The sequence below is a fragment of the Streptomyces sp. NPDC088706 genome (assembly GCF_044752765.1).
Classification (GTDB): domain Bacteria; phylum Actinomycetota; class Actinomycetes; order Streptomycetales; family Streptomycetaceae; genus Streptomyces.
Genome location: NZ_JBIVLW010000012.1, coordinates 111,948 through 169,258, shown reverse-complemented (window position 1 = coordinate 169,258; position 57,311 = coordinate 111,948). Strand labels below are relative to the sequence as shown.

General features: G+C 72.2%; 47 protein-coding genes and 3 pseudogenes (2 of these 50 cut by a window edge). 34 read left to right on the top strand and 16 right to left on the bottom strand.

What is annotated here, in order from left to right; genetic code table 11:
- Together ACIQAK_RS24525 and mqnP are read left to right on the top strand one after the other, a co-directional pair.
- Nucleotides 1-1,331: the 3' portion of a menaquinone biosynthesis decarboxylase gene (locus tag ACIQAK_RS24525; RefSeq protein WP_366391259.1), read on the top strand. Its footprint begins 127 nt before the window's first position; the window shows 1,331 of its 1,458 coding nt (coding positions 128-1,458); its start codon lies off the left edge, out of view; the stop codon is at nt 1,329-1,331.
- The gene (gene mqnP / locus ACIQAK_RS24520; protein ID WP_366391258.1) at nt 1,328-2,248 is read left to right on the top strand and encodes a menaquinone biosynthesis prenyltransferase MqnP; all 921 of its coding nucleotides are present in this window, start codon (nt 1,328-1,330) and stop codon (nt 2,246-2,248) included. The genes ACIQAK_RS24525 and mqnP overlap by 4 nt, the downstream gene beginning before the upstream one ends.
- A 21-nt stretch (nt 2,249-2,269) precedes the next feature.
- Here the strand turns inward: mqnP and ACIQAK_RS24515 are convergent, their stop codons facing one another.
- On the bottom strand, nt 2,270-2,902 hold the full coding sequence (locus tag ACIQAK_RS24515; protein WP_366391285.1) for a rhomboid family intramembrane serine protease: 633 nt from the start codon (nt 2,900-2,902) through the stop codon (nt 2,270-2,272).
- 120 nt (nt 2,903-3,022) lie between these two features.
- On the opposite strand from ACIQAK_RS24515, the gene ACIQAK_RS24510 reads away from it, so the two are divergent.
- A complete protein-coding gene (locus ACIQAK_RS24510; protein WP_366391284.1) occupies nt 3,023-3,706 on the top strand; it encodes a UbiX family flavin prenyltransferase in 684 nt (227 codons plus the stop codon).
- 10 nt (nt 3,707-3,716) lie between these two features.
- Here ACIQAK_RS24510 and ACIQAK_RS24505 read toward each other — a convergent pair whose 3' ends face one another.
- A complete protein-coding gene (locus ACIQAK_RS24505; RefSeq protein WP_366391287.1) occupies nt 3,717-3,863 on the bottom strand; it encodes a hypothetical protein in 147 nt (48 codons plus the stop codon).
- A gap of 121 nt (nt 3,864-3,984) precedes the next feature.
- Between ACIQAK_RS24505 and ACIQAK_RS24500 the strand changes: the two genes are divergently transcribed.
- From ACIQAK_RS24500 to ACIQAK_RS24475, 6 genes are all read left to right on the top strand, one after another.
- The gene (locus ACIQAK_RS24500; protein ID WP_010063935.1) at nt 3,985-4,440 is read left to right on the top strand and encodes an Lrp/AsnC family transcriptional regulator; all 456 of its coding nucleotides are present in this window, start codon (nt 3,985-3,987) and stop codon (nt 4,438-4,440) included.
- Between the two features lie 48 nt (nt 4,441-4,488).
- Nucleotides 4,489-5,652, top strand: coding sequence for an aminofutalosine synthase MqnE (mqnE, locus tag ACIQAK_RS24495; protein ID WP_366391283.1), 1,164 nt, complete (start codon nt 4,489-4,491; stop codon nt 5,650-5,652).
- A gap of 114 nt (nt 5,653-5,766) precedes the next feature.
- On the top strand, nt 5,767-6,315 hold the full coding sequence (locus ACIQAK_RS24490) for a GNAT family N-acetyltransferase (RefSeq protein WP_366391257.1): 549 nt from the start codon (nt 5,767-5,769) through the stop codon (nt 6,313-6,315).
- Between the two features lie 103 nt (nt 6,316-6,418).
- Nucleotides 6,419-6,712 (top strand): DUF4229 domain-containing protein, encoded by a 294-nt coding sequence (locus tag ACIQAK_RS24485; protein WP_366391256.1) that lies wholly within the window; start codon nt 6,419-6,421, stop codon nt 6,710-6,712.
- Between the two features lie 447 nt (nt 6,713-7,159).
- Nucleotides 7,160-8,551 (top strand): dicarboxylate/amino acid:cation symporter, encoded by a 1,392-nt coding sequence (locus tag ACIQAK_RS24480; protein ID WP_366391255.1) that lies wholly within the window; start codon nt 7,160-7,162, stop codon nt 8,549-8,551.
- Between the two features lie 175 nt (nt 8,552-8,726).
- Nucleotides 8,727-9,377, top strand: coding sequence for a TetR/AcrR family transcriptional regulator (locus ACIQAK_RS24475; RefSeq protein WP_366391254.1), 651 nt, complete (start codon nt 8,727-8,729; stop codon nt 9,375-9,377).
- Between the two features lie 126 nt (nt 9,378-9,503).
- Here the strand turns inward: ACIQAK_RS24475 and ACIQAK_RS24470 are convergent, their stop codons facing one another.
- A complete protein-coding gene (locus ACIQAK_RS24470; RefSeq protein ID WP_366391253.1) occupies nt 9,504-10,340 on the bottom strand; it encodes a MaoC/PaaZ C-terminal domain-containing protein in 837 nt (278 codons plus the stop codon).
- Nucleotides 10,341-10,346: 6 nt separating this feature from the next.
- A complete protein-coding gene (locus ACIQAK_RS24465; RefSeq protein WP_366391252.1) occupies nt 10,347-11,666 on the bottom strand; it encodes a 3-oxoacyl-ACP reductase in 1,320 nt (439 codons plus the stop codon).
- A gap of 109 nt (nt 11,667-11,775) precedes the next feature.
- Here ACIQAK_RS24465 and ACIQAK_RS24460 point away from each other — a divergent pair, with 109 nt between their 5' ends.
- From ACIQAK_RS24460 to ACIQAK_RS24435, 6 genes are all read left to right on the top strand, one after another.
- The gene (locus ACIQAK_RS24460) at nt 11,776-13,068 is read left to right on the top strand and encodes an acetyl-CoA C-acetyltransferase (protein ID WP_366391251.1); all 1,293 of its coding nucleotides are present in this window, start codon (nt 11,776-11,778) and stop codon (nt 13,066-13,068) included.
- Nucleotides 13,069-13,152: 84 nt separating this feature from the next.
- On the top strand, nt 13,153-15,066 hold the full coding sequence (locus ACIQAK_RS24455; protein ID WP_366391250.1) for an AMP-dependent synthetase/ligase: 1,914 nt from the start codon (nt 13,153-13,155) through the stop codon (nt 15,064-15,066).
- Nucleotides 15,067-15,207: 141 nt separating this feature from the next.
- Complete coding sequence (locus tag ACIQAK_RS24450) at nt 15,208-15,891, top strand: hypothetical protein (protein ID WP_366391249.1); 684 nt, start codon at nt 15,208-15,210, stop codon at nt 15,889-15,891.
- A gap of 13 nt (nt 15,892-15,904) precedes the next feature.
- Nucleotides 15,905-16,357, top strand: a complete 453-nt coding sequence (locus tag ACIQAK_RS24445) for a phage holin family protein (protein WP_366391248.1) — start codon at nt 15,905-15,907, stop codon at nt 16,355-16,357.
- Nucleotides 16,333-16,986: a DUF3618 domain-containing protein gene (locus ACIQAK_RS24440; protein ID WP_366391247.1), complete on the top strand. Its 654-nt coding sequence runs from the start codon at nt 16,333-16,335 to the stop codon at nt 16,984-16,986. The genes ACIQAK_RS24445 and ACIQAK_RS24440 overlap by 25 nt, the downstream gene beginning before the upstream one ends.
- Nucleotides 16,987-17,203: 217 nt before the next feature.
- Nucleotides 17,204-17,833, top strand: coding sequence for a TOPRIM nucleotidyl transferase/hydrolase domain-containing protein (locus tag ACIQAK_RS24435; RefSeq protein WP_366391246.1), 630 nt, complete (start codon nt 17,204-17,206; stop codon nt 17,831-17,833).
- A gap of 153 nt (nt 17,834-17,986) precedes the next feature.
- Here ACIQAK_RS24435 and ACIQAK_RS24430 read toward each other — a convergent pair whose 3' ends face one another.
- The 4 genes from ACIQAK_RS24430 to ACIQAK_RS24415 all read right to left on the bottom strand — a co-directional run bounded on the left by ACIQAK_RS24430 (nt 17,987) and on the right by ACIQAK_RS24415 (nt 21,965).
- The gene (locus tag ACIQAK_RS24430; protein WP_366391245.1) at nt 17,987-18,865 is read right to left on the bottom strand and encodes an alpha/beta hydrolase; all 879 of its coding nucleotides are present in this window, start codon (nt 18,863-18,865) and stop codon (nt 17,987-17,989) included.
- Between the two features lie 279 nt (nt 18,866-19,144).
- Complete coding sequence (locus tag ACIQAK_RS24425; protein WP_366391244.1) at nt 19,145-19,342, bottom strand: hypothetical protein; 198 nt, start codon at nt 19,340-19,342, stop codon at nt 19,145-19,147.
- An 86-nt stretch (nt 19,343-19,428) separates the two neighbouring features.
- Nucleotides 19,429-20,478 carry an aldo/keto reductase gene (locus tag ACIQAK_RS24420; RefSeq protein ID WP_366391243.1) on the bottom strand — a complete coding sequence of 350 codons (1,050 nt, stop codon included), beginning with the start codon at nt 20,476-20,478 and terminating at the stop codon, nt 19,429-19,431.
- 215 nt (nt 20,479-20,693) lie between these two features.
- Nucleotides 20,694-21,965, bottom strand: a complete 1,272-nt coding sequence (locus tag ACIQAK_RS24415; RefSeq protein WP_366391242.1) for an LPXTG cell wall anchor domain-containing protein — start codon at nt 21,963-21,965, stop codon at nt 20,694-20,696.
- A 416-nt stretch (nt 21,966-22,381) separates the two neighbouring features.
- Between ACIQAK_RS24415 and ACIQAK_RS24410 the strand changes: the two are divergent.
- The 4 genes and pseudogenes from ACIQAK_RS24410 to ACIQAK_RS24395 all read left to right on the top strand — a co-directional run bounded on the left by ACIQAK_RS24410 (nt 22,382) and on the right by ACIQAK_RS24395 (nt 26,350).
- Nucleotides 22,382-23,282: pseudogene (locus ACIQAK_RS24410) on the top strand (TIGR03619 family F420-dependent LLM class oxidoreductase).
- A 12-nt stretch (nt 23,283-23,294) separates the two neighbouring features.
- Nucleotides 23,295-24,080 (top strand): glucose 1-dehydrogenase, encoded by a 786-nt coding sequence (locus ACIQAK_RS24405; protein ID WP_366391241.1) that lies wholly within the window; start codon nt 23,295-23,297, stop codon nt 24,078-24,080.
- A gap of 110 nt (nt 24,081-24,190) precedes the next feature.
- Nucleotides 24,191-24,550 (top strand): annotated as a pseudogene (locus ACIQAK_RS24400) (aldehyde dehydrogenase family protein); the annotation flags it as partial.
- 228 nt (nt 24,551-24,778) lie between these two features.
- Nucleotides 24,779-26,350, top strand: coding sequence for an APC family permease (locus ACIQAK_RS24395; protein ID WP_366391240.1), 1,572 nt, complete (start codon nt 24,779-24,781; stop codon nt 26,348-26,350).
- A gap of 30 nt (nt 26,351-26,380) precedes the next feature.
- On the opposite strand, the gene ACIQAK_RS24390 is transcribed toward ACIQAK_RS24395, so the two are convergent.
- Nucleotides 26,381-27,109 (bottom strand): siderophore-interacting protein, encoded by a 729-nt coding sequence (locus tag ACIQAK_RS24390; RefSeq protein ID WP_366391239.1) that lies wholly within the window; start codon nt 27,107-27,109, stop codon nt 26,381-26,383.
- Nucleotides 27,110-27,235: 126 nt separating this feature from the next.
- Between ACIQAK_RS24390 and ACIQAK_RS24385 the strand changes: the two genes are divergently transcribed.
- From ACIQAK_RS24385 to ACIQAK_RS24375, 3 genes are all read left to right on the top strand, one after another.
- Nucleotides 27,236-30,175 (top strand): GNAT family N-acetyltransferase, encoded by a 2,940-nt coding sequence (locus ACIQAK_RS24385; RefSeq protein WP_366391238.1) that lies wholly within the window; start codon nt 27,236-27,238, stop codon nt 30,173-30,175.
- A 197-nt stretch (nt 30,176-30,372) separates the two neighbouring features.
- Nucleotides 30,373-31,218: an LLM class F420-dependent oxidoreductase gene (locus ACIQAK_RS24380; protein ID WP_366391237.1), complete on the top strand. Its 846-nt coding sequence runs from the start codon at nt 30,373-30,375 to the stop codon at nt 31,216-31,218.
- Nucleotides 31,219-31,350: 132 nt separating this feature from the next.
- Nucleotides 31,351-32,835 carry a penicillin-binding protein 2 gene (locus ACIQAK_RS24375; RefSeq protein ID WP_366391236.1) on the top strand — a complete coding sequence of 495 codons (1,485 nt, stop codon included), beginning with the start codon at nt 31,351-31,353 and terminating at the stop codon, nt 32,833-32,835.
- A gap of 71 nt (nt 32,836-32,906) precedes the next feature.
- Here the strand turns inward: ACIQAK_RS24375 and ACIQAK_RS24370 are convergent, their stop codons facing one another.
- Entirely contained in the window at nt 32,907-33,596 is a 690-nt protein-coding gene (locus tag ACIQAK_RS24370; RefSeq protein ID WP_366391282.1) for an HAD family hydrolase, read from the bottom strand.
- Nucleotides 33,597-33,765: 169 nt separating this feature from the next.
- Between ACIQAK_RS24370 and ACIQAK_RS24365 the strand changes: the two genes are divergently transcribed.
- From ACIQAK_RS24365 to ACIQAK_RS24340, 6 genes are all read left to right on the top strand, one after another.
- Entirely contained in the window at nt 33,766-36,354 is a 2,589-nt protein-coding gene (locus tag ACIQAK_RS24365) for a bifunctional FO biosynthesis protein CofGH (RefSeq protein ID WP_366391235.1), read from the top strand.
- 205 nt (nt 36,355-36,559) lie between these two features.
- Nucleotides 36,560-37,444, top strand: coding sequence for an NPP1 family protein (locus ACIQAK_RS24360; RefSeq protein ID WP_366391234.1), 885 nt, complete (start codon nt 36,560-36,562; stop codon nt 37,442-37,444).
- Nucleotides 37,445-37,467: 23 nt separating this feature from the next.
- Nucleotides 37,468-37,743, top strand: coding sequence for a DUF2975 domain-containing protein (locus tag ACIQAK_RS24355; protein WP_366391233.1), 276 nt, complete (start codon nt 37,468-37,470; stop codon nt 37,741-37,743).
- Nucleotides 37,743-37,952: a helix-turn-helix transcriptional regulator gene (locus ACIQAK_RS24350; RefSeq protein WP_366391232.1), complete on the top strand. Its 210-nt coding sequence runs from the start codon at nt 37,743-37,745 to the stop codon at nt 37,950-37,952. The genes ACIQAK_RS24355 and ACIQAK_RS24350 overlap by 1 nt, the downstream gene beginning before the upstream one ends.
- A 222-nt stretch (nt 37,953-38,174) precedes the next feature.
- The gene (locus tag ACIQAK_RS24345) at nt 38,175-40,556 is read left to right on the top strand and encodes a tetratricopeptide repeat protein (protein ID WP_366391231.1); all 2,382 of its coding nucleotides are present in this window, start codon (nt 38,175-38,177) and stop codon (nt 40,554-40,556) included.
- Nucleotides 40,557-40,723: 167 nt separating this feature from the next.
- On the top strand, nt 40,724-41,839 hold the full coding sequence (locus ACIQAK_RS24340) for an ADP-ribosylglycohydrolase family protein (protein WP_366391230.1): 1,116 nt from the start codon (nt 40,724-40,726) through the stop codon (nt 41,837-41,839).
- A gap of 63 nt (nt 41,840-41,902) precedes the next feature.
- On the opposite strand, the gene ACIQAK_RS24335 is transcribed toward ACIQAK_RS24340, so the two are convergent.
- Nucleotides 41,903-42,685 carry an SDR family oxidoreductase gene (locus ACIQAK_RS24335; RefSeq protein ID WP_366391229.1) on the bottom strand — a complete coding sequence of 261 codons (783 nt, stop codon included), beginning with the start codon at nt 42,683-42,685 and terminating at the stop codon, nt 41,903-41,905.
- A gap of 219 nt (nt 42,686-42,904) precedes the next feature.
- Here ACIQAK_RS24335 and ACIQAK_RS24330 point away from each other — a divergent pair, with 219 nt between their 5' ends.
- Nucleotides 42,905-43,750: a hypothetical protein gene (locus ACIQAK_RS24330; protein WP_366391228.1), complete on the top strand. Its 846-nt coding sequence runs from the start codon at nt 42,905-42,907 to the stop codon at nt 43,748-43,750.
- 224 nt (nt 43,751-43,974) lie between these two features.
- Here ACIQAK_RS24330 and ACIQAK_RS24325 read toward each other — a convergent pair whose 3' ends face one another.
- The 3 genes from ACIQAK_RS24325 to ACIQAK_RS24315 form a co-directional block, all read right to left on the bottom strand.
- Complete coding sequence (locus ACIQAK_RS24325; RefSeq protein WP_366391227.1) at nt 43,975-44,181, bottom strand: DUF397 domain-containing protein; 207 nt, start codon at nt 44,179-44,181, stop codon at nt 43,975-43,977.
- Nucleotides 44,182-44,425: 244 nt separating this feature from the next.
- A complete protein-coding gene (locus ACIQAK_RS24320) occupies nt 44,426-45,283 on the bottom strand; it encodes a helix-turn-helix transcriptional regulator (RefSeq protein ID WP_026242169.1) in 858 nt (285 codons plus the stop codon).
- Nucleotides 45,284-45,612: 329 nt separating this feature from the next.
- Nucleotides 45,613-46,332 (bottom strand): GPP34 family phosphoprotein, encoded by a 720-nt coding sequence (locus tag ACIQAK_RS24315; protein WP_366391226.1) that lies wholly within the window; start codon nt 46,330-46,332, stop codon nt 45,613-45,615.
- A 194-nt stretch (nt 46,333-46,526) separates the two neighbouring features.
- Between ACIQAK_RS24315 and ACIQAK_RS24310 the strand changes: the two genes are divergently transcribed.
- From ACIQAK_RS24310 to ACIQAK_RS24300, 3 genes are all read left to right on the top strand, one after another.
- Nucleotides 46,527-48,959 carry a serine hydrolase gene (locus ACIQAK_RS24310; RefSeq protein WP_366391225.1) on the top strand — a complete coding sequence of 811 codons (2,433 nt, stop codon included), beginning with the start codon at nt 46,527-46,529 and terminating at the stop codon, nt 48,957-48,959.
- A 172-nt stretch (nt 48,960-49,131) separates the two neighbouring features.
- Complete coding sequence (locus ACIQAK_RS24305; protein ID WP_366391224.1) at nt 49,132-51,075, top strand: MFS transporter; 1,944 nt, start codon at nt 49,132-49,134, stop codon at nt 51,073-51,075.
- 170 nt (nt 51,076-51,245) lie between these two features.
- Nucleotides 51,246-52,151, top strand: coding sequence for an adhesin (locus ACIQAK_RS24300; RefSeq protein ID WP_366391223.1), 906 nt, complete (start codon nt 51,246-51,248; stop codon nt 52,149-52,151).
- A 41-nt stretch (nt 52,152-52,192) separates the two neighbouring features.
- Here ACIQAK_RS24300 and ACIQAK_RS24295 read toward each other — a convergent pair whose 3' ends face one another.
- Nucleotides 52,193-52,831 carry a hypothetical protein gene (locus ACIQAK_RS24295; protein ID WP_366391222.1) on the bottom strand — a complete coding sequence of 213 codons (639 nt, stop codon included), beginning with the start codon at nt 52,829-52,831 and terminating at the stop codon, nt 52,193-52,195.
- Nucleotides 52,832-52,988: 157 nt separating this feature from the next.
- Between ACIQAK_RS24295 and ACIQAK_RS24290 the strand changes: the two genes are divergently transcribed.
- Together ACIQAK_RS24290 and ACIQAK_RS24285 are read left to right on the top strand one after the other, a co-directional pair.
- A complete protein-coding gene (locus ACIQAK_RS24290) occupies nt 52,989-53,951 on the top strand; it encodes an aminoglycoside phosphotransferase family protein (protein WP_366391221.1) in 963 nt (320 codons plus the stop codon).
- Nucleotides 53,952-54,075: 124 nt separating this feature from the next.
- Nucleotides 54,076-55,686 (top strand): alpha/beta hydrolase, encoded by a 1,611-nt coding sequence (locus tag ACIQAK_RS24285; protein ID WP_366391220.1) that lies wholly within the window; start codon nt 54,076-54,078, stop codon nt 55,684-55,686.
- On the opposite strand, the pseudogene ACIQAK_RS24280 reads toward ACIQAK_RS24285, so the two are convergent.
- Nucleotides 55,683-57,311 (bottom strand): annotated as a pseudogene (locus tag ACIQAK_RS24280) (restriction endonuclease) (it continues 471 nt past the right edge of the window). The gene ACIQAK_RS24285 and the pseudogene ACIQAK_RS24280 overlap by 4 nt on opposite strands.

Genomic DNA, 57,311 nt, shown 5'->3' with positions numbered 1-57,311 from the left:
GCGGGCCGGCCCTGCTGTTCGAGAACGTCAAGGGGTCCTCGATGCCCCTGGCCATGAACGTCTTCGGCACCGACCGGCGCCTGCTCAAGGCGCTCGGGCTGACGTCGTACAGCGACATCAGCGACAAGATCGGCGGGCTGCTCAAGCCGGAACTGCCGCAGGGCTTCGTCGGCGTACGGGAGGCCTTCGGCAAGCTCGGCTCGATGATCCACGTACCGCCGAAGAAGGTGAAGTCCGACGACGCGCCGGTCCAGGAAGTGGTGCTCCAGGGCGACCAGGTCGACCTGGAGAAGCTGCCCGCGCTCTTCACCTGGCCCGGTGACGGCGGCTCCTTCTTCAACCTGGGCCTCACCCACACCAAGCACCCCGAGACCGGCGTACGGAACCTGGGGCTCTACCGGCTCCAGCGCCACGACAAGCGCACGATCGGGATGCACTGGCAGATCCACAAGGACTCCGCCAACCACTACCAGGTCGCCGCCCGGCGCGGTGAGCGGCTGCCCGTCGCCATCGCCTTCGGCGCGCCGCCCGCCGTGACGTACGCCTCCACCGCGCCGCTGCCCGGGGACATCGACGAGTACCTCTTCGCCGGCTTCGTCCAGGGCAAGCGGATCGAGATGGTCGACTGCAAGACCGTGCCGCTCCAGGTCCCCGCCCAGGCCGAGGTCGTCATCGAGGGGTGGCTGGAGCCGGGCGAGATGCTGCCGGAGGGCCCGTTCGGGGACCACACCGGGTTCTACACCCCGCAGGAACCGTTCCCCGCACTGACCATCGACTGCGTCACCATGCGCAGGCGCCCGCTGCTCCAGTCCATCGTGGTGGGCCGGCCGCCGACCGAGGACGGGCCGCTGGGCCGGGCCACGGAGCGGTTCTTCCTGCCGCTGCTGAAGATCATCGTGCCGGACATCGTGGACTACCACCTTCCCGAGGCGGGCGGTTTCCACAACTGCGCGATCGTCTCGATCGACAAGAAGTACCCCAAGCACGCGCAGAAGGTGATGAGCGCGATCTGGGGCGCGCACATGATGTCGCTGACCAAGCTGATCGTGGTCGTCGACTCCGACTGCGACGTCCACGATCTGCACGAGGTCGCCTGGCGGGCGCTCGGCAACACCGACTACGCCCGGGACCTGACCGTCACCGAGGGCCCGGTCGACCACCTGGACCACGCCTCGTACCAGCAGTTCTGGGGTGGCAAGGCGGGCATCGACGCCACCCGGAAGCTGCCCACGGAGGGCTACACCCGGGACGGGGGCTGGCCGGAGATGGTCGTCTCCGACCCGGAGACGGCGGCGAAGGTCGACCGCCGCTGGAAGGAGTACGGACTGTGAGCAGCGCGGCGGAGGCGGCGTCGGTCCACGGGCCCGCGCCGTCGGGCAGCAGGGTGAGGTCCTTCCTGCGGCTGGTGATGATCGAGCACTCGGTCTTCGCGCTGCCGTTCGCGTACATCGCCGCGCTGACCGCGATGTTCCAGCTGGATGGCACGATCCACTGGGGCGTCCTGCTGCTCGTCACGCTGGCGATGGTGGGGCTGCGGACGTTCGCGATGGCCGCCAACCGGATCATCGACCGGGAGATCGACGCCCGTAACCCGCGCACCGCGGGCCGCGAGCTGGTCACCGGCGCGGTGTCGGTGAAGTCGGCGTGGACGGGGGCGCTCGTCGCGCTCGCCGTCTTCCTGGGCGCCGCCGCGCTGCTCAACCCGCTCTGCCTGATGCTCGCGCCGCTCGCGGTCGTGCCGATGGTGGTCTATCCGTACGGCAAGCGGTTCACGAACTTCCCGCACGCCATCCTGGGGCTCGCGCAGGCCATCGGGCCGATCGGCGCCTGGCTCGCGGTGACGGGCTGCTGGTCGTGGGACGCGGTGATCCTGGGGCTGGCCGTCGGCATCTGGATCGGTGGCTTCGACCTGATCTTCGCCTGCCAGGATGTCCAGGCCGACCGGGCCCACGGGGTGCTCTCCTTCCCGGCCCGCTTCGGCATCCCGGCGGCGCTGTGGGGCGCGCGGGTCTGCCATGCGGTCACGACCGGGCTGCTGGTCTGGTTCGGCCTGGCGACGGACGCGGAGATCTTCTACTGGATCGGCATGGCGATCGTCGCGGTGGCGTTCGTCTACGAGCACCGGGTGGTGCGGCCGCACGATCTGTCCCGGCTGAACCGCGCCTTCTTCTCCGTCAACGGCTTCATCGGTATGGCGCTGTTCGCCTGCGCGCTGCTCGACCTGCTGGTGCGCGGCCTGACCCCGTAGGACCGCTCCCCGGCGCGTGGTTCAGACCGTGACCAGGTTGTCGGGGCCGCGGCGCGCGGGCGGGCGGCGGAAGAAGAAGGCCGCCGCCACGCCGCCTATGAGGCCGAAGAGGTGGCCCTGCCAGCTGACGCCCGAGTCGGTGGGCAGGACGCCCCAGAGCAGCGAGCCGTAGACCACGGCGACCCCGATGCCTGTCAGGACGTCCCAGGGGCGGCGGTCCACGAAGCCGCGCACCAGCAGATAGCCCAGCAGCCCGAAGACCACGCCGGAGGCGCCGAGCGTCACCGTGAAGGCGGGCGCGGTCAGCCACACGCCGACCCCGCTGACCAGGACGATCGTCACGACGACGGCGGCGAACCGGCGCAGCCCGCCGAGGGCGGCGATGAAGCCGAGGACCAGCAGCGGCACGCTGTTGGAGGCGACGTGCTCCCAGCCGCTGTGCAGGAACGCGGCGGGTATGACGTCACGCAGCTCGGCCGTCTCGCGCGGGCTGATGCCATAGGTGTCCAGGGCGTGTCCGGTCGCCACGTCGACCCCTTCGAGGATCCACAGCAGCGCGACCCAGCCCGCCATCAGGAGGCCCGCCGTGAGCGCCCGGGCGCCGCCGGTCCTGGTGGAGCCGGTGTCGCGGTCGGTTGTCCAGTAGTCGCCCATGGTCTGCCCCTGCCCCCGGGTTGCGGTCATCCGGTGAACGTCCCGGCCCGCCGCCCGGTTCCGGGTGCGGGGCGCCGGGGCGTGCCGGATAGGCTCGCAGGTGTGGAATCCGGGACTTCAGTGACTCATCAGCGGCGGCGGCCTTGGATTGTCGGGGTGTCCGGTGCTTCGGGGACTCCGTTCGCCGCCGCCGTCCTGCGCGGGCTGCTGGCGGGCGGCGAGAGCGTGGATCTGGTGGTGAGCCGGGCATCGCGGCTCACCCTGCTGGACGAGACCGGTATCGCCTTCCGGGACGGGCACTGGCGCGAGGACCTGCGCTGTTGGCTGGATCGTGGCGCCGACGGGAAGCCGGACGCCTTCGCGGTGGACGACGCGGAGCTGGAGCGCGTACGCCACTGGCCGGCCGGTGATCTGGCCGCCGGGCCGTCCTCCGGGTCGTACCCGGCGAAGGGGATGCTCATCGTGCCGGCCTCGACGGCCTGTGTGGCCGGAGTGGCGCTCGGTCTGTCGAAGGACCTGCTCCAGCGGGCCGCGAGCGTGACGCTCAAGGAGCGCCGGCCGCTCGTCGTCGCGGTGCGCGAGACCCCGCTGAGCGGCCAGACGCTGAAGCAGATGGTGGCCCTGGACGAGGCGGGCGCGGTCGTGCTGCCCGCCTCTCCGGCGTTCTACGCGGGCGCGACGCACATCCAGGACCTGGTGGACTTCGTCGCGGGGCGGGTGCTGGACGCGGCCGGGGTGGAACACCGGCTGTACCGCCGCTGGGAGGGAGAGCTCGGTGGCGGCTCCCGCAGCCCGGGTGAGTGAGCGGCGCGGGTCAGCGCTTCTTGGCGGTGCGCGGGGCGCGGGGCTGGTCGACGCGGTGGGCGGCGGCGGGCTGGTGGGCACGCGAGCGGTTGGCCAGGTCCTGCAGCTCGCGCATCCGGGCGTAGGCCATCTCGATCGTGTACACGGTGAAGTTCACTCCTGAAGATTCGAAAGCTTTTCTTGGATGTTCTAGAAGATTTGCAGGGTCTGAGCCCTGCATGCCTTAGATTCTACACGTAAACTCGCGGTACTGCTGAACAATGGAAGGTTTCAGTCATATGGACGCGGTGGACAGGCAGCTCATCCAGGCCCTCAGGGAGAACGGCAGGGCCTCGTACGCCGAGCTGGGACGGCTCGTGGGGCTCTCCGGGCCCAGCGTCACCGACCGCATCAACCGGCTGGAAACCGCCGGTGTCATCACCGGCTACCGCGCCACCGTCGACTCGGCCTCGCTCGGCCTCGGCGTCACCGCGCTGATCGGGATCTCCCTCTCGGACGCCGCCGACCACGAGGACGTGGCGCGCCGGCTCAAGGACCTCGCGGAGATCGAGGACTGCTGGTTCATCGCGGGCGACGACTCGTACATGCTCAAGGTCCGGGTCGGTGACGTGGACGGCCTGGAGAAGACGATCCGCCGTCTGAGCGGCACGAAGGGCGTCTCGCGGACCCGTACCACGATCGTGCTCTCCACCAAGTGGGAGAACCGGGTCGGGGAACTTCCCGAGGAGTCGTAGGCGTACGGTTGGTGCGGTCTGTTGTACGGAGGAATGGGAGGCGGCCAGGTGGACGCGGGACTCAAGCGCGAGCTGGAGCAGAAGGTCCGGGCCGGCGAGCGGCTGACCCGCGAGGACGGGATCGCGCTCTACGCGTCCGACGACCTGGCGTGGCTCGGCGGGCTGGCGCACGAGGTGCGCACCCGTAAGAACGGCGACGTGGTGCACTTCAACGTCAACCGCCACCTCAACATGACCAACGTGTGCACCGCCTCGTGCGCGTACTGCTCCTTCCAGCGCAAGCCGGGCGAGAAGGACGCGTACACGATGCGGATCGAGGAGGCCGTCAGCCTGGCCAAGGCGATGGAGGACGAGAATCTCACCGAGCTGCACATCGTCAACGGGCTGCACCCCAACCTCCCGTGGCGCTACTACCCGCGCTCGCTCAGCGCGCTGAAGGAAGCCCTGCCGGACGTGGCGCTGAAGGCGTTCACGGCGACGGAGATCCACCACTTCGAGACCATCTCCGGCCTGAGCGCCTCCGAGATCCTCGACGAGCTGATCGAGGCCGGTCTGGAGTCGCTGACCGGTGGCGGCGCGGAGATCTTCGACTGGGAGGTCCGCCAGCACATCGTCGACCACCGCACCCACTGGGAGGACTGGTCGCGCATCCACCGCCTCGCGCACGAGAAGGGGCTCAAGACCCCCGCGACGATGCTGTACGGGCACATCGAGGAGCCCCGGCACCGCGTCGACCACGTGCTGCGGCTGCGCGAGATGCAGGACGAGACCGGCGGCTTCCAGGTCTTCATCCCGCTGCGCTACCAGCACGACTTCGTCGACATGAAGGACGGCAAGGTCCGCAACAAGCTCCAGGCGCGCACGACGATGGCGACCGGCGCCGAGGCGCTGAAGACCTTCGCCGTCTCCCGGCTGCTGTTCGACAACGTGCCGCACGTCAAGGTCTTCTGGGTGATGCACGGCGTGCAGACCGCCCAGCTCGCGCTCCAGCACGGCGCGGACGACATGGACGGTTCGGTCGTCGAGTACAAGATCACGCACGACGCCGACGACTTCGGTACGCCGAACAAGCTCGGCCGTGAGGACCTGCTGGACCTGATCCGCGAGGCGGGCTTCCGGCCGGTGGAGCGGAACACCCGGTACGAGATCCTGCGCGAGTACCCGGGCCCGGATGCGGACCGGCGCGAGTCGCCGCAGCCGATGCGGGTCTGAGACGCGCCCCCTCCACCGGTTCGTACGAGAGCCCCGGCCACCGTCCCCGGCCGGGGCTTTCTCGCGTTCCGGACCGGGTTGAGCGGGCGTACCGGTAATGGTTACTCTCGCTCCATGCCTCTTACCTTTGAGCTGGATCCCGCGTTCTCGCCGGCCCTGCGCGACGGCATCACCGCCTTGTGGGCGGACGTCAGCAACGCGGGCGGCGCCGTGGGCTTCGTCCCGCCCGTCACGGCCGAGGAGATCCGGCCCGATCTGCTCAAGCACCTGCTCGCCATCGAGCAGGGCCGCACCCGGCTGCTCGTCGGCCGCGACGAGGACGGGGCCGTGGCCGCCACGGCCTTCCTCACCCTCAACGACCACCGGCTGATGAAGCACTGGCTGTGGCTCTACACCGTCATGGTCCACCCCCGCCACCAGGGCAAGGGGTACGGCCGCGACCTCATGGCCGCCACCGCCGGCGCGGCCCGCTCCATCGAGGGCATCGAGGCGATCCGCCTCACCTGCCGCGGCGGCACCGGCGCCGACCGCTTCTACACCGCCTGCGGCTACCAGGAGGTCGGCCGGGTCCCGGGCGGCATCCGGGTCGCCCCGGGCGACGACCGCGACGACATCGTCATGCTGCTCCCGCTGCGCCCGGCACCCGTCCGAGCTGGGAGGTGACCGCCCCGGGAACCCCCTGAACCCTGAGAATCCGGACCATGCTTCACTGGACGGGCAGGACGGTACAGAGAGTTCGCGAGTTCATGGGAAGAGAGGGCCGGCCGTGTCCGCTGCCAAGCCGAGCGCAATGATCCGGTACACGGCGTTGCGTCTGTTGATCTTCGTCGGCTGCTTCTTCGTCGCCGGTGTCGCCGTCCACTTCGGCCTCATCCCCTCCGGGCTCGGCGGCTCCAACGCCGTCTGGGTGATCCTGCTCGGCCTCGTCCTCTCCGCCCCGCTCAGCTTCGTGCTGCTGCGCAAGCAGCGCGACGAGATGTCCGCGCAGATCGTCTCCTCGGTCGACCGGACCAAGGCCCGCCTCGACGCCAACCGCACCCGCGAGGACGCCGTTCAGTAAGGTTCCTCACACGCCGCGCCCCGCACGGGCCGCGCCCCACGCACGTCCCCACAGGGCCCCAGGCCGGAGCAGATCGCTCCAGTACTGGGGCTTCCGGCGTTTCCGGGGGGTCCGGAAGGCTGGTCGGGAGGCGGTTTGCCCGATGTATCCGCTATCTCCCCTCTCTCCTGGTCAAAGAGAGGCTTTGAGGATCCCAAAGTTCAAGTGTTAACGTGTTCGACATGAAGACAGCAGTGCGCCTCCGTCATGCCCCGGGCATTCCGCTCGTGGCGCGCCTGCATGTCGATCTCTGCCGCTGTATGTCCGCGGTCTGTTGCCGCAAGGTCTGATACGGCATCATGCAGCGGCGCCGCCCTCGACGCGGGCGCCGCGACCCCGTCCCCGTTCCACCGCACGACCGTACGTCTGTCCTCGTACGACCCGATGCGTCCCCACTGGAGTGTGTCCGTGTCCGCGAATCCCGCGTCCGCCGCCCCCGAGGCCGAGCAGCCGTCCACCGGCTCCGGCCCCGGTTCACGTCTACCCAAGGTCCCCTTCTGGGCCCAGATCGTCGCCGGTCTGGTCCTCGGTGTCCTGCTCGGCTGGATCGCCCGCAGCCAGGACGTCTCCTGGCTCGTCACCACGCTCGACAAGGTCGGCTCGATCTTCGTCCAGCTGCTGAAGCTGGCCGTCGCCCCGCTGGTCTTCTTCGCGATCCTGGTGTCGATCACCAACCTGCGCAAGGTCAACAACGCCGCCCGGCTGGCCACCCGCACCCTGCTCTGGTTCATGGTCACATCGCTGATCGCGGTCGCCATCGGCCTCGCGATCGGCCTGATCACCAACCCGGGCTCCGGCACCGGCCTCACGCCGAAGGACGGCGAGCTGCCCGAGAACCGGGGCAGCTGGATCGACTTCCTGACCGGCATCATCCCGGAGAACGTGATCACCCCGTTCACCGAGCTGAACGTGCTCCAGATCGTCTTCATGGCGGCCGTCGCCGGTATCGCGGCCCTCCAGCTCGGCGAGAAGGCCCAGCCGATCCTCACGCTCAGCCAGTCGATCCTGGAGCTCCTCCAGAAGGCCCTGTGGTGGGTCATCCGCCTCGCCCCGATCGGCACCGTCGGCCTCATCGGCTACGCCATCGCCACCTACGGCTGGGACCTGATCAGCAAGTACGCCACCTTCACCGCCGACGTCTACATCGGCTGCATCCTGGTGATGTTCGGTGTCTACCCGCTGCTCCTGGCCACCGTCGCCAAGGTCAGCCCGCTCCAGTTCTTCAAGGGTGCCTGGCCCGCGATCCAGCTCGCCTTCGTCTCCCGCTCCTCGGTCGGCACCATGCCGGTCACCCAGCGGGTCACCGAGCGCCTCGGCGTTCCGAAGGAGTACGCCTCCTTCGCCGTCCCGTTCGGGGCGACCACGAAGATGGACGGTTGCGCCGCGATCTACCCGGCGCTGGCGGCGATCTTCATCGCGCAGATCTTCGACGTCCAGCTGGGCATCGGTGACTACCTGCTCATCGCCTTCGTCTCGGTGATCGGCTCGGCCGCCACCGCCGGTCTGACCGGCGCCACGGTCATGCTGACCCTGACCCTGTCCACCCTGGGCCTCCCGCTGGAGGGCGTCGGGCTGCTGCTGGCCATCGACCCGATCCTGGACATGATCCGCACCGCCACCAACGTGGCCGGTCAGGCGCTGGTCCCGGTCATCGTCTCGGCCCGCGAGAAGATCCTCGACCACGACGCGTACAACTCCGCCTCCGCCTCCCCGATCGACGCGTTCGGCCCGTCCGAGGACGCCGACCGGGACGGGGTCCACGACAAGGAGCCGAAGTCCGCGGTTGCGGCCACCGTCTAGCGGCAGCCCCCGTACGGCCCGAGCGCCCCGGGACCACCTCACGAGGTGGCCCGGGGCGCTCTCGCTTCCCGGGGGCCGGAACGGGCGGGCGTCGGGCGGCTGGGTGAGCGGGGCGGGCCCGGACCGCCGTACCCTTGCCGGGGAGCGGGACCGTGGGGCGGGGAGGAAGTCGGACGTGGGTGCTGTGAAGGGCAAACGGATGCCACGCGCCGTGCGTGAGCGGCAGATGATGGACGCCGCCGTGCAGACCTTCGGGCAGCGCGGGTACCGGGCCGCGTCGATGGACGAGATCGCGGAGCTGGCGGGCGTCTCCAAGCCGTTGGTCTACCTCTACCTGCATTCCAAGGAGGACCTGTTCTCCGCCTGCATCCGGCGCGAGGCGAAGGCCCTGGTGGAGGCGGTGCGGGCCGGGGTCGACCCGGAGCTGCCGGCCGACGGCCAACTCTGGTCGGGGCTGCGGGCGTTCTTCACCCACACCGCGGAGAACCCGGACGGCTGGGCGGTGCTGCACCGCCAGGCACGCTCGCACGGGGAGCCGTTCGTCAGCGAGGTCGTGGTGATGCGCGACGAGATCGTCGCGTTCGTGACGGGCCTGATCGGGGCCGCCGCCCGCGAGGCGCACCGCGACCCCGCCCTAGCGGACCGGGACGTGGCGGGCCTGGCCCAGGCTCTGGTGGGGGCCGCCGAGTCGCTGGCCGGCTGGGCCAACGACACCCCGGGCGTCTCGGCGAAGGAGGCCGCGGCGACGCTGATGAACTTCGCCTGGGCGGGCCTGGAGAACCTGATGCACGCCCGGCCCTGGCAGCCTCCGGCGGACGCCGTCTAGCTCGTACGGGACCGCCCGGATGAGCCCCGTCGGCCGGCGTGGTCCGAACGAGAGGCCGCGGATGCGCCGTACGGCGGTCGGAGCGGCGGGAGCCGGAGCGTCTCAGGAGGTGCGGGTCGGCGTGCTTCAGGAGGTGCGGGTCGCCGTCCCGGTGAGGTGCACCCGCCCGCTCCCGCTCCGCAGTGCGAAGGCGTTCCGGGCCGGGTCGGCCGCGTACGTCACGGTGGCGGGCAGCAGCACCGGGGTCCGGAAGTCGGCTCGTACGGTACGGAGTTCGCCGGGCCGATCGCCGGCCTCGGCCAGGCAGCGGGCCACCGTCCACATGCCGTGCGCGATGGCCCGGGGGAACCCGAACAGGCGGGCGGTCAGCGGGTGGAGGTGGATGGGATTGCGGTCGCCGGAGACGGCTCCGTACCGGCGCCCGAGATCGCCGGGCAGCCGCCACTCGGCGACGGCGGGGAGCGTGGGTTCCTGGGCCCTGTCCTCGCCGCTCCCGGTCGCCGCCGCCCCCGTCGCGTGCCGGGAGAGATAGCCGCTGCGCGACTCCCACACCAGCTCCCCGTCCGTGTGCGCCGCGGTCACCATCGTGACCTCGGTGCCGCGCCGGTGCGGCGTCAACGTCTGGGCGTACACCGTCAGTCGGAGAGGTTCGCCGGGCGGTACCGGCCGGTGGGCGCTGATCTCGATCCAGGTGTGGACGAGCCCGACCACGGGGAGCGGGAAGTCCCGCCCGGTCATCAGCCGCATGGCGAGCGGAAAGGCCAGGACATGGGGGTAGGTGAGCGGCAGCGGTCCGGAAGCAGGGAAGCCGCAGATCCTGCGGTACGCGGCGAGGGGGCCGGGGGCGGCGGGGGCCGCCGGGAGGGTGAGGCGGTCGGCGGGCAGAGTGGCGCCCGGCCGGCCGGGGTGCTTGAACGGTGAGGTGACGGCCCCGCGGACGAGGGAGGCGCTGAGGGAGGTCATCGGCGCTCACGCCCCCAGCAGGCTCTGGCCGCAGACGCGCAGCACCTGGCCGTTGACGGCGGTGGAGTCGGGCTGGGCGAACCAGGCGACGGCTTCGGCGACGTCGACCGGAAGGCCGCCCTGGGAAAGGGAGTTCATGCGGCGGCCCGCCTCGCGGATGAGGAGCGGCACGGCCGCCGTCATCCGCGTCTCGATGAAGCCGGGTGCGACGGCGTTGACCGTCACGCCGTGATCGGCGGCGGCGCGCGGCCCGAGCGAGCGGACGAGGCCGATGATCCCGGCCTTGCTCGCCGCGTAGTTGGTCTGGCCGGTGTTGCCGGCGATACCCGCGATGGACGCGGTGGCGACGATCCGGCCGCCGCGCGTGAGGGCACCCGCCTTGAGCAGCGCGTCCGTGGTGCGGAGCACGCTGTCCAGGTTGACCTCGATCACCGGGGCCCAGCGGTCGGGCGGCATGTTGGCGAGGCGGCGGTCGCGGGTGATGCCCGCGTTGTGGACGAGGACGCCGAGCCCGTCCGGCGCCGCTGCGGTGATGCGGTCGGCGGCGTCGGGGGCGGTGATGTCCAGCGGGAGGGCGGTGGCGCCGAGCCGGTCGGCGGTGCGTTCCAGCTCTTCCCTGGCTCCCGGCACGTCCAGCGCGATGACCCGGGCCCCGTCACGGGCCAGCACCGAGGCGACGGCCGCGCCGATGCCCCGGGCCGCGCCGGTGACCAGGGCGGTGCGGCCGGTGAGCGGGGCGGCCGGGTCGGGGACGGGGCCGGGGGCGGCGGTGGTCAGCTCGATGACCTGGCCGCTGACGTAGGCGGAGCGCGGGGAGAGCAGGAAGCGGAGGGTGGACCCGGCGGCTTGAGCGGTCGCCCCGGCCGGAATCCGTACGAGCTGCACGGTGGAGCCGCGCCCGGTCTCCTTGCCCAGCGAGCGGACGAACCCTTCCAACGCCTGTTGGGCGGCGGCCTGGTGGTGGTCGTGGGGGGACGGCACCGTACCGAGCACGACGATCCGCCCGCCGGGGGTGAGGGAGCGCACGGCGGGGTGCATTGCGGCGTGCACCAGGCCGAGCCCGGCGGCGGTGGTGACCCCGGTGGCGTCGAGGACGATCGCGGCGGGCCGGTCGGTGCGGTCGGTGACGGTGAGCCCGGGAGCCCTCAGGGCCTCCGCCACCCCTGTGACCGCCGACGTCCCCGCCGTCAGGTGCAGCAGTGACCCGTCCAGGTGCGGGGTCTCCAGCGACCAGCGGCGCAGCGGGGCGGGGAGGGGCAGGCCGAGCCGGCGGGTGAGGAAGCGGCCGGGTGCTGTGCCGGTGAGGTGCAGATAGCGATCGGCCATTGTCCTGACTCCCTGCTCGGTCGTAGATTTACTCCGGAGTAAGGTTACTGAAGAGTCAGGAGCTGGTCGAGATGAACCGTCCCGGACCCACCGAGCCGAGGTGGTCACCATGACGCAGGCGGAGCCCCGGCCGGTCCCCCTCGCCCTGCCCCGGCCGCGCCGCGTGGCGGTCATCGGCGGCAGCCGTACCCCCTTCGCCCGCTCGGACGGCCCGTACGCGACCGCCTCCAACCAGGACCTGCTGACGGCCGCGCTCGGCGGGCTGGTGGAGCGGTACGGCCTGGCGGGGCAGCGGGTGGGAGAGTTCGTGGCGGGCGCGGTCCTCAAGCACAGCCGCGACTTCAACCTGGCCCGCGAGACCGTCCTCGGCTCCGCGCTGGACCCGCGCACACCGGCGTACGACGTCCAGCAGGCCTGCGGTACGGGCCTCCAGGCCGTGATCGCCGCCGCCGACAAGGTCGCCCTGGGCGCCGTCGACTCGGCCATCGCGGGCGGCTCCGACACCACGAGCGACGCCCCGCTCGGCGTCAACGACGATCTGCGCCGCATCCTGCTCGCCGCCCGCCGGGCGAAGACGACGGGCGCCCGTCTCAAGGCCCTGGCCGCCGTACGCCCCCAGCATCTGGTCCCGGACATCCCGCGCAACGCCGAGCCGCGCACGGGCCTCTCGATGGGCGAACACGCCGCCCGCACCGCCCGCCGCTGGTCGGTGACCCGCGAGGACCAGGACCGCCTGGCGGCCACGAGCCACCAGCGTCTGGCGGCGGCGTACGAGCGCGGCTTCCTGGACGACCTGGTCGTCCCGTACCAGGGCCTGACCCGCGACCAGAATCTCCGCCCCGGCTCCACACCCGACCAACTGGCCACGCTGAAACCGGTGTTCGGCACCGACCACCCCGAGACCGCGACGATGACGGCGGGCAACTCCACCCCCCTGACGGACGGTGCGGCGACGGTCCTGCTGGCGAGCGAGGAGTGGGCGTACGAGCGCGGCCTGGAGCCCCTGGCCTACCTCACCCTGCACGAGACGGCGGCGGTGGACTACGTGGACGGCGACGACGGCCTCCTGATGGCCCCGGCGTACGCGGTGCCGCGCCTGCTGGAGCGGGCCGGTCTCGGCGTCGAGGACTTCGACCTGTACGAGATCCACGAGGCGTTCGCCTCCCAGGTGCTGGCCACCCTCGCGGCCTGGGAGAAGCAGGGCCTGTCCCCGCTGGACCGGACCCGCCTGAACGTGGCCGGCTCCTCGCTGGCCACCGGCCACCCCTTCGCTGCCACGGGCGCGCGGATCGTCGCGACGCTGGCCAAGCTGCTGGCGGAACGGCAGGCCCCGGGACGGGGACTGATCTCCATCTGCGCGGCGGGCGGCCAAGGGGTGACGGCGATCCTGGAACGCCCCTGACCCCACCGCCGGCTGCGAGACCCCTGCCGGACGGACGACCCGGCGACGAGACCCGCCCGACCCCCCGCTACTGAGGAGCCGCACGTGTCAACGTCTTCATCCGCCCCCACCCCCACCGCACCGGCTCTGGTGGAGCCGACGAAGCAGAGAGGCCCGGACGGCCGGGTCAGGGAGGTCTCCGTACCGGCGTTCGCACCTCCGGTCCTGCGGGGCTCGCTGGCGGAGATCCCGTTCGACAACGCCCGCGAGGCGCCGTCCGAGCCGGTGCTCAGCCGCAAGGACGCCGAGGGCGCCTGGCACGACGTGAGCGCCGCCGACTTCGCCGCCGAGGTGCTGGCGGTGGCCAAGGGCCTGATGGCGGAGGGGCTGCGGGCGGGGGACCGGGTCGCCATCATGGCCCGTACGACGTACGAGTGGACGTTGCTGGACTTCGCGGCCTGGGCGGCGGGCCTGGTGACCGTCCCCGTCTACCCCACCTCCTCCGCCTTCCAGGCCCGCTGGATCCTCCAGGACTCGGGCGCGGTGGCCTGCGCGGTGGAGACGAAGGAGCAGGGCCGCCTGATCAGCCAGGAGCGCAAGCAACTGGGCGACCTGGCGCACCTGTGGCAGTTCGACACGGGGGCGATCGGCCATCTCAAGTCGCTCGGCAAGGACCTCCCGGACGCGGCGGTGGCGGCCCGCCGCGCCACGCTGGAACCGGACAGCCCGGCCTCCCTGATCTACACCTCCGGCACGACGGGCCGCCCCAAGGGCTGCGTCCTCACCCACGGCAACTTCTTCGCCGAGGTGGACAACGCGATCGAACTGCTGCACCCGGTCTTCAAGTCGGTCTCCAAGGACCCCGCGTCCACCCTCCTCTTCCTCCCCCTCTCGCATGTGTTCGGCCGGATGGTGGCGATCGGCTGCATGCGGGCGAGGGTGCGCCTGGGCCACGCGCCGTCGATCCGGACGGAGGATCTCCTGGCGGACCTGGCGGGCTTCCGTCCGACGTTCCTCCTCGCCATCCCGTACGTCCTGGAGAAGGTCTACAACACGGGCCGGGCGACGGCGGAGAAGATGGGCCGGGCGTCCTCGTTCGACCGCGCGGCCCGCACGGCCCAGCGCTACGGCGCCGCCGTCGAGGCCGCCGAACACGGTACGGGCCCGGGACCGGGCCTCGGCCTGCGCGCGGCCCGCGCCCTGTACGACCCGCTGGTCTACCGCCGTATCCGGGCGGCGCTGGGCGGCAAGGTCCGGTACGTGATCTGCGGCGGCTCCCCGCTGGGCCGCCGGCTCGCGGCGTTCTACGAGGGGGCGGGCATCGGCATCTTCGAGGGCTACGGCCTCACCGAGACGACGGCGGCCCACACGGTGACCCCGCCCCTCAAACCCCGCCTGGGCACGGTGGGCTGGCCGCTCCCCGGCACGTCGGTACGCATCGCTGACGACGGTGAGGTGCTGCTGCGGGGCGGCCAGGTGTTCCGGGGCTACTGGGACACCGGACGCGCGGAACCGGTCCCGTACCTCCTGGACGCCGACTGGTTCCCGACGGGCGACCTGGGCGCGCTGGACGAGGACGGCTACCTGACGATCACGGGCCGCAAGAAGGACATCATCATCACGTCGGGCGGTAAGAACGTGACCCCCGCCCCTTTGGAGGACTGGCTCCGCGCGCACCCCCTGGTCAGCCAGTGCATGGTGGTCGGCGACAACCGCTCGTACATCACGGCCCTGATCACCCTGGAGCCGGACGGCCTCCAGCACTGGCGCCGGATGGTGGGGAAGCAGGACGTGCCGCTGCGGGAGCTGGTCCAGGACGAGGAGCTGCGCACGTCGTTGCAGAAGGCGGTGGACGAGGCGAACCGCCTGGTCTCGCGCGCGGAGTCGATCCGGAAGTTCGTGGTGCTGCCGGTGGACTTCACCGAGGAGCGGGGGCACCTGACGCCGTCGCTGAAGCTGAGACGGGACGCGATCGCCCGGGACTTCGCGGAGGAGATCGAGGGGCTGTACCGCAGGTGAGGGCGCGGGGGGTGACAGCCGTGAGCTGCCCCTGATGTCCCCTATCGCGGATCTTCGCCGTCTTTGTCACCATGGGAGAGGCGCCGACAGGCGGGGGCGACGCGGCACATTCCCCACGCAGGGCCGATCTATGGAGGAGCTTTGAGCGACTTCGAGAGTTCGAGCCGTCCGGACAACGGAATGACGGCGGCAGCGGCGCAGACCGCACGGGACAAGGCGAGTGAAGGCACGGATCTGGTGGCCGACAAGGCCGGCGACGTGGCCGGCACCGCCAGGGAACAGGCGGCCGGGGTGGCCGACGAGGCCACGGCACGGGCCCAGGACGTCATGGGTGAGCTGCGCAGTCAGCTGGAGGAGCAGGCGCGCTCGCAGACCCAGCGTCTGGCGGAGAACGTACGACGGCTGGCCGACGACCTGCACGACATGAGCCACAACGCCGACGGCGACTCCTCCGCCGTCGGCGCGGTGAGACAGCTGGCGGACCGCGGGCACCAGGCCGCGTCCCGGCTGGAGGACCGGGGGCCGGGCGGGCTCCTCAGCGATCTGCAGGACTTCGCACGCCGTCGCCCCGGGGCGTTCCTGGCGGGCGCGGCACTCGCGGGCTTCGCCACCGCCCGGCTCGCCAAGAGCGCCAAGTCCGCGGACGGCGGCACGGGGCGGCCCGCGAGCGCGTCGGACGGGAGGGGTACGGACAGTACGGACCGGGAGGCGTCACAGGACCCGGACGCCCCTGCGGCGCCGCGCCTCACCCCGTCCTACGGGGGAGCGATCGCCCCGGGGCCGGTCCCGGTGAGCGGGCCCCGTCCGGACACGCAACAGCCGTAGAGGGAGCCGAACCGTGGTCACACCATTTTCGGAACACGTCATCGCCCATGCGGACGCCCGGTCCATCGGCTCCACCCGCGCACCGTCGGCGGACCCTTCCATCGGAGAGCTGGTCGGCGAGATCAGCCAGGACATCACGCAACTGGTACGCGACGAGGTCGAACTGGCCAAGGCCGAGATCAAGGAGAGCGCCACCAGGGCGGGCAAGGCGGCGGGCATGCTCGCCGGCTCCGGATACGCCGGCCACCTGGTGCTGATCATGGGCAGTCTGGCCGGAATCTTCGGTCTCGCGCACGTGGTCGACCTGGCCTGGGCCGCGCTGATCGTGACCGGGTTCTGGGCGATCGTGGCGGCCGTTCTCCTCGTGGTCGGCCGCAAGCGCCTCCGGGCGGTCAGCGTCAAACCGGAACGCACTGTGGAAACGCTGAAGGAGGACGCGCAATGGGCACGCAACCCGACCAGCTGAAGTCCGACGTGGAGGACACCCGGGCCCACCTCGCCCGCAACGTGGACCGTCTCGCGGACAAGGTCACCCCGGGAAAGGCCGCCCGGCGCAAGGCGGACGCCACGCAGCAGCGGCTCAGCCGTATGAAGGAGCGTGTGATGGGCGCGGCGAGCGACACCAAGGACGCCACCACCTCAGGTACGCAAGGCCTCACGGACACCGCGGGACAGGCGGGCGAGGCGGTCAGAAGCACCGCCGACCAGGTGGGCCGGTCCGTACGCCAGGCCCCCGACCAGCTCACGCGGCAGACGCAGGGCAGCCCCGTCGCGGCGGGCATCATCGCCTTCGGCGCCGGCATGCTCGTCGCCGCGTTGCTCCCCACCACAGCCGCCGAGGAACGCGTCGGCGCACAGCTCCGCGACCACTCCGACGAGCTTCTCGAACCCGCGAAGCAGACCGCTCAGGAGGTCGCGCAGGACATCAAGGAGGAGATGCGCGGGCCCGCCACGGAGGCCGTGGACGCGGTGAGGAGCACGGCGCAGGACGCGGCTCGGACCACGCAGCAGAAGGCCAAGGACGCGGGGCAGGAGACGGGGACGCGACTGCGCGAGGTCGGCCAGGACGCCGCCCGGGAGGCGGGTGGCCGATAGGGCCGCAGGCGAGCGTCGTCCTCCCGTTCGGCTCACGCCGGGCCGGTGAAGGCCGTCCCGCGCCCGCGCCGGACCTGAGGCGCCCACGACGCGCCGACGCGCGGAAGCTCCCGGTCGGCGCGTCGGCGTTCGGCGCGTGGGCCTTCGGTGCGTCGGCCTTCGGCGCGTCGACGGAAAATGGGTACCGCCCCGCCCGGCGTCGGCGCAGACTCGCCCCATGGCAGACAGGGCTGACATGGGCGCGTTCCGCGAGGCCGTCACCGCATGGGCGGCGGGCGGTCCCGGCGACTTCGCCCACGAGCTGGCCGGACAGCTCCCCGTACGGACCGCCGTCCTCCTCGAAGGCCCGAGCGACGCGGCGGCCGTCGACGCGCTGGCGGAACGCCGCGGCCGGGACCTGGCCGCCGAAGGAGTCTGCGTCCTGCCCATGGGCGGCGCGATGAGCGTAGGCCGGTTCGCCGGCCTCCTCGGGCCCTCCGGGCTCGGCCTCCGCCTCACGGGCCTGTGCGACGAGAGGGAGCGCGGCTTCTACGAGCGGGGCTGGGAGCGGGCCGGTGCGGCGGCAGAGCAGGACTTCTTCGTCTGCGCGGCCGACCTGGAGGAGGAGCTCATCCGCGCCCTCGGCGTGCCACGGGTGGGGGAACTCGTCGAGACGCAGGGCGAGGTGCGGGCGCTCCAGATCTTCCTGCGCCAGCCCGCCCAGCAAGGCCGTTCACCGCAGCAGCAGTTGCGGCGCTTCCTCGGCACGAAGAAGGGCCGCAAGATCCATTACGGCCGCGTCCTGGTCGAAGCCCTGGACGCCGACCGCGTGCCCGCCCCGCTCGACGAGCTGTTCGCCTGTCTCTGAACCCCGGGCACCCAGGTCGCCCTGGACCAGAGGGCTCCGCGACCGGGTTCGCCTCCGCCCTGATCGTCCCTGATCGTCTTCGGCGAACTCCGTCGCGCCGAGGACGATCAGAACGACCGGCTCACCTCCCGGTGACCGGAACGGGAGGCCCTGTCACATCGACACCGCTGGGGCCAGGTCGGCCAAGAGCGCTGCGAAGAGGTGTGGGCGGCTGAAGTACCCGACGTGTGACGCGGCCAGCGTGCGGACGTCGAACGGGTTCTCCGGGGTCAGTTCGTCGGCCTTGCGGACCATGTAGTCCTGGACGGCCGGGGGGATGCTCAGGTCTTCGGTGAGGCGTACGAAGGTATGCGGGACCTTGCCCCACCGCGCGGCCCGGGCCACCGCGCCTTCCTCCATCACCGCGTAGTTCTCGTCCGGGTCCATGGAGTCGAGCAGCAACCGGAACTGGTGGTCGGTGGAGTCGGCCATGACCGCGGCCTTGAGCTGCGCGAACAGCCCGGAGTCGGCGTGCGCGGCACGCCAGTTGAGCCGTATCACTCCCTGGTTCCCGGTGTCCGCCACGGTGATGCGTGCCGCAGCGGCGTCCAGCACGTTGTCGTCGAGGACGTCCCACTCCTCGGTGAGCATCGCCGCATCGCTGAGGCAGACCGCGGAGAGGTAGACGACGCGGTCGAGGAGTTCGGGTACGGCGTTGGCGACGGCGGTGACGGTCAGGCCGCCGAAGCTGTTGCCCGCCAGGACCAGGGGCCCGAACGGGGCGAGCCGGTGCAGGACGTCCACCACGTGACGCACGTTGTCCCGCAACGTGATGCCGCGCATCGGGGAGGGAGCGGTGACCAGTGCCGCAAGGTCCTGCGGCTGTTGGTAGTAGGCGGCCGGGTGGTCGGCGCGGTCGCCGTGCCCGGGCAGGTCGACGGCGTACGAGCGGTGACCGAGCAGGGCCAGCTCGTTCTGCAGCGGCCCCCAGGCACGGGCGTTGCTGGACCCGCCGGGAACGCATACGAAGGTGGGGTGTGCGGTGGTGCGCATGAAGGAATCCTCGTCATCCTGAGGCGAACGGTGAACAGTGCGCGGATGACCAGGTGCCGACGGGACGCTCGGGTCAGCACCGAGTCCGGGACACCGAACGGATGCGCAGGGATTGCCAGTTGTGCAGGGTCGAGTACATGATCGGAACCATAGGCCCCGCCCGGTGCACCCGCCACCGAATTGCCCCGCACCCCCGGCGCGCACACCTTCGCCCCGGCGGAGTGGCAGACCTTCGTCACCGCCGTACGGGACGGGTCGTTCTGACCGTGTGGCCCCGCGCTATCGATTGCACTTGTACCAGTCCCATACGTGTGTCGGGTCCCCACCCCTGCGCAGGCTCGTCCGGCCCTGTGGTGCCGCCTCCCAGGGCGGGGGAGCGCCCTGGGCGGTGTCGGGGGAGGACAGGAGCAGAGTGGCGGTGAGGACGCCGGCCAGCGCGAGCGCGCCGAGGCCGGATGAGCGGCGGAACAGTCTCACGGGCTCACTCCCTTGCAGGCCTCGGGTGGGGTTACGCCCAGTCGGGGTCGGGTGAGCGGCGGAGGCAGTGGGGGTGGTCCGTCCGCCTACGCCCCCGCCCGTTCCCCCACCGGCCGCCTGCGCAGCGGGACTTCGGTCAGCGAAGGCGGCGTCCACACGCCGTCCGGTGGGTAGACGTCCGTCCCCGGGGCCACGATCGCGTCGACGCGGTCCAGGGTCTCGTCGTCCAGCGTCAGCGAGGCGCCCTTCAGCAGGCCCTCCAGCTGGTCCATCGTGCGGGGGCCGATGATCACCGACGTGACGGCGGGATGGGTGAGGGGGAAGGCGACGGCCAGCTCGGGCAGGGTGGTGCCGATGCTGTCGGCGACGGCCACGAGCTGCTCCACGACCTCCAGTTTGGCGGCGGTCAGCGGGGCCGCCGGGTCGAAGCGGTGGGGATGCAGGGCCGCGCGGCCGGTGGACAGGTCGATGGCTTCGCCCTTGCGGTACTTGCCGGTCAGGAAGCCGGAGGCCAGCGGGCTCCAGGTGAGGACGCCCATGCCGTACCGGCGGCAGACCGGGAGGACCGACTTCTCGATGCCCCGGGCCAGGATCGAGTACGGCGGCTGCTCGGTCCGGAACCTTCCGAGGTTGCGGCGCTCGGCCACGACCTGCGACTCGACGATCTCCTCGGCCGGGAACGCCGAACAGCCGAACGCGCGGATCTTGCCCTGCCGTACGAGATCGGTCAGTGCGGAGAGGGTCTCCTCGATGTCCGTCGTGTGGTCGGGGCGGTGGACCTGGTAGAGGTCGATCCAGTCGGTGCCGAGGCGGCGCAGGCTCTCCTGGACCTCCTGGACGATCCAACGCCGCGAATTGCCGCCCCGGTTGGGCCCTTCGCCCATCGGGAAGTGGAACTTGGTGGCGAGGACGACCTCGTCCCGACGGCCCTTGAGCGCTTTGCCGACGATGACTTCGGACTCGCCGGAGGAGTACATGTCCGCCGTGTCGACGAAGTTGATGCCCGCGTCGAGGGCGGCGTGGATGACCCGTACGGACGCGTCGTGATCGGGGTTGCCGACCGAGCCGAACATCATGGTGCCCAGGCAGTGGGCACTCACCTTGATGCCGGTGCCGCCGAGAGTGCGATAGCGCATGACCGTTTCCCCTGTTCCGATCCCCCGGCCTGTCCGGCCGGGGCTTCGTCGGCACTCTAGGAGTTGGAGTGCGGTCGAGGGCAAGGGCAAGGGCAGGGGAGGGCCGTACGGTGAAAGGTAAGGGAGGGCCGTACGGCGAAGGGGTGAGGGAGGCCTACGGCGAAGGGCCCCGCCGCGGTACGCGGTGGAGCCCCTTTCCGCCGGTCCCTTGCGCCTCAGGCGTCGGTGTCCGTCCTGCGCCGGCGCGCGACGAACATCGCGCCGGCGCCGATCACCACGGCCGCACCGCCCACCAGGGCGATCTGCGCGGTGGCGTCGGACGAGCCGGTCGCGGCGAGGGTGCCGCTCGTGGTGTTCAGCGGGACGCTCGAACCCGACTGCGGGGTGACCCCGGAGCCGGCCGGGGCGCTCGTGCTGGGCGTGGGGGACGGCTTGCGGGCCGCGGCCTTGATGTCGAACTCGTTCACGGCGGCGTCGGGCGTCATGCCGCAGGAGCCGTCCTTGTTGAAGTAGTCCCCCGCGATGAAGGTGAGGCCCTGCCCGGCCGGGGTCTTGGCGTCGACGTCCAGGCGCAGCTTGATGTCCGCCTGGTCGCCGTCCTTCAGCGCGCCGATGGCGTTGATGTACAGGTTGCCGTCGACGGTCTTCCACTTCGGCGAGGAGGCGGTCGACCACTTCAGCTTCAGGTACTTGGCGATGTCCTTGAGGCCGCTCTTGGCGGTCCCGTGGACACTCGCGTACGTGAGGACCTTGTCCATGTCCTCCCCGGTGCCGTTGGACACCCGGACCGAGAAGGTGGTCTTGGAGCCGGCGGTGACCGAGGAGGGGAAGCCGGTCACGACGGTGGTGAGGCCGGGCGCGTCCTCGCAGTCCCCGTCGCCCTCGTCCTCCTCTTCCCTGGCGCGCTCCAGGGCCGCGTCGGCGGCCGTCTTGGCGGCGAGCGCCTCCTTCACCGCGTCCTGTGCCTTGCGGTGGACCCGGTCCGCCTCGACCCGTGCGGCTTCGGCGAGGTCGTCCGCGGCCTTGGCGGCGGCGTCGGCGGTGGTCTTGGCCGTGGCGGCCGTCGCGGCGGCCGTCTTGGCGTCGGTCAGGGTCTGCTCCGCGGTGGTCCGCTCCTCCTCGGTGGCGTCCTCGGTCAGGGCGTCGAGCGCGGTCTGCGCGTCCGTGACCGCCTGGTCGGCGGTCGCCTTCGCGGTGGCCGCGTCCTCCGCGGCCTTCCGGGCGGCCTTGGCGGCCACCGTGAGGGGCGCGGTGTCGGAGAGCGCGGCTTCCAGTGCCTGGTACGCGGTGGTCTCGGCCGCGAGGGCGTCGTCGTACGCCTTCTGTGCCTCGGCCGCCGCCTTCTCGAGCTCCTCGACGGACGGCTTGGACGACTGCGTCTGCGCGGCGGGCTTGGTGTCGGCGAACGCGGGGGTGACGGAAAGCATGACGGCAGGCGTCGTCACGGCGACGGCGACGGCCGTGGCGAGAATGCGGCGATTCTTCACAGGAACCCTTTGGTCCGGGACAGCGAATGAGGGCGGCCGGTCGGGCGGCATGCACGACGTCAGCGGTGTACGGCGGTGCGGCGGCGTCGTGTATCACGCGGGTGACCGGTGGCGATGGTATGGCGGAACGTCCAATCCGGGGTGGGTGTTTCCGGGCGGTGCCGGGCGGACCAGGCGTGACGCGGACTGACAGAAGGAGCGAAAAGGGGGCAGTTGCTCTCCGCCGCTGTGCTTTTCCTGTGATCAACGCCATGGGCCGCCCCTGTCGTCCCGGCCGCCCGCACCCCTTGCCTGATGGGCCGTCAGGTATGACGATGGCGGCCGTCACCGGTGGCGAACGGCCCCCGGGGCCGAAGGGGAAGGAGGCCGTCGTGCCGGCACCGCCACCGTCGCCCGCCGGGCCGCTGACGTACGGGATGCAGCTCCCGGTCCAGTCGCAGAGCGCGCTGTACGCCGAACCCTGGGAGGCGTCGGCGACCCCCGCCGACCTCGTCCGCGTCGCCGGGGCCGCCGACCGCGCCGGCTTCGCCTACATCGCGGGCTGCGACCACATCGCCATCCCGCGCCGGCTCGCGGAGGGGATGAGCACGGTCTGGTACGACCCCGTCGCCACGCTCTCGTTCCTCGCCGGGGTCACCGAGCGCGTGCTCCTGATGAGCCATGTCGCCGTCGTCGGGCTGCGCCACCCGCTCGTCACGGCCAAGCAGTACGCCACCCTCGACCACCTCAGCGGCGGTCGGCTGATCCTCGGCGCCGGGCACGTACGGGAGGAGTTCGAGGCGGTCGGGGCGGACTTCGACGGGCGCGGGGGCGTGCTGGACGAGACGATCGACGCGCTGCGGGCGGCGCTCGGGCCCGAGGAGTACCCGGAGTTCGCGGGGAGCGGTTCTCCTTCGCCGGGCTCGGGCAGCTGCCGCGCCCCGCCCAGGAGCGGGTCCCGGTCTGGGTGGGCGGCTCCTCGCCCGCCGCCGTGCGCCGGGCCGCCGTACGGGGGACGGCTGGCTCCCGCAGGGCGATCCCCGGGACCGGCTGCCCGCGCAGATCGCCCGGCTGCACGCTCTGCGGGAGGGGGCGGGGGTCGAGGAGCCGATCGTGATCGGTGCGATCACCGAGCCGCTGTACGTCGGTGAGCCCGGGTGGTCCGTGGGGCGGCGGACCCTCGCGGGGAAGCCGGAGGAGCTGGCGGCGTCGCTGCGGGAGTACGCGGCGATCGGCGTGCACCAGATCCAGGTGCGGTTCCGGAGCCGGAGCGTGGACGAACTGACCGATCAGATGGCGGCGTTCGGCGCGGACGTGGCCCCTCATCTCGACAGGTAGGGGAGTAGTGGCATGGGAAAGCTGGACGGGCGGGTCGTCCTTGTCACCGGGGCGGCACGCGGGCAGGGTGAGCAGGAGGCGCGGCTCTTCGCGGCGGAGGGGGCGCGGGTCGTCATCGCCGATGTGCTGGTGGAGCAAGGAGAGGCGCTGGCGGCGGAGTTGGGGGAGGAGGCCGCCCGGTTCGTGCGGCTGGACGTGGGGCGGGAGGAGGAGTGGGCCGCCGTCGTCGCCACGGCCAGGGATGCCTTCGGGAGGATCGACGGGCTCGTCAACAACGCGGGCATCCTCCGCTTCAACGAGCTGGTCGACACCCCGCTGGCGGAGTTCCAGCAGGTGGTGCAGGTCAACCTCACCGGCGCCTTCCTCGGGATCCGCGCCGTCGCGCCGGAGATCGGGGCGGCGGGCGGCGGGACGATCGTCAACACGTCCTCGTACACCGGTCTGACGGGCATGGCGCTGGTGGGCGCGTACGCCGCGACCAAGCACGCCGTCCTCGGGCTCACGAAGGTCGCCGCCGTGGAGCTGGCGGGCAAGGGGGTCCGGGTCAACGCGACCTGTCCGGGCGCGATCGACACGGCGATGAGCAACCCAGCCCTGCTCGACCCGGACGCCGACCTGAGCCGGTCGGACGCCGCGCTGGACGCGTACTACCGCAAGCTGGTGCCGATGGGGCGGATCGGGCGGCCCGAGGAGGTGGCGGCGCTGGCTCTCTTCCTGACCTGCCAGGACTCCTCGTACATCACCGGGCAGCCGTTCGTCATCGACGGGGGGTGGCTGGCCGGGGTGAACCTGTTCTGAACGGGCTGCGCGAGCGGCGTGCCCTGACGAGGCGTCATCTATTGACGGGGTGCGGCGGCGGTGGAACAGTCGGTCGCATCATAATCTGACGGTATGTCAGGAAATCGTCAGACCGGGGCTTCTACGTCGCCCCCACGCTCCTCACCGACTGCACCCCCGGCATGCGGGTCGTCCGCGAGGAGATCTTCGGCCCGGTCGTCGTGGTCGTCCCCTTCGACGACGAGGACGAGGGTGTCACGCTCGCCAACGACAGCGACTACGGCCTCATCGACTACGTCTGGTCGGGCGATGTGGCCCGTGCCTTCCGCCTCGCCCGCCGGCTGCGCGCGGGCGGGGTGGGCGTCAACACGGTCGGGCGGAACATGGAGGCCCCCTTCGGCGGGTTCAAGAAGAGCGGCGTGGGACGGGACGTCGGCTCGTACGCGCTGCACGCCTACAGCGAGACGCAGGCGATCGTCTGGCCCGGCTGACGTGCCCCGCGGTGCGGCGCGGGAAATTTTGGAAACGGTACAAAACGGACAGTGCTGCGATTACCGTACGTCGCCACCGTTGCGTGACCGGCATGCATTGCAAGGCTTCACGCGCATGTGACCTTGAATTAATGGCATGTTCCCCGGAGATCGATCGATGTAAACAAGGGTGAGACGTTGGAGTCTCACCCTCCGGATGTGGATATCGCAGCGCATAACGTCCTCCTCATGACTCAGCTGGACGCGCGGCCACGGGCCGGAGACACGGTACGGGGGAGCGCCCCGGCCGGCGGCGGTGTACGCGGCAAGGGCCTCGGCGGGAACTCCGTCGGCCTGATGGGCAGCGCCGTCATCGGTGTCTCCACCGTTGCCCCCGTCTACTGCCTGACCTCGACCCTCGGCTCCACCGCCGGTGAGGTCGGCGTGCAGATGCCCGCCGTCTTCCTGGCCGGGTTCCTGCCGATGCTGCTCGTCGCCTTCGCCTACCGCGAGCTCAACAGGGCCATGCCGGACTGCGGCACCTCCTTCACCTGGACGGTGAAGGCGTTCGGCCCGCGCGTCGGCTGGATGTGCGGCTGGGGCCTGGTCATCGCGACGATCATCGTCCTGTCCAACCTGGCGGGCGTCGCCACCTCGTACTTCTGGCTGCTGGCGGGCGAGATCACGGGCAGCGGCTCGGTCGCCGCCCTGGACGACAACAAGCTCGTCCACATCGGCACCTGCCTCGCCCTCATCGCCGCCGCCACCGCGATCAGCTACCGGGGGATGACGGCCACCAAGGGCGTCCAGTACGCCCTGGTCGGCCTCCAGTTGGCCGTGCTCGCGCTCTTCGTGGTGATGGCCCTGTCCAAGGCGGGCAGCGGGGACGCGTCCTTCGCCACCTCGCTCGACTTCTCCTGGTCGTGGATGAACCCGTTCGCCGTCCAGTCCTTCGCGGCCTTCACCGCGGGCCTGTCCCTCTCGATCTTCATGTTCTGGGGCTGGGACGCCTGTCTGACCGCCAACGAGGAGACGACCGGCAGCGAGAAGACCCCGGGCCGCGCCGCGCTCATCGCGATGGTCGTCCTGGTCGGCTCCTACCTGGCCACCGGCATCGCCGCCCAGATGGCCGTCGGCTCCGGTGAGTCCGGGCTCGGCCTCGCCAACCCGGAGACCTCCGGCAACGTCTTCGCCGCCCTCGCCGGACCGGTGATGGGCCCCGGCCTCGGCGTGCTGCTCTTCGTCGCCGTCCTCGCCTCGGCCGCCGCCAGCCTCCAGACCACGTTCATCCCGGTGGCGCGCACGGTCCTGGCGATGTCCACGTACGAGGCGATGCCGGCCTCGTACGCCAAGGTCCATCCCCGCTTCAGGACGCCCGGCCGGGCGACGATCACGGCGGGCATCGGGACCGGGGTCTTCTACACCGTGATGACCCTGGTCAGCGAGCACGTCCTGGTCGACACGATCTACGCGCTCGGCCTCATGATCTGCTTCTACTACGCGCTGACCGCCTTCGCCTGCGCCTGGTACTTCCGCGCCGTACTGACCCGCTCCGCCCGGGACCTGGTCTTCAAGGGCCTCTTCCCGGTCGTCGGCGGCCTGCTGCTCGCCGCCGTCTTCGCCAAGACCCTCTACGACATGTGGGACCCGGCGTACGGCTCCGGCTCCTCGGTCCTCGGCGTCGGCTCGGTCTTCGTCATCGGGGTGGGGCTGCTGCTCCTCGGCGTGGTGCTGATGGTCGCCATGGAGCGCCGCAGCCCGGCGTTCTTCCGGGGCGAGGTACTGACGAAGGAGACCCCGGTCCTGGTGGTCGAGGACTGAGGTCTCCGTACGGCGGCATGACGTGTCCGGCTACGGCCGCCAGTAACCCGTCGCGTCCACCCGGTCCTTGGGCAGGCCCAGCTCCTTGCGGAGGTACGCCGTCAGGGCCCGGGTGGTCGAGGTGTCGCAGGCGACCCAGACGAACGCGTCCGAGTGGTCGTCCCCCAGCAGCCCCGGCAGGGCCGCCTTCACCTCGGCGACCAGCTGCGCGCCGCCCGCGCGGCGCTCGACGTGGTGCAGGGTGTGGTGGGCCTCGTCGAGGCGGAACGGAAGTTTGCGGTCCGCCGCGTCCGAGGACTCGAACCAGATCGTCGCCGGGGTGTCCGGGACCGCGTCCAGCAGCGAGTTGATCGCGGGGAGCGCGGCCGGGTCACCGATCACGAAGAGCCGCGAGGGTGCCGGGTCGGGCAGCGCGAAGCCGGTGCCCTGGAGCGTCGCGTCGATCGTGTCGCCGGCCTTGGCGGCCCGTGCCCAGTCGCAGGCCGGGCCCTCGTGGAGGGCGAACTCCAGACTGAAGGTCCCGGCTTCGGGGTCCGGGTCGACGAGGGTGTAGGCGCGCTGATGCGGCTTGCCGGCCTTCTCGAACCAGAGCCGCACCCACATCGTCGGGTGCGCCCCGCCGGTCGCGGCGAGCAGCCCTCCGTCGGTCAGGTGCACCCGGTGGAACCGGTCGGTGACCTGCTCCGAGCCGGTCACGGTGAACGTGAAGTCCCGCCCTCGGAACAGTTTGAGAACGACGCCTTCCCAGCCATGACCCACGGTGTCTCCCGCCTTCCCCTGGTGCCCCGGCCCACTGCCCAAAGGGTCACATTAGGTTAGGCTAACCTAAATCTCGGGAGCTGGGGAGTGGCTGAAAACCACCGGGAGCAGGGGATGGGCAGAGCGATGACCGCTGACACCGACAGCGAGAGACCGTACGGCGGCGACAGGCCGAGCGGCGGTGACAGGCCGTACGGCGGCGACAGACCGGACGGCGGCGACAGACCGGACGGCAGCGACAGGCCGAGCGGCCGACCGGACGGCAGCGAGAGACCCGGCGGCGACGGGGACCCGGGGCCGGACGGCTTCGAGGTGTTCCGGGACGACCTGGGGATACCCCACCTGCGGGCCGGCAGCGCCCTCGCCCTGGCTCGCGCCCAGGGCCACAACGCCGCGCTGGACCGCGCCTGGCAGCTGGAGACCGAACGCCACCGGGTGCTCGGCACGACCGCCGCGTACCTGGGCGCCGAGGCCGTCGACTGGGACCGGTTCGCCCGGCGGGCCCGGCTGGCCGACACCGCCCGCCGCTGCTTCGACCGCCTCGCACCCCGGACCGCCGCCTGGGTGGGCGCGTACGTCGACGGGGTCAACGCGGGCCTGGCCGAAGGGGCCTCCCGCACGCCGGAGTTCGCCGCCGCCGGGCTCGCCCCCGGCCGCTGGGAGCCCTGGACCCCGCTCGGCGTCTGGCTCTCCACCCACATCCTCTTCGCCGGGTTCCCCACCAAGCTCTGGCGCGAAGAGGTCGCCCGCAGGCTCGGCGACGACCGCGCGACCCTCTTCGCCACCGACGGCCCCGGCACCTCCGGCTCCAACGGCTGGCTCCTCACCGGCGCCCGCACCACCACCGGCGCCCCGGTCATCGCGGGCGACCCGCACCGCTTCATCGAGGACCCGGGCGTCTACCAGCAGATCCGGCTCGCCTGCCCCGAGTTCGACGTGGTCGGCCTCGCCGTCCCCGGCGTACCCGGCATCGCCCACTTCGGGCACGCGGGGGGCGTCGCCTGGGCGATCACCAACGCGATGGCCGACTACCAGGACCTCTACCGGGAGCAGCTGCGCCGCACGGCGGACGGCGGGGTGGAGGCGCTCGGGCCGGACGGCTGGTACCGGGTCCACGCCCATACCGAGACCGTCGAGGTGGCCGGGGGCGAGCCGCAGACGGTCGAGGTCGTGGAGACGGACCGGGGGCCGGTGATCATCGGGGACGTACCGGACGGCACCTCGGACGACGGGATGGCCCAGGCGCCCCTCGCGGACCCCGTCATCAGCCTCCGCTACCCGCCCCGCACCACCGGCGACCTCGGCTTCGACGTGCTGCCCGCGCTGCTCCGGGCCCGTACGGTCGCCGACCTCGACACCGCCCTCGACGGCTGGGTCGAACCCGTCAACGTGGTCCTGGCCGCCGACACCTCCGGGGCCGCCCTGCACCGGGTCGCCGGGCACGTCCCCGTGCGCCCGCTGCGGAACCGGCTCCGGGTCGTCCCCGCGCACGACCCCGCGTACGCCTGGCGCGAGGGCTGTGAGCCCCTGCCCCGTACCGAGGTCGACAGCGCCACCGGCACCGCCGTGATGGCCAACGAGCGCGGCCTCGCAGCCCCCCTCGGCATCGAGTTCGCACCCCCGCACCGCGCGAACCGCATCCGGGAGCTGCTCGGCACGCCCCCGGGCGCGGGAGCCAGGGGGACCACCGGCCCGCCCCGGTCGCCCGCCGACATGGCCGCCGTCCACACCGACACCCTCCTCGCCTCCTCCCGGCAGCTCCTCTCCCTGCTCGCCTGGGCCCCGGACCTCGGCCCCGACGCCGAACGCCTGAGGGACCGGCTGCTGCGCTGGGACCGTCACATGGACGCGGACAGCACCGACGCCACCCTCTACGCCCGGCTGCGCACGGACGTCGTCCACCGGCTGGCCGGCCACCCCGCCCTGGGGCCGGTCACGGGCGACGCCGACCCCTGGCGCTCGCCCGCGTACCCGCCGCTCTTCCGCCCCTGGCTCGCCGCCGTACCCCGGATCGGCTACGCCCTGGAGACCCTGCTCACCGTCGGACTCCTCCCGTACGAGGACCGGCTGGCGATCGTCGCGGCCTCGGCCGAGGCGGTCACCGCCACCCACGCCGAGGGCAGCGGCCCGAGCCCCTGGGGCGAGGTCCACCGGGTCTCCCCGTGGCAGGCGCTGCCCGACGCGACCCCCGTGGAGGTCTGGCCGGGGCTCGCGGGCGACCACGACTGCGTGCTCTCCACCTCCAGCGTCCCCGGGATCACCGACCTCTTCGCCCGAGGGCCCGCCGCCCGGTACGTCTGGGACCTGGCCCGCCGCGAGGACAGCCTCTGGGTGGTGCCGTTCGGCGCTTCCGGAGTGCCTGGCTCCGCCCATCACCGCGACCAGGCGGAGCTGTGGGCGAGCGGCCGCCTGGCCCCCGTCACCACGGACTGGAACCTGCTGCACCGCACCGAGGAGAACACCACCACCATGAGCACGACCCCTGAGCCCACCACCTCCACCGTCCCGGCCCTGCGCCCCGCCGTCCACGAGCAGAAGGTCGAGGGTTTCGGAGTCGTCCGCCTGGTCCCGGTCGACCCGGCGGCCGACGCAGACCTGCTGCACGGCTGGGTCACCGAGGAGCGCGCCCGCTTCTGGGGCATGGCCGACCACACCCGCGAACAGGTCCAGGAGATCTACGAGTTCGTCGACTCGCTCCCCACCCACCACGCCTACCTGGCGCTCCGAGACGGCGTCCCGGCCGCGCTCTTCCAGACGTACGAACCGGACGCCGACCCGGTGGGCGAGTGCTACGACGTCCGGCCCGGGGACTTCGGCATCCACCTGCTGATCGCGCCCGCCGACGGACCGGTGAAGGGGTACACGGACGCCCTCCTGACCGCGTTCGTCGGCTACGTCTTCAGCGACCCGGCCCACCTGCGGGTCGTCGTGGAGCCGGACGCCCGCAACGAGAAGGCGCTGGCGAGGATGGTCCGCGTCGGGTTCGAGCTGGGCCCGGAGATCCAGAAGCCGGAGAAGACGGCCCGGCTGGCGTTCCTGAGCAGGGCGGCGCTGGGCCTGGCGTGAAAGGGCCCCGGCTCTCATCCCGTAGCGGCCGAGCTTTTCAGCGCCGTACGGCTTAGGTTGGCGCTGCGGACGGCCCGAACGCCGGTGCGTCGACCGGCCATGTGCCGCTCGGCCACGTGCTGATCGACCACGTACCGACCGACACCCCGTACCGACCGACCAGGTACCCATCCACCACGACGACGGAGGTGCTCTCGATGCGGATCGCCACGACGATCTTCCTCACCGACGAGACGGTGACGCCCGTGAGACTGGCGCGCGAGCTGGAGCAGCGCGGGTTCGCCGGGCTCTACCTGCCCGAGCACACCCACATCCCGGTGAGCCGCCGCACCCCGTACCCGGCGGGGGGTGAGCTGCCCCGGGAGTACGGCCGCACCCTGGACCCCTTCGTGGCGCTCGGCCAGGCGGCGGCCGTCACCGAACGGATCGCGCTCGGCACCGGCATCACGCTGGTCGCCCAGCACGACCCGGTCGACCTGGCCAAGCAGGTGGCGACCCTGGACCACCTCTCCGGCGGCCGGTTCACGCTCGGCGTCGGCTACGGCTGGAACGTCGAGGAAGCCGCCGACCACGGGGTTCAGTGGTCCACCCGCCGGGAGCGGGCGCGCGACCGGCTGGCGCTGATGCGGGCGCTGTGGTCCGCCGAACCGACGGCGTACGAAGGGGAGTTCGGCTCGGTCCAGGCGAGCTTCGCCCACCCCAAGCCGGTCCAGGCGCCGCGCGGCCCGGTCGTCGGCCCCCGCACGCTGATCGGCGGCGGGGCGGGTCCCAAGCTGTTCGCGGCGATCGCGGAGCACGCGGACGGCTGGCTCCCCATCGGCGGCCGGGGCCTGAGGGAGTCCGTACCCGAGCTGCGGGCGGCCTGGGAGGAGGCGGGCCGCGACCCGAAGGACCTCCAGGTGGTGCCGTACGCCGTCCTCCCGGACCCCGGGAAGCTCGCCCACTACGCGGACCTGGGCATCGAGGAGGTCGTGCTCCAGCTGCCCCCGGCCCGCGAGCCGGAGGTGCTGCGGGTCCTGGACGGGTACGCGGCCTACCTCTGAGCTCCGCGGTCCCGCCCCGTGCAACCGGGGGCGCCGGCAGGGCATCCTTACTCCCGGGGGATCGCGTAGTGGGCACGGCCCGCTGGTGTTTTCGGGCGTACGGGCGGTGGGCCCGCCGGGGTGGGGAGTGGAATGAACAGGCCGTTGCGGCACATAGCCATCTTCTGCGGGCTGCTGGTGCTGGCGCTGCTGCTGCGGGCGAACTGGCTGCAGCAGATCGACCGCGTGGAGCTGTCCCAGCACGAGAAGAACACCCGGGTCCGGTTCGAGCGGTTCGCCTCGCCGCGCGGCGACATCATCGTCGGCGGCAAGGCGATCACCGGCTCGAAGGAGACGGGCAGCAGGGATTATGTGTTCCGGCGGACCTTCAAGGACGGGCCGATGTACGCGCCCGTCACCGGATTCGCCTCCCAGGCGCAGGGCACCTCGCTGCTGGAGCGGACGTACGACAGCGTCCTCAGCGGCCAGGACGACCGTTTCGCCTTCCGGCACGCCAAGGACGTCCTCACCGGGGAGCCGAGGCGCGGCGGTGATGTGATCACCACGATCGACGCCAGGGCGCAGCAGGCCGGCTACCGGGGGCTGACCGACCTGGGCGCCCGGGGCGCGGTCGTCGCCCTGGACCCGCGCACCGGCAAGGTGCTGGCCCTGGTCTCCACGCCCTCGTACGACCCGGAGGTCTTCGCCGGGATCACGTTCAAGGAGAGCGACCGCTTCAAGGGCCTCCTGGACGACAAGAGCAAGCCGCTGGCCAACCGCCCGTTGCGCGAGACCTTCCCGCCCGGCTCGACGTTCAAGATCCTCACGGCGGCTGCGGCGCTGGAGCACGGCGTGGTCTCGGACGTGGACGCCCCGACGAAGGCGGTCTCGCCGTATCCGCTGCCGCTCTCCAGGAACAGGATCGGCAGCGAGGCGGGGGACGCCGTCTGCGACAAGGCGTCCATGAAGACCGCCATGCAGTACTCCTGCAACAACGTCTTCCTCGACGCGGCCGCGGAGCTGGGCGAGGACCGGATGCGGGAGACGGCGGAGAAGTTCGGCTTCAACGAGGACGTGTACGCGGAGGAGTTCGGCGACCTGCTCGCCACGAAGAGCCTCTACCCGCCGAAGCTCGACAAGCCCGGCACGGCCCTGACCGGCGTGGGCCAGGGCAGCCTGACGAGCACCCCGATGCAGATGGCGATGGTGACGGCGGCCCTCGCCAACGACGGCAAGCTGATGCAGCCGTACATCGTGGAGGAGCTGCGCGGACCGGACCTGTCCACGCTGGAGAAGAACGAACCGGCCGAGATGAGCCAGGCGGTCTCGTCCGGGACGGCGAAGAAGGTCCAGGAGATGATGGAGCACACCGCCAAGGAGGGCAGCGCGCAGCGCGCGTTGATCGACGGTGTGACGGTCGGCGGCAAGACGGGCACCGCCCAGCGCGGGGTGAACGTGCGCGACGAGGTCCCGTACGGCTGGTTCGTCAGCTACGGCAAGAAGGACGACGGCCGGTCGGTCGCGGTCGCCGTCTTCATCGACCCGACGGACATGGACATCTCCCGCTCGGACATCTCCGGCGGCCGCCTGGGCGCCCCGATAGCGAAGAAGGTGATGGAGGCGGTGCTGGGGGATTGAGCCCCGCCCCCGGCTCGGTCCCGCGTGCGCAAGAGGATCACGGTGCAGGTCACGCTCACCGGGGCGCCCCCTTACCGCACCGCCCGCAACCCACCCCTCCGCACCCCGGGCGCCGAGGCCCCCTCGCGTCCCGCCACCCCCACCAGCTCCGTCAACGCCTTGATGCGGAAGTCCGCCGTCCCCACCACATCGGCGTGCTCCGCCCACCAGTGCCCGTACGGCCCCCGCCGCAGGTGCGCGGTCCGCAGGCCCGCCGTGGCCGCGGGGAACAGGTCGTCCGCCGGGTGATCGCCCACGTACAGCGTCGCCCCCGGCGCCGCCCCGGACACCTCCGCCACCCGCGCGAAGAAGGCCGGGTCCGGCTTGCCTACGCCCCACTCGGCCGAGGTGACCACCAGGTCCGCGGGCAGGTCCAGCGCCCGCAGCAGCTCCCCGGCCCGTACCGTTCCGTTCCCCGCCACGACGACCCGCACCCCCGACGCCCGCATCTCCGCCAGCGCAGGCCGCACGTCCGGGTAGAGGTCCGACTCGTCGAGGTGTTCGCCGCGTCCGGCGGCTGCCCGGGCGAGGTACGCCTCGTCGATGTCCATGCCGGGTCGCAGCACCCGCAGCGCGTCCGTCGCGTCGCGGCCTTGGGCGACGGCCGCGCCCACCAGCGCGCTGAGCGTGTGCGCGGGTACGCCGAGCCAGTTGGCCCAGGACGCCCAGTGGCGGTCGTCGCGTACGAGGGTTTCGCCGATGCCGAGGACGATCGTTTCCATCACCGTGCCGACCCTAAGCCTGGGGGTGCCGTGGCAGAGCTCTCATTCGGTGAGTCGGCCCGCACGAGTGAAGGCGGCTGGGCGAGCAGAGCTCCCGGAGCACCTGGGCCGGTGGATTCGGCCCCGAGGCCCTGGTCCGGCGCGCGCCCCCCGCTCGTATGCTCGGTTCATGACCGATCCCGATCCTCAGAGCGGACGTCCCACCTCCAACGCCATGCGGCGCGCGCTCAAACGCGCCCGTGACGGTGTCGCCCTCGATGTCACCGAGGCCGCCGTCCTGCTCCAGGCGCGCGGCGACGACCTGACGGATCTCGCGGCGTCCGCCGCCCGGGTCCGGGACGCCGGCCTGGCGGCGGCGGGCCGGCCGGGCGTGATCACGTACTCGCGCAAGGTCTTCATCCCGCTCACCCGTCTCTGCCGCGACAAGTGCCACTACTGCACCTTCGTCACCGTCCCCGGCAAGCTCCGCCGTGCGGGCCACGGGATGTTCCTCTCGCCCGACGAGGTGCTGGCCATCGCCCGCGAGGGCGCGGCGATGGGTTGCAAGGAAGCGCTGTTCACCCTCGGCGACCGCCCCGAGGACCGCTGGCCCGAGGCGCGGGAGTGGCTGGAGGCGGAGGGGTACGACGACACCCTCGCGTACGTACGGGCCATGGCGATCCGGGTCCTGGAGGAGACGGGCCTGCTGCCCCACCTCAACCCGGGCGTGATGACCTGGACCGACCTCCAGCGGCTGAAGCCGGTGGCGCCCTCCATGGGGATGATGCTGGAGACGACGGCGACCCGCCTGTGGTCGGAGCCGGGCGGCCCGCACCACGGCTCCCCGGACAAGGAGCCGGCCGTACGGCTGCGAGTGCTCGAAGACGCGGGCCGTTCCAACGTTCCCTTCACCACCGGCATCCTGATCGGCATCGGCGAGTCGTACGAGGAGCGCGCCGACTCCCTCTTCGAGCTGCGCAAGACGGCCCGCGCCTACCACGGCATCCAGGAAGTCATCGTGCAGAACTTCCGCGCCAAGCCGGACACGGCGATGCGCGGGATGCCCGACGCGGAGCTGGAGGAGCTGGCCGCCGCCATCGCGGTGGCCCGGCACATCCTCGGCCCCTCCGCCCGCATCCAGGCCCCGCCGAACCTGGTGGACGCCGAGTACGCGCTGCTCATCGGCGCGGGCATCGACGACTGGGGCGGGGTCTCGCCCCTCACCCCCGACCACGTGAACCCGGAGCGCCCCTGGCCGCACATCGACGAACTGGCCGCGCGCACCGCCGAGTCGGGCTTCACGCTCCGCGAACGCCTCACCATCTATCCGGAGTTCATCCAGCGCGGGGAGCCCTGGCTCGACCCCCGCCTCCTCCCGCACGTCCGCGCCCTGGCCGACCCGGAGACGGGCCTGGCCCGCGAGGACGCGCTGCCCGCCGGCCTGCCCTGGCAGGAGCCGGACGAGGGCTTCACCTCCTCCGGCCGCACCGACCTCCACACCACCATCGACACCGAGGGCCGCACCGGCGACCGCCGCGACGACTTCGACGAGGTGTACGGGGACTGGGAGGCGCTCCGCGAGGCGGCGGCGCCCGGCATGGTCCCCTCCCGCATCGACGCCGACGTACGCCAGGCGCTGAGCCAGGCCGCCGACGACCCGACGAAGCTCACCGACGACCAGGCGCTCGCCCTGCTCCACGCGGACGGCCCGGCGCTCGACGAGCTGTGCCGGATCGCGGACGCGCTGCGCCGGGACGTGGTCGGCGACGACGTCACGTACATCGTCACGCGGAACATCAACTTCACCAACGTCTGCTACACGGGCTGCCGCTTCTGCGCCTTCGCGCAGCGCCGCACGGACGCCGACGCGTACACCCTCTCCCTGGACCAGGTCGCGGACCGGGCGGCGCAGGCGTGGGACGTGGGCGCGGTCGAGGTCTGCATGCAGGGCGGCATCCACCCGGACCTGCCCGGGACGGCGTACTTCGACATCGCGCGGGCGGTGAAGGAACGCGTCCCCGGCATGCACGTGCACGCGTTCTCGCCGATGGAGGTCGTCAACGGGGCGACCCGCACCGGCCTGTCGATCCGCGACTGGCTGACGGCGGCCAAGGAGGCGGGGCTCGACTCGATCCCCGGTACGGCGGCGGAGATCCTGGACGACGAGGTCCGCTGGGTCCTCACCAAGGGCAAACTGCCCACGGCCACCTGGCTGGAGGTCATCAGGACGGCGCACGAGGTGGGCCTGCGCTCGTCCTCGACGATGATGTACGGGCACGTGGACCAGCCTCGCCACTGGCTGGGCCACTTCCGTACGCTGTCCCGGCTCCAGCAGGAGACCGGCGGGCTGACGGAGTTCGTCACGCTCCCCTTCATCCATACCAACGCCCCGGTCTACCTGGCCGGCATCGCCCATCCGGGCCCGACGGACCGCGACAACAGGGCCGTCACCGCCATGGCGAGGCTGCTGCTCCACCCGCACATCACCAACATCCAGACGAGCTGGGTGAAGCTGGGCACGGAGGGCGCGGCCGAGATGCTCCGCTCGGGCGCGAACGACCTGGGCGGCACGTTGATGGAGGAGACCATCTCCCGGATGGCGGGCTCCAGTTACGGCTCGTACCGCTCGATCCAGGACCTGAAGGCCATCGCCGACCTGGCCGGCCGCCCGTCCCGCCCTCGCACGACGCTGTACGGGGAGGTCCCGGCCGAACGCGTCGCGGCGGCCACGGCCTCGGACGGCCACCTGCCGGAACTGCTGCCGGTGGTGCCGGGCTGAGAGGCGGTTGCCGGGGGCAGTTGTCGCCACGACGTCACGGAAAATTCGTGACCGTGTACGGACAATCGCCGGGTGCCTCCTCCAGACTGCTGTAGGTGCCCCACGCCGAAGTGAGCAGCCGCTTCGGCCACCCCTGTGATCCGCCCCCGACGGCGCACCGGTGTGCCCGGGCGGGGGGCCGGTCCTGCGAGGAGGAGACGAGACCATGCCGAACCCGCCCCTGCTCGTGGAGTCACCGGAGGCGGCGCATCCCGTCGCCCCCGGCCCGTCCGCCCGCCACCGCCGAGCCACTCGCACCGCCACCGTCCTCGCGGCCGCCGGCCTGCTCGTCCTGGGCACCGCCTCCGCCGCCCACGCCGACCCGCCGCGGAACCTGCCGCAGAACGCCGGGGGGTACGAGCAGGCCTTCTCGCCCGCCTTCGACTACGACGGTGACGGCTGCTACGCCACCCCCGCCATCGGCCCGGACGGCACCCTCGCCCCCGGTCTGCGGACGACCGGTGCGATCAACGGGAGCTGCCGGGACCGGTCGGACCTGGACAACTCCCAGACGTACGCCCGCTCGAAATGCGACAACGGCTGGTGCGCCATCGTCTACGCGAGCTACTTCGAGAAGGACCAAGCCGTCCACGGCAGCGGTCTCGGCGGGCACCGCCACGACTTCGAGCATGTCGTCTCCTGGGTCGACCAGGCGTCGAACCGGGTGGAATACGTATCGACCACCCAGCACAGCACGGTCAAGACCTACCCCCGCTCCCAGGTGCGCTTCGACGGCTCGCACCCCAAGGTCGTCTACCACAAGGACGGCCCGGGCACGCACTTCTTCCGCCTCGCCAACACCGTCGACGAGCCGCCCGAGAACCACTACGGCACCTGGCGCCACCCCCCGATCGTCGACTGGAACGGCTTCCCCGGCACGGCCCTGCGCGACAAGCTCATGAACGCCGACTTCGGCTCCGCCACCATCAAGGTCACCGACAAGGACGACCGCTTCCGTAACCTCCTGGACAACTCCAAGCCCGCCGGTATCCCCTTCGACCCCGGTCCGGCTCCCTCCCCGCCAACGGGAGGAATGGTCACTCCCACCTGACCACCACGGTCTACGCTTGGGCGATGCAGGACGCCATCTTCACCCGCGCCGCCTTCCGTTGGGTCGACACCGTCATCGGTGCGGCCGTCGTGGCGACCCTGATCGCCCTCGGGGCAGCGGTGCACCTGACCCTCGACACCATCCCGTCGCCCGACGACGGCATGGACGTCGAGGGTGCGCTGCTCGCCGCCCTGGCGTGCGTGGCGGTGGGGGCGGCGTTCGCCATGCTGATGGTCATCATGCGCACGCTGCTCGGCAAGGCGACGGCCCTGCGGACGGAACTCGCCGAGGTCATCTGATGGCGATCGTCGTCGAACTCCATGTGTTGCTGGCCGAACGAGGCATCTCCGTCGGCGAGTTCGCGGCGGCGGTCGGCATCACGCCCGCCAACGTCGCCGTCCTGAAGAACGGCCGCGCGAAGGCGGTGCGGTTCGCGACGCTGGAGGCGATCTGCCGCGTACTGGAGTGCCAGCCGGGTGACGTACTGCGGTACGTCCCCGACGAGTGACGCCCCCGCCGGCCGAGCGGTCGGCCGCAGCGGTCGGTCCAGGGTGAGCCGGCGGCGGGCCGTGTCCCGGTAGCCGGCATCCGGAGCCCCGCCCTCCACCGTGACCGGAACGCCGCCCGGGGAACGCGCCCCCGCCAAGGAGCAGTTCCTCGTCCGTGCCGGGCGCGACCACCACCACCGCGACCGCTCCCGGATGCGGCCGCCCGCTGACAGACTGGCCCCATGCCTCCGTCCAGCCCCCGCCGCCTCTCCCTCCAGCAGATCATCGAAGGCCGGCGGCGTGCCGCGTTCGTCGGGAGGGAAGCCGAGATCGAGCTGTTCCGCCGCAACTTCACCCTCCCGCCCGAGGACCCCCGGCACCGGTTCGTCCTCCATGTGCGGGGCAACGCGGGGGTCGGCAAGACCTCGCTCGTGCGGGAGTGGCAGCGGGCGGCCCGGGAGAGCGGGGCGCTCATCGCGTCGGTCGACGAGAGCGCCGAGTCCGTACCCGAGGTGCTGGCCGCCGTCGCCGCGCAGTTCGGCGAGCAGGGGCACCCGTTGAAGGCCCTGGACCGGATGCTCGCCACGTACCGCCGCGCCCTCCACGAGGCGGCCGACCGGCTCGCGGCGGACAACGAGCTCTCGGCCGGGGAGCCGTCCCCCGGGGCGCTCGCGGCCGCGCAGGCGGGACTGATCGCGGCCGGGGCGATACCGGTGGTCGGGGCGCTGGCCGGGGGCATCGACCCGGCGGTCGTGGCGCGGGGCGCGGGCGGGCTGCGGGCGGTGTTCGGGGGGCGGGCCCGGCAGCAGGAGGAGGCGCGGCTGCTGGCGGAACCGGTGGCGGTCCTCACGCCGGTGTTCGTCGCCGAGGTCGGGCGGGTCGCGGACGCGGTGCCGTGGGTCGCCCTCTTCCTGGACACCTACGAGCGCACCGCGCCCCTGCTGGACCGGTGGCTGGCGGACCTGCTGATCCCGGGGCGGTACGGCGAGCTCCCCGCCAACCTGGTCCTGACCCTGGCCGGTCAGCGCCGCCTGGACCCCGCGCGCTGGGGCGACCGGGGCCGGCTGGTGGCCGACGTACCGCTGGGGCCGTTCACCGAGGCGGAGTCGCGCCAACTCCTCACCGAGCGCGGGGTGGTGGCGGAGCCGGTCGTACGGGAGGTGCTGCGGCTCTCCGGCGGGCTGCCCGTGCTGGTGTCGACGCTCGCGGCGAACCCCGGCGCGGCCGGTGAGGCGAACGCGACCGCCGTCGAGCGCTTCCTGGCCGGCGAGAGCGACCCGGCCCGCCGGGCGGCGGCGCTCGCCTGCGCGCTGCCGAGGAGGTTCGACGAGGACCTGGTGGGCGTCGCCGCGCCCTTCGACGTCCCCGGCCTCTACGACTGGCTGCACGAGCTGCCGTTCGTGGTCGAGCCGCACTCGGGCCGCTCCCGCTACCACGGGGTCGTACGGGCCCCGATGCTCCGGCTCCAGCGCACCGGCTCCCCGCAGCGGTGGACCGAGGCCCACGACCGGCTGGCCGACGCCTTCACCGCCCGCCGGGAAGCGGCGGCCGAGGGGCTCGACCCGGACCGGCTCTGGGCCGAGGGACCGTGGCACCGGGCCACCCTGGACGTGCTGTACCACCGCCTCTGCGCCCGCCCCCGCACCGCCCTGCCCGACGCCCTGCGCGCCGGGATCGAGGTCTGCGGCCAGCACCCGGTCGCCGCGCGCCACTGGGCCCGGACCCTGGTGGAGGCGGGTGAGGACGCCGACAGCTCCGTACTCCGCGACTGGGGCCGGGACCTCCTCACCGCCTGCACCGACCACGGTCCCCGCCCCCTCGCCGTACTCGGACTCCTGCTGACCCGCGCCGAGCTGACCGACACCGACCGGGCGGCCGCCCTCGTGGCGCGGGCCTGGGACCGCTTCCGGGTGCGGGAGCTGGAGGACGCCCTGTCCGACCACGGGCGGGCGATCGCCCTCGACCCGCGCAGCGAACGGGCCTACCAGGGGCGGGCGGTGGTGCTGCGGTCGCTGCGCCGGTACGAGGAGGCCCTCGCGGACCTGGACCGGGCGGAGGAGATCGCCCCCGCCTGGGCCTGGGTGGTGTACGAGCGGGGCGAGACGTACCGGCGGATGGGCAGGCCGGAGGAGGCCCTGACCGTCCTGGACCGGGCCCACGCCCTGGACCCGGCCGCCGCCGTCCCGCTCGGCAGCCGGGGCCTGGTCCGCCATCGCCTGGGCCGTCACGAGGAGGCGCTGGACGACTTCGACCGGGCGATCGCGCTGTGGCCGGAGTACGCCTGGGCCCTGGTCCGGCGGGCCCGGGTCCGCACCGCCCTGGGCGATTGGGTGGGCGCCCTCGCCGACCTGGACCGGGCCGAGGAGCTGACCCCCGGCCTGGCCGGGACGGAGGGGGAGCGGGGCGAGGTGTACCGGGCGACGCGGCGGTACGAGGAGGCCGTCGCCTGCTACGACCGTGCCCTGGACCTGGACCCCTCCTACGCCTGGGCCCACGGCAGCAGGGCCCTCGCGCTGGAGGCCCTGGGCCGGGTGCCGGAGGCGCTCGCGGGCCTCGACCGGGCGCTGGAGCTGGACCCGGCGTACGGGTGGGCGCGGGCGCAGCGGGAGCGGATGGGGGCCTAGGGCCGGCAGCTCCCACCGGTCAAAAACGACCTGCGGGACGTCCGTCGACATACCCGTACGTACCCCGGTCGCCCCCTCTGCCGCCCGTGCCCGTTCGATTACGCTGCTTGCGCGGTCGCCCGCAAAAGGCCCCGCACAGGCGCACGCGGTGTCGGGAAGGGGGCGGGGTGAGCACAGGGACCACGGCGGTCTGGGGACGGGCCGAGCAGCAGGACTTCCGCAGCCGGGTCCGCGGGGCGCTGCTCGGCGGAGCCATCGGGGACGCGCTCGGGACCGGCGTCAACGGGCTCGCGCTGGAGCAGATCCGTGCGGCGCACGGTGCCGAAGGGGTCACCGACTACGTTCCCGCGCACGGCAGACGCGGGGCCGTCACCGCGCTCACCCAGCTCACCCTGTTCACCGTGGACGGGCTGATCCGCGCCCAGGTCCGCCGGGACACCGGCGCCTGGCACCCGCCCACCGATGTGCACCGGGCCCATCTGCGCTGGGCCGCCACCCAGCACGACTGGGGGCCCGACGAGCGGCGCAAGGACAACGGGTGGCTGGCCGCCGAGGAGTGGCTCTACGCCCGCCGCGACCCCACCCGGGAGTGCCTGGGCGGCTTCGGCGACACCGTCATGGGGACGCTGGAGCGGCCCAAGAACCCCACCGCCCGGGACGCGGCCGCGCTCACCCGGTCCGCCCCGTTCGGGCTGCTCGTGGGGTGGGAGCCGCAGCTCGTGCTCCAGCTGGCCGTCGAGTGCGCGGCCCAGACCCACGGCCACCCCGCCGCCCAGCTGGCCGCCGGAGCCTTCGCCGTACTGGTGCACGGGCTGGCGCGCGGGGAGACCCTGGACGGTTCCGTGCGGCGTGCCCTGGCCCTGCTCGCCGACCGCCCCGGCCACGAACCGGTGGCCGAGGCCCTGCGGCAGGCCCTCGGGTCGGTGCGGCAGGGCATCCCGGGACCGGCCCTCATCGAGGCGCTGGGCGCGGGCGACGCCGCCGAGGAGGTGCTGGCCGTCGCCGTGTACTGCGCGCTGGTCAGCGAGGACGTACGGCACGGGCTGCGCCTCGCGGTGAACCACGGCGGGGAGTCCCGCGCCACCGGGTCCGTCTGCGGGGCGCTGCTCGGGGCGCTGCACGGCGAGACCGCGCTGCCGCCGGCCTGGCTCGCGGAGCTGGAGGGGCGCCCCACGCTGCTCGAACTGGCCGACGACTTCGCCATGGAGATGACCCAGGGCCCCGCCCTGCACAGCCCGACCGCCGCCGCCCCCGGCTGGCTGGCCCGCTACCCGCGCGGCTGAGGGGCAGCGGCAGGGGCCGTGGAGCGGTGCGTCAGCGCGTCACCCCGTCAACGCGTCAACGCGTCACCGCATCAGCTCACCGGCGTTGACCAGCAGCGACTGGCCGGTGATCGCTCGCGCCCGGTCGGAGGCCAGGAAGGCGACGGCCTCCGCCACGTCCCCGTCCGTGGCCAGCTCCGGCAGAGCCGTCCGCTCGGTGAGCCGGGCCAGCACCTCGGACTCCGGTACGCCTTCGGAGTCGGCGGTGAACCGGACGTACGCCTGCACCGGCGGCCCCCACATCCAGCCCGGCAGCACGGTGTTGACCCGGATCCGGTGCGGTCCCAGCTCCCGCGCCAGGGAGTACATCGCCGAGGTCAGCGCCCCCTTGGACGCCGCGTATGCCGCCTGCCGCACCTGGGAGGGCGCGGCCACCGCGGACTGCGTGCCGATCACCACCACTGAGCCGCCGTGCTCCTTGAGGGCGGGCAGACAGGCCCGGGTCATCCGCAGCGTACCGAGCAGGTTCACGTCGATGACCGACTGCCAGGTGGCGAAGTCCGCGTCCTGGAGTCCGCCGAAGTAGCTGTCCCAGGCGGCCACATGCACCACCGCGTCGATCCCGCCGAACCGCTCGACCGCCAGCGCGGCCAACACCTCGCACTGCGCCTCGTCGGTGATGTCGGTCGGCAGATGGGCGGTGTGCCGCCCTTCCGGGTCGATCTCCGCCGCGGCCTTCGCCAGGTTCGCCGCCGTACGTGCCCCGAGCACCGCGCGTCCGCCGTCCCGTACGACGGTCGCCGCGATCCGGTGCCCCAGCCCCGCGCCGACGCCCGACACGACGACCGTCTTCCCAGCGAGCGACATCGGTGCCTCCAGGCCCTGGAAGTTCAGCTGACGGGGCGTCAGAGTAGTGGCCCACGGGACCCCGTGGAAGGGGACGTGCCCCGTGGAGGGGGACGTGCCCTGTGGAAGGGGGCGTGCCCCGTGGAGGGGGACGTGCCCGGTGGAGGGGGCAGGGCCCTTGGGAGGGGCAGGGCCCCTATGGCATGGACAGAGCACCAGGGAACGCACAAGGGAGGAGGCATGGTGGACGACGGCGGGACACGGAGCGAGAGTTATGCCGAGCTGGCGGCGACGGGGCCTTACGGGGTGCGTCCCGGGCATGCCCTGATCACCATGGTCGAGCCGCATCCGGGCCGTGAGTACGCGTACAACCGCTGGTACGAGGACGACCACTACTACGCCGGCGCGACGGCCATGCCGTGGATGTTCGCCGGACGGCGGTGGGTGGCCACCAAGGACCTCCAGGAGCTGCGCTATCCGGCAAGCTCGGCGGTGGCCCGGCCCGTCGGCGCGGGGTGCTACCTGTCGACGTACTGGGTGACCGAGGGCCGCTACGACGAGCACATGAAGTGGACCGTCGCCATCAACAGGCGGCTCGACCGGGACGGCCGGGTCTACCAGGACCGGACCCACGTCTTCACGGCCTTCCAGGACCACGAGGCCACCGTCTACCGGGACGGGGCCGCCGGGCCCCGGGACTTCCACGCGCTCGACCACCCCTACGCGGGCCTCGTCCTCCAGGTCGTCGACACCGAAGGGCCCGAGCGGCGGGCGGAGCTGCTGGAGTGGCTGCGCTCGCGGCATCTGCCGGAGCGGCTGAGCGGGTCGCCCGCTGCCATGGTGACCGTCTTCCGGCCGACGCCCCTGCCGGGCGACCGTATGACGTACGTGAAGCAGGTCGAGGGGGTGGAGACCCGGCTGACGCTGCTGTGGTTCCTCCAGGAGGACCCCCGTACCTGCTGGGAAGCGCACTTCACGGGGCTGGACGCGGCGGTCGCGGGGGCGGGGCTGGGGCGGGTGGAGCTGGTCGCCCCGTTCATCCCGACCGTGCCGGGGACGGATCGGTACGTCGACCGGCTGAGGTGACGGCGTGGGATGACGGCATGAGGGGCGGTGGGGGCGGGTGGGGTGCGTGCCGTGCCGAGCCCCCTCGGCCAGGACGGCGACCGGTCGAGAGGGCTCCATCAGGTGGTGCGGCCTGCCGTGTGGACAGGCGGTTTTCGGACGTCGGGCGCGCGCCCTCGGTCAGGGGTGTCGGTCAGGTGTCTCGGTCGGGGGTGTCGGTCGGACGTGCCGGTCGGACGTGCCGGTCAGGCGTCGACCGGGCCCGTGGCGACCTCGCGCACGAACGCGTTCCACGCACCGGGGACGAAGGTCAGCGAAGGGCCCTCGGGAGCCTTCGAGTCGCGTACGGCGATGGACAGAGCGACCGGGGACTTGACCTCGACGCACGCGCCGTTGCCCCCGGAGTACGACGACTTCGTCCACATTTCCGTAGCACCCTGAAGAATAGCCATGTTCACTCCGGTTTCAGAGAGTTGGGTGAGTCGCACCAACCAGATTCCGGTTGGCGTGATCGACGCTACTCGCCAAGCCCCATCTATGAGATAGCCGTTCACTCGACCGGGTGTCTTTTGGTCAGGATCTCTTATGCAGTGAGTCGGCGGCGGTGTATCGTGCCGCCGCCGCTCACTCGACGCCCTTCCGTCCCCGTCGGAGCGGACCGCGCGGTGTCCTGATTCAGCCGGTGGGGCGGTCCGCTCAACTGGTGTACGACTTGGCGATCTTGCTGATGAACTCCCGCGTCTGCTCCACGTTCAGGGCCTGCGCCCGCAGGTGCTCGTACATCACGCTGTAGCGCTGCACGTCGTTCGCCTTCTCCAGGTAGAGATCGCTCGTGACGCCCTCGATGTAGACGACGCTGGAGTCCGCGGCGTCCGGGAACTCCAGGATCGCGTACTGCCCGTTGATCCCGGGGTGCGCCCCCATGTCGAACGGCAGCACCTGCACGGTCACATGCGGCAGGTGGGACTGCTCGACGAGGTGTTCCAGCTGGTCGATCATCACCTGGTTGTCACCGACCCGCCGGCGCAGCGCCGACTCGTCGATCACGGCCCAGAGCCGCAGCGGGTTCTCCGGCGCGTTGACCCGGTCCTGGCGCCGGGACCGTACGTTGACGCGCTTCTCGATGTCCGAGGGCGGGGCCTCGGGGAGCGCCCCGCTGATCAGCGCCTCGGCGTACGCGCGGGTCTGGAGCAGGCCGGGGACCATCTGGGGCTCGTACACGCGCAGGGACTCCGCGTCCGTCTCCAGACCGATGTAGACGCTGTAGGGAATGTCGCCGAAGGCGTGCCACCAGCCCTGCTGGCGCGAGTCCTTGGCCATCTGCATGAGGGAGTCGACGATGCGGACGTCCTCGACCTCGTACACCCCGCAGAGGTCACGCACATCGCGCTGACTGATGGAACGGCGGCCGTTCTCCAGACGGCTGATCTTCGACTGCGAGACCAGCAGGCGCTCCGCCACCTCCTCGGCCGTCATGCCTTTGAGCTCGCGCAGGCGGCGCAGTTCCTGGCCCAGCCTGCGTCGCCTGACTGTGGGATTGACGTTGGACGGCACGGAAAGTGCACCTCCGGCTATGTAGCTGTGCGTATCTACTGCTCAGCAGATTGCCACCCCTTGCCCCGGCCGCGCTGGGAAACGGCCACACGCAGGGGCGAGCGGTACGGGCACCCTGACGCGCACCGGAGCACGGACCGGCGCGCGCGAGGGCGTGCGATACGGCGCGCAAGCGCGCGGGGCAGCCGGTCGGTACCGGCTGCCCCGCGCGTGGTGCGGCTCCCGAACCGGGTCCGATGACGACGGTACGGCGGTGTGCGATTGTCCGCGCGGTCCTCTGCGCGGGTCCGGCCCGGGCGAGCCCGGCCGGGCGGTGCGGGCGTGCCGGGTCAGCTCGCGGCGGTCTGCGCCATGCTGTCGCGGCGTGCCTGTGCTTGCGGCTGCAACGGAACGCCCGCTGTCTGCTGCGTACGGCGCGGCTGGACCGCCACACCGTTCTGGACGTCCATCACGGCGTGCGCCACGAGGCCGCCCATGGGGTCGTGCCTGATCAGGTCCCGGAGCCGGGAGCGCGATGAACGCCCCTCGTTCCCGGGGTACAGGTGCTTGCCGAGTCCGACCGCGTGGGCCAGCGCGGCGAGCGCCGCGGTCCGCGGGTCCGGCGGTACGCCGGTGCGGATCGCACTGTCCAGCCGGGCCCTGATGTCCCGGCTGATGGCCGTCTCCGTCGCTTGGTAGCGCGTCGTCGGCAGTACTCCGCACATCTGGCCCGCCACGGCATGAACCATGCCGCACCGCTCCAGATGGGCGAGATAGATCTGGCGCAGCCCCAGCCGGGGTCCGCCGATCCAGTGGACCGCCCGGACCGGGCTGCCACGACGGCGCAGCAGCTCCAGTGCGGAGTCCAGTGTCGGATCTCCTGTCGGCCGTGGCATCACCACGGCGATACGATCCCCGTCAGGGGCTATCCGTCCTGCCAGAGCCAGCTCCACTAGCTGTGCCCCGGCCAGGCCGAGGTCGAGCGACTGCGGCTGCGCTGTGGTACCCGTGGTCGGGTCCAGAGCGAGCAACAGAAGCTCCTCCGGGATTGTTCTGCGGCTCCTGCCCATCCATGCCTCCCCGCGTGGATGTCTGACAGGGTGACCCCTCTCACATTCATCTGTCGAGAGCGCCTGACTGCTTTGCAGGGGAACCAGTAGGTATGTCGTTCTCGTCTAGCAGCTCGGCCAGGGGTTCACACAGGACACTGGTAGATGGTTCGGACAGCGCGGGGTTGCTCCCCGCAGCGCATGAGGAGGCATCGGTGGCGGGCGAGTCCCCCGACAAAACGGAGCAGCGGAAGTCGTCGGGGACGACTGCGGAGGAGCGAGACCCGCGCTTCGCGGTGTTCCGTGAATCCGGTGCCGACGCGGACGAAGGCGCGACTGCGGACGGGACGACTGTGGACGAGAGGACGTCGGGCACGGCGACGGCCGTCTTCCGCCCCCGACTTCCGGAGGACGGGGCCGGGGAGCCCGTCGCCGGCGCGGAAGCGTCCACTTCCGGCGCGGGAGACTCCGCTTCCGGCGAGGAGGAGCCCGCGAAGGCCCCTGAGGGCGGTGTAACGCCCCAGAGGCCCGCAGAGGACTCCGAGGGCGGCCCCGAAGGCCCTGATGCGGCCGCGAAGGCTCCTGAGGGCGACGCGAAGGCCGCGGCGGGCCACACGAAGGACGCGGCGGGCGACGAGGACGCGGCCGAGGGCGAGCCGGAGTCCGGTGACGGCCGGCTGCGCGCCGCGGTGGCCGCGTGGGTCGATGCGGCGGCCGAGGAGGGGACGGCGGACACGGCGGAGGGTGAGCCTGCTGCGGAGGCGGAAGCCGACGCGGAGCCGGAAGCCGCGCCCGGGGCCGAGGCCGACCCCGAGCCTGCTGAGGTGCCGGAGGCCGCCGAGAACCCTGAGGCCGCCGAGAAGCCCGAAGCAGCGGACTCGGACGCTGCCGGGACCGCCACCACCACCGGCTCTGACCTGCGAGGAATCGATCAGCCCACGGCCGTCTTCAAGGCGGTCGCGCCCGTCGGCAGGGTCGACCAGCCGACGACCGCGCTGAAGCTTTCGCCGAAGGAGCTCGAGGAACTCAAGACAGCCGGTGACAAGGCCTCGAAGCCGGACACCCCGAAGCCGGACACCCCGGAACAGGGCAAGCCGGAGCAGGAGAAGCCTGAGCAGGGGAAGCCTCAGCAGGGCAAGCCGGAGCAGGAAAAGCCGGAACAGGGCAAGCCCGAAAGCCCCGTCGAGCGTACGAGCACCTTCGTGCCCCTGCGCTCCGACGACGTACGGCCTGCCCCCGCCCCCCGCGCCCCGCAGACCGAGGCACCCGCGGCGGCGCCGGACGCCGAGGACTCGTCGACCACCTCCGTCACCCCGTCCTGGGCGGCCGCCGAGCGGACCCGGCAGCAGCCGCTGCCGCCCAAGCCGCCGCTCGACCTGCTCGCCGAGCTGACGAACACCCCGCCGCCGGCCGAGACCCCGGTCCGCACGGCGGTCCGGCGGGTCAAGATCTGGACCCCGCTGCTCCTCCTCCTGCTGATCGTCTTTGCGATCGTGCAGGTGATGCGCCCGCTGCCGGAGCCCTCCTTGGAGCTCACGGCGAAGTCGACGTACAGCTTCGAGGGCGGCGGGACCAAGCTGACCTGGCCGGGTCAGGGGCAGTCCGCCGTGATGGTGGACGGTGTCGGGTCGCTCGGTTCCGAGGGCGCACAGAAGCCGGCGCCCATCGCCAGTGTCGCCAAGGTCATGACCGCCTACGTGATCCTTGAGGAGCACCCCCTCAAGGGTGACGAGGAGGGCGAGAAGATCACCGTCGACCAGAAGGCGCAGGACGAGTCCCAGCGCCCCGACGAGTCGACGGCGCCCCTGACCAAGGGCCAGCAGCTCACCCAGCGGCAGATGCTACAGCTGCTCATGATCCCCTCGGGGAACAACGCGGCGCGGCTGCTCGCCCGCTGGGACGCGGGCAGCGAGGACAAGTTCATCGACAAGATGAACGACGCGGCCGAGGATCTCGGCATGAGCGGGTCCACGTACACGGACCCGAGCGGCCTGGAGAAGACCACCGTCTCCACCGCCACCGACCAACTGAAGCTCGCCCAGGCGGTCATGCGGAACGAGGTGTTCCGGAAGATCGTGGACATGCCCGAGACGGTGATCAAGGGCATAGACGGCAAGATCTACAACAACAACACGTTGCTCCTGGAGCCGGGTGTGAGCGGTATCAAGACCGGCTCCTCCACCCCGGCCGGCGGCAACCTGCTCTGGTCGGCGAACACCGTGGTCGACGGCAAGACGCTGTGGATCTACGGAGCGGTGATGGGTCAGCAGGCCAACACGGGCCGGGTCTACGACAGCCTGTCGCTCTCCCTGACCAACAGCCTGAAGCTGATCAAGGGCGCCCAGGACGCCCCGACCTCCACCACGGTGGTGAAGAAGGGTGACGTGGTCGGGTACGTGGACAACGGTTTCGGCGCCCAGACCCCGGTGATAGCGACGAAGAACCTCAAGGCGGTCGGCTGGTCCGGCCTGGAGGTCGAGCTCAAGGTCACCGACAGCGGCAAGGGCATCGCGCACTCCGCGCAGGCCGGCAGCGAGGTCGGCATGGTGGCCGTGGGCACGGGCACCGGCAAGGTCACGGCACCGGTGGTGCTTCAGGACGACCTGACCGAGCCGGCTCTCGGCGACAAGCTGACCAGGATCGGCTGAGCGCGCAGCGGTACGCGGGGCAGGTGTGGGACGGGGTGAGTGGCATCGCTCACCCCGCTCCATGCCAGGGATGTGTGTCGGAGGTACGTGTTAGCGTCCCCGGACAACTGAAGGACGTCGGGGCGCGTCCTGAGAGGCGTACGGGGCCGGCGGAGGACGGGGAGAAGCCGTAGTGACCACCGCGGAGCCGAGACCCGGCCGCGAGGCGGACAGCACCGGGGAGATCGCCGGGGAAGTCGCCGGGAAGATCACCCGGGAAGTCGCCGGACAGACCGTGGGGAGCCGTGAGAGCGACGCCGCGTCCGGCAAGGACGCCGTCGTCGGCGGCACCCCCCGCGTCCTGCTGCCCTCCCCCCGGACTCCGCAGCCCCCCACGGAGCTTGCCGCCCCCGAGCCGCCCCCCGCCCTGGCCCGGCGGCTGCTGCGCCACCCGGTCACCGTCGCCACGGCGGCCGCCGCCGTCACCCACGTCCTGTGGTTCCTCTTCTTCGCCAACAGCGGCGGCGACATCGCGGCGCAGGACGCCTGGGCCGAGTTCGTGGGCCGGCATCCGGGCACCGCGTACAACCTCGCCTGGTACGGGGGCATGCACCCCGTCTCGTACAGCGTGGTCTCGCCGTACCTCATGTCCCTGCTCGGTGTCCGCTCGACGATGATGATCGTCGGTACGGTCTCGGCGGGGCTGACCGCGCTGATCCTGGTCCGGGTCCGGGCCGTTCGCAATCCGCTGGCCTGCTCGCTCGCCGGGGTCTTCGCCTACCTGTGCAACGCGCTGTCGGGGCGGGTGACGTTCGGGCTCGGCATGATGTTCGCCGTCGGTGCCGTCGCCGCCGTCTTCTGCTGGCCCCACCGCTGGCGGTACAAGCGGTGGGCGAAGGCGGCCGTCGCGGCCCCGCTCGCCGGTCTCGCCACCGCGTCCAGCCCCGTCGCCGGGCTCTTCCTCGGGGTCGTCGCTGCCGCGCTCTTCCTCCACAAGCGGCGCCCCGGCGCGTACGCGATCGGGCTGGCGCCCGTCGCCGTGGTGGCGCTGTCCTCCCTGCTGTTCCCGTTCTCCGGTACGCAGCCGATGTCGCTGGGGACGGTGTCGCTGCCGTTCGTCTTCTCGGTCCTCGTGTTCGTCCTCGTACCGCGTGACTGGAGCACGGTCCGCACGGCGGCGCTGGTCTACGGGCTGGGCACGGTGCTCACCTACTTCGTCGACTCGCAGATCGGGTCCAACGTGACCCGTATGGCGATGCTGTTCGCCGGGATCGTGCTGCTCGCCGCACTCCCGTACACCGTGCCGCGCAGCCGCCGCTGGTACGCGCTGGTCCTCGCGTTCGCCGGGCTCAACTTCTGGATCGGCTTCAAGGGCGTCGACGACATCGTCCGCACCACCCCCACCGCCTCCTGGGCCCGTTCGCTGGCCCCCCTGGTCAACCAGCTCCAGCAGGTCGGGGCCGAGCGCGGCCGGGTCGAGGTGGTCCCCGCCAGCAGCCACCGGGAGGCCTCGGCGCTGGCCACGTACAACCTGGCGCGCGGCTGGAACCGGCAGGCCGACATGAAGCGCAACCCGCTCTTCTACGACGACACCCTGAACGCGGTCAACTACCGGCAGTGGCTGGACCGCTGGGCGGTCCACTACGTGGTGCTGCCCACCGGAAAGCCGGACCGCGGAGCCGAGCGGGAGACGGAGCTCGTCGGGAAGGGGCTGCCCTACCTCCGCGAGATCTGGGGTGACGAGAACTGGAAGCTCTACCGGGTGCTGGAGCCCACCCCGCTCGCCGATCCGCCCGCGACGGTGGAGAAGGCGGGCGCGAACGAGCTGACGATCCGGGTCGAGTCGGCGGGCCGGGTGCTGATCCGGATCCCGTACTCGCGCTGGCTCGGCCTCGTCGACCAGCAGGGCAAGAGTCTGGAGCGGCCGCAGGAGACCGAGGAGTCCAAGGTGCGGACGGAGGAGGACGAGACGGCCCCGAAGACCTTCGACAACCTGCACGGCTGCCTGAACAAGATCGAAGAGGGACCGTACGGCGACGAGTGGACCGAACTCCTCGCGCCGGAGCCGGGGGTGTACCGGCTGGCGGCCCCGTACCAGCTGGAGCCGGGGACGCCGTGCCCGGAGGAGCTCAGGTGAACGCCGGGCCGGTGTGAGCGGTCCTGGCGGCCGGGCCTGACCGGCGCGGCCGGGCCGGTGTGAGCGGTCCTGGCCGGGCCTGACCGGCGCCTGTTGGACAGGGGTGGCTGTACGGGCCATCGTTCGTGAGCCCTCCCTCTGCGGGCGCCGCCCTGGCAAGGTGTCCTGCCATGAGGTGCCAACACTGCGGCGGTCAGCGCGGCGCGCTGCCGGGGATGGTCTGCCCCGGCTGCGGAGCGGCCCGGTCCCGGTCGGGGGCCGGTGACGGTTCCTGGGTCGCGCACGAGACCCTGACGGGCCGCGTCTCCACCCTGCCCCGACGACGTAAAGCCCTACTGGCGGCTGGAGTCGTGATGGCGGCCGGGGGTCTGGCGACGGTGGTCGCGCTGCTCGTGTCGGGCGGCGGGAGCGTGGGCGGCGGCACGAGCCGTACGGACGCGGCGGGCCGGGCGGGCGCCCTGCCGGACCGGACCGGGGGCGGGGCGCCCACCCGTATCGGCCCGGGGGAGGACGCCACCGGCACGCCTCCGGCCCGGACGCCGGAGGCGCCCGAGGAGCCGGAGGAGGGCCACCGCTTCACGGAATGGGCGGGCCCGGGTTGCACGGCGGGGGAGTACCGGGAGTACGGGCGCTTCGAGCGGGGCGAGGCGGGCTGGTACGCGGTCGCCTCGGGTGGCTTCACCGGCGGCGGCTGCGACGGCCGGTTCAGCGCCGTCCCGATGTCGGGCAGCCCCACCGAGGACCGCGGGTCCACCGCCACCTGGTCCTGGCACCTGGGTGAGGGCTTCCGCGAGTGCGCGCTGACGGTGTTCGTGCCCCAGGGGCGCGCCCGCGACGCGGCGGGCGACCCGAGCGTGTACCGGGTGCTCTCGGACCCGGCCGACGCGGACTCCGCTTACACCGGGTTCGCGGTGCGCCAGACGCAGCACCGGGGGAGCCCGGTCGAGGTGGGCGACTACCCGGTCAAGGGCGACACCTTCGCGGTACTGCTCATCGACCGGGGCCGGGACTGGGGTGCGGCGGACCGGGTGGGGGCGCACCACGCGGCGGCCCAGATGAAGGCGTCGTGCCGCTGAGGTGACCAGGCCGTCCGTTCCGGGGGCGGTCAGGAGGCGTCTTAGTACGGTCCGCCCCGGAAGTACAGGCCCCCGGAAGCGCGCGAACGGTCACCACGCTCGTGCGCCGCGTCGGACCGGTCGGTCGGCGCGGACCGCCCGGCCAGGCCGCGCAGCGTCTCCAGACCCGCCAGGACCTCCGACCGGTTGCGGGACAGCTTCATCCACCGGGGCAGCCGGGCGAACATCGCCATCGTCGGGCTGGCGCCACCACGCTCGCGCAGGGTGGCGCGGACGTAGGCCGACAGATGGTCGACGTGCTCCTCGTTGTAGGCCCACAGGATCCGGCCGGTGCAGCGGATCTGCAGCCACAGGGGGCGATGGAAGAACGGATCCTCCGTACCGCCCAGCCTTGCCCCGACGAGCCCGGGCCCACGCATCCCCGGCTGCCACCCGGCGACGGCGCCGCATCGCCCACAGGCCAGACGGCGCGGCTGGAACAACAGCTCGCTGAAGTAACGGGGTTCGCGGAGTCCGGGGCGGGGAACGACGTGCGCGCGTCCCCCGCACCGGGGACAGACCACCAACACGAGACCGGCGTACTGGGCCAGCCAGCGCCCCTCGTCGTAGTGCCGGCCCGGGGCGGAGGCCGGGCCTCTGTCTGGTACGGGTGCCTGGTCGGCGGGCGGGTCGGCGTTCATGCGGGACACTCTCGCAGGCCGGGTGCGCGTCCACGACCGGGTTTCGCGGCGTCGCCCGACAAACGCCCCTCCTTCTGGCGTCGCCTGACGAACGCCGCCCTCCTGTGGCGTACGAACGACGTTGTGCGGCCTCGAATCCAGCTGGTTCACTCACCCCATGACCCGCGACTCCGCCACCCGCGACTCCACCACCTCGGACTCCGCCACCCGCGACTCCACCACCTTGGACTCCACCACCCGCGACTCCACCACCTCGGACTCCGCCGCCCTCGACTCCGCCACCCTCGTCCGCACGCTGATCGCCGCCCAGTTCCCGCACTGGGCGGACCTGCCGGTGCGGGCGCTCGACGCGAGCGGGACGGCGAACACGGTCCACCGCCTGGGCGACGACATGGCGGTACGGCTGCCGCGTACGGAGGGCAGCGCGGCGGATGTGGCGACCGAGCACCACTGGCTGCCCCGACTGGCCCCGCAACTGCCCGTGCCCGTGCCGATACCGCTGGCCCAGGGCGAACCGTCCGACGGCTTCCCCTGGGCCTGGTCGGTGTGCACGTGGCTGGAGGGAACGAACCCCGCCCCGGGGGACGGCACGTGGGCTCCGGAGCTGTTCGCCGCCGACCTCGCGGAGTTCGTCCTCGCACTGCGCCGGATCGACACGACGGACGGCCCGCCCGCCTACCGCGGCGAACCCCTGGCCTCCCGGGACGCGGAGACGCGCCAGGTGATCGCCGAGCTGGACGGCGTCCTCGACGCGGGGGCGGCCACCGCCGCCTGGGACAAGGCGCTGACCGCCCCGGCCTTCACGGGCGCGCCCGGGTGGGTGCACGGCGACCTCCAGCCGGGCAACGTCCTGGTCGCGGACGGCCGGCTGACGGGGGTGATCGACTTCGCGTGCATGGGCCTGGCCGATCCGGCCGTCGACCTGATCGCGGCCTGGTATCTGCTGCCCGCCGGGGCCAGGGAGACGTTCCGTACGGCGATCGAAGCCGACGACGCGAGCTGGGAGCGGGGGCGGGGCTGGGCCCTGTCCATCGCGGTGATGGAGCTGGCGGCCTACCGGGAGTCGAACCCGGTCATGGCGCGGAACGCGTGGTGGGTGATCGGGGAGATCCTCGGCTGAGGGCGCGTCATGGGTGCGTGCGGGGGGCCCGCCATGGTTCCGGCCACCAGGGGGCGCTGGCCCCCTGTCAACCGGGGGGCCAGCCGGAGTGAACGCGAACGCCCGGACTTCTAGCGTCTGATGGGTGAGATTCGCAGAGCAGACCATCCACAGTCCGGCGGCCCGTAGCGCCGTAGCCGCATGCCTCGCACTCGCCGTAGGCCTCACCGTGTCACCGGCCCTGGCCGCACCTTCCACGCCCTCCGCCCCTTCCGCCGGCGTCGCCGCTGGTCACGGTGGAAACGGGGGACTCGACCGCTACCACCGCCAACGCCTGGCCTGGGGCACGTGCGCGCAGACCCCCGACGACACGACGGGCCGAGACCTGGACCAGGCGGGTGTGCAGTGCGCGGACGTCACGGTCCCGCTGGACTACACGGCTCCCCGGGGCCGCACGATCACGGTCGCGGTATCCCGGCTCAAGGCCACCGACACCCGCCACCGCATCGGCGCGATCCTCCTCAACAACGGCGGACCGGGCGGCACGGCGCTGGAGTCCCCGCCGGTCATACGCAAGGCGATGAAGAAGGTCGGCTCCCGCTACGACATCATCGGCTTCGACCCCCGCTTCGTCGGCCGCAGTACCCAGCTGGACTGCGGCTGGCCCGTCAGCTTCCCCTGGTTCTCGGCCGGCGCGGGCCGGGCGGGCTTCGACCGCCAGGTGGCCCTGAGCAAGAGCCTGGCCGACAAGTGCCACGCCACCAACGCCTCGGTGCTCCCGCACGTCACCACGCGCAACACCGCCCGCGACATGGACGTGATCCGGGGTGCGCTCGGCGAGCGGAGGATCTCCTACCTGGGCTATTCGTACGGCAGCTACCTGGGCACGGTCTACACCCAGATGTTCCCCGGACGCCACGACCGGATGGTCCTGGACGGAGCGTCGGCTCCGGACGACTACAGCCCCCGGCTGCTGAAGAGCGCGGTACGGGAGAACGACCGGGCGCTCTCCGCCTGGGCCGCCTGGACGGCCGGCCACGACACGACCTACGGCCTCGGCCGCTCCCGTGGCGCCGTGCTCGCCACCGTCGACCGCGTGATGGCGAGGGCGGCGCGCAGCCCCCTGACGATAGGTACCGAGCCGGAGGTCTTCCGGCTCGACGACACCCGGATACCGACGCTCATCTTCATGGGCGTGGCCGACGACACCGACCGGGCGCGGGCGTCGCTGGCCGAACGGGTCTCCGTCCTGGCCAAGGCCGCGACGGGGCAACCCACGAGCCCGTCACCGGAGTTCAGGGAGATCCTGCGCTACATGCTGAGCGGCGTGGACTCGCCCTCCGGCAGCGTCCAGATGGCGATCATCTGCGGAGACGTGCCGGCCCCGCGCGATCCCGAGCTCTACTGGCGCGATATCGAAAGCTCCCGCGCCGCGCACCCCCTGTTCGGCTCCCTCACCGAGAACATCGGTCCGTGTGCGTTCTGGGACCCCCCGCGCGAGAACCCCACCCGCATACGCCACGACGCCCCGGCCCTGATCGTCGCCGCCACGGGCGACCCGCGCACCACCTACCGGAGCAGCGTGGCCCTGCACGACCAGCTCCCCAGCTCCCGGCTCCTCACCCTTCGGGGCGCCGACCGCCACGGCTTGTACGGGGAGTACGGGAACGCCTGCGTGGACGCCGAGGTCAACCGGTACCTGGAGACGGGCGAGCTGCCCAGGAGGGACGAGGTCTGTGTGAAGCAGGACGCCTAATCCACCTCGATGCCGTAGTCCTGGACCAGCTCCTCCAGCCCACCCGGGTATCCCCGGCCACCGGTGACGAACTCCCAGTCGCCGTTCGCGCGGCGGCGGAAGGAGCCCAGCACGAGGGCGGTCTCGTCGTCCCGGCCGTCGGAGACGTCCAGCTGGTCGAGGGGTGTCCCCTCGGCGTCGAGCAGCCGGATACCGGCGTCGCTGAACCCGGAGAGGCCGGCCGCGGGGTTGGTGACGGGATCGACCGAGGCGATGACGACCAAGCGGTCCGCGCGCTCGGGCAGAGCGTCGAAGGAGACCTGGATGGCGGCCCGGTCCGGCGCCAGGGGAACCAGCGCGCGGACCGTGCCGTCCGGTGTCTGCGGGTTGTTGTAGAAGACGAAGTGATCGTCGTCCAGGACCCGGTTGCCGTGGCAGACGAGCGCGCAGACGTCCAGGGCGACGTCGCCCGACCAGTACATGCCCAGCACGTTGTGGTCGACCTCGGCGCCGCCCACGCTGTCCTGCGCCGCCCGCTGGGCGGGCACCGAAGTCTCCCCACGGGTCCCGCCGGTCCCGGTGCCCAGCCGCCCACGCAGCCCGTGGCGGTGCAGCAGGTCGACCAGCTCGGAACCGGCGACCAGCTCCAGGGGTTTGCCGTTGGCGAAGGTGTGAGCGCCGGGACCGAAGTGGGACGTCGTGACCAGGACACCCTTGTTGGCCCCGGCATCCTGGATGGTGCCGTACAGGTCGCGGACGGCGGTGGGCGGCACGGTGCTGCGGTACCGCTTGACCTGGACGACGATCTTGCCGCCACGGATCGGCGTCGGGTCCAGCGCGTCGACGTCGACTCCGCCGTCGTTCGAGCGCCGGGTGGTCACCGCCTGCATGCCCATGGCCCGGAACAGGTCGGCGACCAGCCCTTCGAAGGCGATGGGGTCCATCTCGTAAAGATCCGGCTCCTCGTCGCCTCCATGGGTGACGACCCCGTTCCCGACGTCCTCGGGGACCCGGCCGGGCCGCACGGCCGCGTACTGGTCGGGCCGCGTCGACAGCTGCCCACGGAGCCCGTCCACCAGGCAGTTGACGGCGTTCACCTGCTCCAGGTGCAGCGCGGCGAAGGTCGAGCGCGGGGCCATGACCGTACCGAGGAACATGGGCGTCCGCCGGCCGGTCGTCGGGTCGTGATCGTCGACGAACCCGTTCAGCGCGACCGACTCCAGCGCGCCGAACTCGTCGGCGGCGAAGAGATCACGCAGGACCAGCAGAAGACACTGCGCGAGGACGTCCCGATACAGGGTGCGGCGCTGCGTGACCGGCCGGGGCGAGTCCTTCACCTGATCGGCGTTGATCATGTAGCGGGCCGACTTCGCCTCCGGGACGATGTCGTACCGGGGCAGCTCCCAGTTCAGCACCAACTGCCGCGCCCCGGCGTCGTAGGCTGCCGCCACCTGGCGGGGCAGACCCTCCGGCCAGCCGGTCGAGGCGTACAGAGCGGCGGAGAAGTACTCCACGGCGGCCTCGGGGTCCCCGTTGCGCAGCCCCGTCGTCATCTCCGCGACGGCGGCGTTGTGCCGACGGATCTCCCCCAACTGCCCCTGTGCCCACCACTCGTACTCCTGCCGGTAGGACGCCAGCTGCTGCTG

Excerpts from the sequence above, each read along its gene's own strand:
- ACIQAK_RS24515 (WP_366391285.1), bottom strand. The coding sequence starts at position 2,902 with ATGGGCGACTACTGGACAACCGACCGCGACACCGGCTCCACCAGGACC.
- ACIQAK_RS24500 (WP_010063935.1), top strand. The coding sequence starts at position 3,985 with ATGGACGCGGTGGACAGGCAGCTCATCCAGGCCCTCAGGGAGAACGGC.
- ACIQAK_RS24490 (WP_366391257.1), top strand. The coding sequence starts at position 5,767 with ATGCCTCTTACCTTTGAGCTGGATCCCGCGTTCTCGCCGGCCCTGCGC.
- ACIQAK_RS24470 (WP_366391253.1), bottom strand. The coding sequence starts at position 10,340 with ATGACCTCCCTCAGCGCCTCCCTCGTCCGCGGGGCCGTCACCTCACCG.
- ACIQAK_RS24465 (WP_366391252.1), bottom strand. The coding sequence starts at position 11,666 with ATGGCCGATCGCTATCTGCACCTCACCGGCACAGCACCCGGCCGCTTC.
- ACIQAK_RS24460 (WP_366391251.1), top strand. The coding sequence starts at position 11,776 with ATGACGCAGGCGGAGCCCCGGCCGGTCCCCCTCGCCCTGCCCCGGCCG.
- ACIQAK_RS24440 (WP_366391247.1), top strand. The coding sequence starts at position 16,333 with ATGGGCACGCAACCCGACCAGCTGAAGTCCGACGTGGAGGACACCCGG.
- ACIQAK_RS24435 (WP_366391246.1), top strand. The coding sequence starts at position 17,204 with ATGGCAGACAGGGCTGACATGGGCGCGTTCCGCGAGGCCGTCACCGCA.
- ACIQAK_RS24430 (WP_366391245.1), bottom strand. The coding sequence starts at position 18,865 with ATGCGCACCACCGCACACCCCACCTTCGTATGCGTTCCCGGCGGGTCC.
- ACIQAK_RS24420 (WP_366391243.1), bottom strand. The coding sequence starts at position 20,478 with ATGCGCTATCGCACTCTCGGCGGCACCGGCATCAAGGTGAGTGCCCAC.
- ACIQAK_RS24405 (WP_366391241.1), top strand. The coding sequence starts at position 23,295 with ATGGGAAAGCTGGACGGGCGGGTCGTCCTTGTCACCGGGGCGGCACGC.
- ACIQAK_RS24395 (WP_366391240.1), top strand. The coding sequence starts at position 24,779 with ATGACTCAGCTGGACGCGCGGCCACGGGCCGGAGACACGGTACGGGGG.
- ACIQAK_RS24385 (WP_366391238.1), top strand. The coding sequence starts at position 27,236 with ATGACCGCTGACACCGACAGCGAGAGACCGTACGGCGGCGACAGGCCG.
- ACIQAK_RS24380 (WP_366391237.1), top strand. The coding sequence starts at position 30,373 with ATGCGGATCGCCACGACGATCTTCCTCACCGACGAGACGGTGACGCCC.
- ACIQAK_RS24375 (WP_366391236.1), top strand. The coding sequence starts at position 31,351 with ATGAACAGGCCGTTGCGGCACATAGCCATCTTCTGCGGGCTGCTGGTG.
- ACIQAK_RS24370 (WP_366391282.1), bottom strand. The coding sequence starts at position 33,596 with ATGGAAACGATCGTCCTCGGCATCGGCGAAACCCTCGTACGCGACGAC.
- ACIQAK_RS24365 (WP_366391235.1), top strand. The coding sequence starts at position 33,766 with ATGACCGATCCCGATCCTCAGAGCGGACGTCCCACCTCCAACGCCATG.
- ACIQAK_RS24360 (WP_366391234.1), top strand. The coding sequence starts at position 36,560 with ATGCCGAACCCGCCCCTGCTCGTGGAGTCACCGGAGGCGGCGCATCCC.
- ACIQAK_RS24355 (WP_366391233.1), top strand. The coding sequence starts at position 37,468 with ATGCAGGACGCCATCTTCACCCGCGCCGCCTTCCGTTGGGTCGACACC.
- ACIQAK_RS24350 (WP_366391232.1), top strand. The coding sequence starts at position 37,743 with ATGGCGATCGTCGTCGAACTCCATGTGTTGCTGGCCGAACGAGGCATC.
- ACIQAK_RS24345 (WP_366391231.1), top strand. The coding sequence starts at position 38,175 with ATGCCTCCGTCCAGCCCCCGCCGCCTCTCCCTCCAGCAGATCATCGAA.
- ACIQAK_RS24335 (WP_366391229.1), bottom strand. The coding sequence starts at position 42,685 with ATGTCGCTCGCTGGGAAGACGGTCGTCGTGTCGGGCGTCGGCGCGGGG.
- ACIQAK_RS24330 (WP_366391228.1), top strand. The coding sequence starts at position 42,905 with ATGGTGGACGACGGCGGGACACGGAGCGAGAGTTATGCCGAGCTGGCG.
- ACIQAK_RS24325 (WP_366391227.1), bottom strand. The coding sequence starts at position 44,181 with ATGGCTATTCTTCAGGGTGCTACGGAAATGTGGACGAAGTCGTCGTAC.
- ACIQAK_RS24315 (WP_366391226.1), bottom strand. The coding sequence starts at position 46,332 with ATGGGCAGGAGCCGCAGAACAATCCCGGAGGAGCTTCTGTTGCTCGCT.
- ACIQAK_RS24300 (WP_366391223.1), top strand. The coding sequence starts at position 51,246 with ATGAGGTGCCAACACTGCGGCGGTCAGCGCGGCGCGCTGCCGGGGATG.
- ACIQAK_RS24295 (WP_366391222.1), bottom strand. The coding sequence starts at position 52,831 with ATGAACGCCGACCCGCCCGCCGACCAGGCACCCGTACCAGACAGAGGC.
- ACIQAK_RS24290 (WP_366391221.1), top strand. The coding sequence starts at position 52,989 with ATGACCCGCGACTCCGCCACCCGCGACTCCACCACCTCGGACTCCGCC.